Origin of the sequence: Ketogulonicigenium robustum, assembly GCF_002117445.1 — a bacterium.
GTDB classification, from domain to species: Bacteria; Pseudomonadota; Alphaproteobacteria; order Rhodobacterales; family Rhodobacteraceae; genus Ketogulonicigenium; species Ketogulonicigenium robustum.
Genome location: NZ_CP019937.1, coordinates 1,001,653 through 1,055,606 on the forward strand (window position 1 = coordinate 1,001,653; position 53,954 = coordinate 1,055,606).

Here is a 53,954-nt window from a genome sequence, read left to right on the forward strand (position 1 = left end):
ATCGTTGGTTTCGTCGCGCGACAGTTGTTCGGCCACATCGTCGGGCGTGCCGATGATCATGTCAAATGTTTTGATCTGCTCCAGATAATCACCCGTCGGGATATTGCGGCCCGTGGCGCTGCACCATGCCGCGTAACGGTCGAGGCCCTTTTGTGCCCAATACAGCGCGTCTTCATAGCTATCGGCCACGAAAACCGACCGCGAGGCGAGGATGCGCGGCGTGCGGCCTGCGGGCAGGGCTTTCAGATAGGCCTCGACAATCGGCATCTGCAGGTCTTGCAGCGATGCGTTGGGGTTATCTGCGGGGCGGGGCTGGGTGCGCGACAGCAGCAGCCCGTCGCCATCCGCGCCCGCGCGCGCGCCGCCATCGGCGCTGAAGGTTGCCTGCCAAGCACGGTCCAGCAGACCAGCGCCCGAGGGGTAGATGCGGTTGCCGCCGCCCAGATCCTCGCCGGCCCATGCGGCTTTCACGGTTGACAGGTTGTGGCTGTAAATCTCGCGACGCTCGGCGAATTGGCGGCCGAACGCGGCGTAGGATTGCGGTGTCCCGCCCGAGCCGAAGCCAACCTCGAGCCGCCCGCCCGAGAGGATGTCGGTGACCACTGCATCCTCGGCCACGCGGATCGGGTCTTCCATGGTCAGCGTGATGATGCCCGTGGCCAGGCGGATGCGCGATGTGCTGGCCGCCAGCCACGACAGGAACGGGAAGGGCGAGGGCAGGCCGCCTTCATCTTTGTGGAAGTGGTGCTGCGCAACCCATGCGGTGGCATATCCCAACGACTCGGCGGTTTTCACCTGTTCGGCGACCAGTTGGTACCGCTGAGCGGCGGTCACATCGTCCAGCAGGCGCGAAAAATATCCGATACGCTTTGGTGTCATGCTATGTCTCTGGCTTTTGATTGGAATGGTCTGGTGGGGTTCAAAGAAGCAGCGGCCTGATCACAAGGTCGGTGATTTGGGAATCGCGCGGGGTGTCGATGACGACGCGCACGCCTTTGGCGACCGATGCGGGGTCGCTCAGCTCGCCCTCGGCGGCGGCGCCGATCCCGTCGGCGGCAGTTGCGGCGCGGTTCGCGCGGTTCTGGTCGGTGTCAGTGGGGCCGGGTGCGACCGTGGCGATGCGCACGCCGTTGGCGACTTCCTCGAGGCGCAGCGTATCGGTCAGGCCGCGCAGGGCGTGTTTCGATGCGGTGTAGACGATATGGTTTTTCACCGGCCGCACCCCCGCGCCCGAGCTGATGAAGACGACCTGCCCCTTGCTGGCGCGCAGGGCGGGCAGCAGGGCGCGCGTCAGTTCGGCCGGGGCGAAGACGTTGGTTTGGAAGGTGACCTCCCAATCGGATTGACGGGCCTGTTCCAGCGATTTCCAGTCTGACAGCGCGGCACAATTCACTAGCACATCCAGATGTGTGAAGGCTGCGGCAAAGGCAAGGATGTCTTGCGGGGCCATCAGGTCCAGCTGCACGGGGATGACGTTTGCGACCTCGGCCAAGCGGGCCAGCTTTGCACTGTCGCGGCCAGTCGCGATGACCGTATGGTCGCGCGCCAGATCGTGGACAATAGCCAGCCCGATGCCGCTGCCACCGCCGGTGACGATGGCAATGGGTTTGTCGGTGGGGATTTGCGTCGGGTCGAATGGTTTTGCGTGTGTCACGTCAGCCTCGGGTTCAAGCGACAGGGTCGGCAAGGGCGCGGGTGCGCCCCGGGATGGATTGGATAAGGTCGCGCGTATGTTCGCCCTGCGGGGCGGTGAAGACGCGCTCGACGGGGCCGAAATCGACCTGCTTGCCGTGATGCAGCACCGAGACCGTGTCGGCGATTTGGCGCACAACCGACAGGTCGTGCGAGACGAAGACATAGGTCAGGTTCAGCGCACGCTGCAGCGTTTCCAGCAGGGCAAGGATCTGCGCCTGCACCGTCACGTCCAGCGCCGAGACGGCCTCGTCCAGAACCAGAACCTCGGGGTTGAGGATGAGGGCGCGCGCGATGGCGACACGCTGGCGCTGCCCGCCCGACAGGTTGGCCGAGGTAGCAGCAAGGATGGCACGCGGCAGTTGCACGCGGTCGGCGATGTCCTCCACCATCTTGCGCCGGACGTCGGGGCTGATCGGATCAAAGTTGAGGAGCGGCTCCTCGATCACTTTGAACATGGTTTGGCGCGGGTCGATGGAGTTATAGGGGCTTTGATAGATCATCTGCACCTTGCGGGTGTGCAGACGGCGCTGGGCCTTGGTCAGGGTCGCAAGGTCTTGGCCCAGCACGCGGATCGTGCCGCCGGTGACGCGGCCCAGGCCCATAATGTGGCGCGCGGTTGTCGTCTTGCCCGACCCCGATTCACCTACCAGCGCATGCGTGGTGCCGCGCGCCACGCTGAAGCTGACATGATCGACAGCGCGGTAGAGCTTGCCGCCATCAAGCGGGAAGTCGACGACAAGGTCGTGCACTTCGATAATGTTCTTCGCTGTGCCCGCCGCAATGGGGGCGCGGGCCGTGGCCGGGGCCAAGGATGGCGCGTCGGCTAGCAATTGTTTGGTGTAGGCGCTGGTGGGGGCCGACAGGACGCGCGCCGCCGGGCCGTCTTCCTGAATTTCGCCGCCCTTCAGCACGATGACACGGTCGGCGCGGTCGGCGGCCATGTTCAGGTCGTGCGTAACCAGCAGCATCGCGGTGCCGTATTCGGCGCGCAGGGCATCAATCAAGTCCAGAATGCGGCGCTGCACGGTGACGTCGAGCGCGCTTGTTGGCTCGTCCGCGATGATCAGTTGCGGGCGCAGCGCCACGGCCATTGCAATCAGCACGCGCTGGCGCATACCGCCCGACAGCTCGTGCGGGTATTGTTTCAGGCGCATTTGGGGCTGGGTCAGGCCGACCTTGTCCAGCAGCTCGACCACTTGGGTCTCGATCAGCTGTCGGTCTTTCTCGCCATGCAGGCGGAAGACCTCGCCGATTTGGGCGCCGATGGTGCGCACGGGGTTTAGCGAACTGGCCGGATCTTGCGGGATCAGGCTGATGTGCTTGCCGCGCACGGTATCCATCCGTTTGCCCGACCAGCCCGCAATATCGGTGCCGTTCAGGGTGATGGTGCCGGTTTCGATGCGGCCATTGGGGGGAAGCAACCCGATGATCGATTGCGCGGTCGTCGATTTGCCTGAGCCGGATTCGCCCACCAAGGCCACGGTCTCGCCTGCGGCGATGCTGAACGACACGTCTCGCACGACGGTTTTGGTGGTCTGCCCTTGGCGATAGCTGATGTTGAGGTTCCGGACGTCCAGCAGCGGTGTGTTTTCGCGCGTGTTCATTATTTGCTACCTTCGATCAGCGCACGGCTGAGGCGGTTGGCCGACAAGACGACAGCCACCACGACCAGACCGGGGATGGTCGTCAGCCACCATGCGGTTGCGATGTAATTGCGCCCCTCGGCGATCAGCAGGCCCCATTCGGGGGTGGGCGGCGGGCTGCCGAAGCCCAGAAAGCTGAGGGTCGAGATTTCGAGGATGGCGAGGCCGAATTGCAGCGCCGTCAGCGAGATGGCTGAGTTCATCGAGTTGGGCAGAACGTGGCGCCACAAGACGCGCCAGAACGTGCCGCCGCTGCCGTAGGCGGCCTCGACATATTCGCTGCGCACCACGCGTGCGACGTCGGACCGGATCAGCCGTGCGAATTTGGCAATGGTGGTGATACCCACCGCGATGGCGATGTTGATGGTGCCAAAGCCCGTCAGCATCAGCACGCTCAGCGACAGCAGAAGCGTCGGGATCGCCAGCATCACATCGGTCAGGCGCATGATGGCATCGTCGACCCATTGGCGCGACGCGCCAGCGATGATGCCCAGCGTCGCGCCGAGGATCAGCCCCACCACGACCGCCAGAACCGCGCCGGTCAGCGTGTGGACGGCACCATAGATCACGCGGGCATATAGGTCGCGGCCCAGCATATCCGTGCCGAACCAATGGGCGGCGCTGGGCTTTTGCAGGCGTTCGGACGGGGTGCCGACCAGTGGATTTTGACCGGTGAAAAGCTGCGGTGCAACGGCGGCCACCAGCGCGATGACCAAAATGATGATCGCGATGATTGTGGTGGGCTGCAGCGACAGGACGCGCTGCCCGATGCGCTGCAGCACGCTGCGTTGGTAGGGGGCGAGGTCGGTCGGGGTGCGGGTGATGTTGTCGGTCATGTCACGCTCCCTTCGCGGCGCGCAGGCGGGGGTCGATCAGGGGGGCGACCAGATCGATCAGCAGGGTGATCGCCACGAAAATCACGGCAGAGATAACGACGATGGCTTCCAGCACAGCGACGTCTTGGTTGTTCACCGCATTGATGGTAAGAACGCCGATACCGTTCAGCCCAAAGACAGTTTCGGTGACCACCGCGCCCGCCAGCAGTTCGCCGAACAGCACGCCCGCAATCGCCAGCGTCGGCACCAGCGTGTTGCGCAGGATGTGGTGCCAGAACGCCCAGCGGAACGATGCCCCCTTGGCCCGCGCAACGCTGACGAAGGGTTGTACCGAAGTGTCGTCGATATTGCGCATCAACACTTGGGCCAGCGCGGCAGAGATTACGATCGACAGCGTCAGCGCAGGCAGGATGCGCGCCTCGAGCGGGCCCGCCCCGATGACCGAAACCCATTTCAGGCGGAACGAGAAGATCTGGATCAGCATGATCCCGACCCAAAATACCGGTACCGAGGCGAACAATGGCGGCAGCGACGCGAACAGCCGCCGCAGCCATTGAAAGGGTGCGAAAGTCGACAACAATGCCACAGCACTGGCCAGAATGACGGCCCCGACAAACCCCATCAGCGCCAGTATCAGCGTGCCGGGCAGGCTGCTGGCGATCAACGCGCTGACCGGCACGCCGTTTTCGACGGAATGCCCGAAATCGCCCCGCAGAAAGTCAAAGAGGGTTGTGACGTATTTCTGCAAAAACGATGTTTCGCTGCCGTAGGACTGCATGATTTCAGCCAATTGCTGTTGGTTCAGGCCATATTCAGGGCGCAGAAATTTCAGCATTACGGCATCGCCGGGCAGGGCCTGCAGCAAGATGAAGGCGATGGTAAACGTCGCCCACAGTACCAGCAGCCCTTGCCAAAGACGATTTATCAGGTAGCGCGCCATTGTGTCGATTTTCCTTTTCGGCGTAGGGCGTTACTTGTCCAGCCAGACGTTGAAGAACGACGGGCGCGCGACGGAATCGAACGCCAGACCCTTGACGTAGGCCTGCGCGCCGAAGACTTGGGGTTCCTCGAACAGGGGGACGACGTAGCCGTTGTCGATCACGTAGTTCTGGGCCTCTGCCCCCAATGCGGCGCGCTGGGCGGGGTCGGCGGCGGTTGCGATGCTTTCCAGCAGATCGTTCATCGTCTCGTCGACAAAGCTTTTGCCTTGGCCGAGCCCACCGACCTGCAGCATATTGTTGCGCGCCTGGGGCGAAAAGAAGCTGCGCATCACATCCAGATCGGCGCGGCCGACCATGCTGTTCAGCACCGGGGCCAGCGCCGGATCCAGCACGTTCAGCGCGGCCGAGCTGCTATCCATCGGCAGGACTTGCAGCGTCACACCGACCGCGCCCCATTGTTGGGCGATCAGTTGCAGAACGGCGCGGCTTTGCGGCTGGGCCAGCGCCTCGTAGCAGGCGACGGCCAGCTTGACGCCGTCTTTTTCGCGCAGGCCGTCGCTGCCCAATGTCCAGCCAGCTTCGTCCAGCAGTTGGGCGGCAAGCGCGGGGTCGTAGGCCAGTTTATCCGACAGGTTGACGTAGCCCATCGCGCCCTTGGCCAAAATCGATGTGGCTTGCGGGTAGTTCGGCGAGAAAATCGTATCGACGATTTCTTGGGTGTTGGTCGCGTGGATCAGCGCTTGGCGCACCTTGGCATCGGCGACCAGCGGGTTTTCGGGACGGAAGACCAGCGTATTGTTCACGCCGTTGGTAGGCGCGGCGTAGATGATCGCGCCGACAGCCTCGACCTGCGGCTCGTCATAGGATTGCACTTGGCGGATGATGTCGGCCTGGCCCGAGATCAGCGCGCCGATGCGGACGCTGTCTTCGGGGGCGATCAGCATCTTGATTCCGTCCAGATAAGCTGCGCCAGTATGACCCCAGCTGGCGGGGGCCCAGTTGTAGTCGGGGCGGGCGGTGAAATCGACTTCCTTGCCCAGAACCTCGCCCGAGATCACAAACGGGCCCGAACCGATGATCTTGGTGGCGTCACCCAAATCGTCGAAAGGGTGGTCCAGCGTTTGCGGCGATACAATTCCCGACCCGATCACCGATGTGCCCTGCAAGAACCCCGGCGAGGGCTGGCTGAAGGTGAATTTCACGGTCAGCGGGTCGATCACTTCGCTGCTGACATAGTTGGCCAGCACCTCGGACACCGGGTAGCGCTTCTCGGGGTTGCCAAGGCCGAATGTGTCGAAGTTCAGTGCAACCGCAGCCGCGTCCAGCGGTGTGCCATCCGAGAAGGTGATGCCGTCGAACAGTTTGAAGGTGAATTCGGTGGCATCCGCGTTCACCTCCCAGCTTTCGGCCAGCCACGGTTCCAGTTCCAGCGTCTCGGGGTTTTGCCACAGCAGTTTGTCGGTGATTTGGTTCAGGATGCCGCTGTTGGGGTAAAAACCGCCCGCAGGGGGGTAGAGGTTGGTGTGGGGTTGCCGCTCCAGATAAATCAGAGTGCCGCCTGTTTTGGGCGTTGCGGCCTCTTGCGCGAAGGCAGGGCGGGCGACGGCGATCGCGGCGGTCGACAGCAGGAAGTGACGGCGGTTCAGTTTGAGCTTCAAGGTGTGGATCATGTAACGAGCCCTTCTTTGAGTGCAGGCGTTGCGCACGTTTAGAGTACACCCCGATCACATTGGGATGCTAAATTCAGAATAAATCTGTTATTTATCAGTCAGTTGTCTTGGTGGCTGAGCACATGGCAGGTCGCGTCCCGCCGCAAGACAGTTGTGTTTCTTTACATGTCATCATGGGTGGAATCGGGATTCTGGCAATGCTCTATTTTAATATCACCCCGATCTGGGGTGATTGTTTCTCAGCAAGTGCTACCAGATTAGGCGCTGAAGCGGCTTCCATATTACTTATGCGCCGTAGGTGATTGTTTTCGTGATTCGCGCGAAAACAGTATTTGTGTTCCCCGATTCTTGACCCTGGGTCAGATTCAGCCGCGTCGGGGCGGGTCGTCACGTGAGCATGTGAATGGAATTTCTGCGCGACGGGCCCAAGAATCACCGCGCCTGAATGGTGCGCTTGCTGACAAGGGCGACCATGCGGTTTCAATCAGACCGATGGCTGAGAAATGACTGCCGAAGCGCCGTAAGATGTTGGGGGTATGCGCTCAACCGTGGCGTGAACGGTATTTGTCGTTGAAACCAGTTGTTCGCTATGTCCCGTGTGCGATGCTGGGTGAGGGTGATCAGCACGTATTTCCTCTGACATTGGACTATTGCCGCTGACCTACAGCCGTCATGGATGTGCGTTGGGGTGTAGCGGGCACTGGTGTTCGGAAGGGCGTCTCTTAGCTGGAAAGTATCGGATTGGATCGGGCGCGTGTGTGTGCCGGTGGAGACTATTCACGCGCTGCGACCACGGCGGAATGCTGTAGCCTTGCGTGGGCCATCGTCCACTTGTTGCGACCCGAGGGGCTTAATCAGCTATTCAATGCCACGGGCGGTGCTGCGGGACGTTTCACGTTGCGCCTCGTTATGCGGCGACAGCCTTCGATCAGATGTCGAAAGCCCAGCGCGCGGCTCCTGTCATCGTTAGCAAGGCAGGCAGAAAATTTGCGCATAGCGCGCTCTTAGATCGATATTGTTAAGGAGTACGGCATATTCTGGCCGTAAAATAAAGGATTTCTGCGGTAGCGTGGCGTTCCATCGACCAGAAATGTGCCGTTAGAATACTGTTCTAATTTGGGCATGTCGACTCGGGGGCTGGAAGGTTATTCGTGGCTGATTTCCGAGATGTTGAGCCGAAGCCGTGCCGATTCGGCGCAAAACTCTGGTGAAATGCGCCGCGCCCGGTGTGGCTCTCGCTGTGCTAAAACGACGTCTCTGTGGCGTGTATCTTGTTCGGATTTGTGGCTGGCGCCTTATTTTCAAAGTCCAAAAACGAAGGTCGCTATCAATAATCTACCAGGCCGACCCTGCGTTTTCTGTAAAAAAATGATTAACACGTGCGGATGAGGTAACGTTTGGATAGTAAATATTGCTTAAGAATCAATCCCCCGCGACGCCTAGAAGCGCCTTCATATCCCTAATCAAATAAGGGAAAGCATAAATCAACCCCTAAATTATTTTAACTTTTGCGACAGAATCTTTGTTGACTTAAAGTTTAAAATGTTTTTCGTTTGCTGTGTGCCTTGCACGCAAGAGATACCAATCGATACGCGTAAGCTGTCTGTTACATTGGACTTACATTCCACTGGATTAGATCTGCGCGCGAAATAATTGTGTAGCTGGCGTCTTAGTCACAGCTGATAAAGTTCAATGTGGGGAATGAGGCGTGGACGTGAAATCAGGGGTTTAGACCCCTTAAATCGAGATTTTCAGTTAAAATTAGCGTCTAGACTATGTGCTTTGGGTAGCGCATACAGTGCGGTTGGCATTTCAATGCCGTCCTCATGCTGATGTTGCATAGGCGTTACCAACTGATGAATTCGATGCGTCCTTTAGCTTCAGCAATTTGGAGGATTCTTTAATGGCGCTTATCGATCTTGGACTGTTGCAAAGCGAAACAGTTTACGTTGACACAACGACGAACCCGACCAACGTTGACCTGATCGGGCTAGATGCGTTGACCTCGCCGAACGTGGTTTACCATGGGAACGGCAGCATCGATCTGACGACAATCTTGGGTGTGATCGCGCTGTCAAACAGCACTATCATTGCGACCGGCGGGGCAGATGTGACGATTGGTGCAGGGCTTCTGGATGTCAGCCTGCTATCTGGCCGCACCCTTTATGTTGATGGCGACAGCAGCATTACGCTGAACGCTGCGGCTGTCAGTTTGGCGGGTGTGTTGACCGACCTGCTAAACAGCACGACTATCTCGTTTAGCGGAAGTGGCGACGGTGTGTTCCGGTTTAATCCGCCGGCTGTTGGCCTGTTGTCGAACTTCAGCCTGACCGTGGATTCGATGGGGCCTGGCGACAAGATTGTCATTCCTTACGGGGGCGATGGCGTATACGCGCTTAGCGAGCCAAAGAATTTTTGGGGAACCCAATACACGGGCTATGACGCTAATAGCGGCTATCTGACACTCACCAATGGGACGGTGGTATTTAGCCAGGTTACGGTTCGGATCAAAATGACGCAGAGTGAGTATAATGCTTACGCTGCAAACCGTGACCTTTATCTTGACGGCGCCAACGACACCTTCACCTTCCCGGGTGATGATAGCGGCGAGCCGCCCTACGTCATTCCTTGCTTCGCGGCTGGCACCGTGATCGAGACGGCTTTTGGTCTGCACGCGATCGAGACGCTGAAGGTCGGCGATCTGGTGATGACACTCGATAACGGCTTGAAACCGATCCGCTGGATCGGGTCGGTCAAGATCGAGCAGGCCGAGCTGGAGGCGAACCCGAACCTGAAGCCTATCCGCATCAGCGCCGGGGCCCTTGGGCGGAATACGCCGGTGATGGACCTGACCGTTTCACCCCAACACCGCGTGCTCGTATCCTCGAAAGTGGCCGAGCGCATGCTGGGTAGCAACGAAGTTCTGGTGGCTGCAAAACAGCTTTTGGTTGTGGATGGTGTTGACGTGGCCGAGACAACGGATGGGGTCGAGTACTTCCACTTCCTGCTGGACGAGCACGAAGTTGTCTTCTCGAACGGCGCGCAGACCGAGACCCTCTACACCGGCCCGATGGCGTTGATGGCCGTTGGCAAGGCCGCGCGCGAGGAAATCCTTGAGCTATTCCCCCAACTTGCCGATCTGGACTATTCGGCGCCGTCGGCCCGTCCGCTGGCCAGCGGACGGCAGGCCCGCAAGCTCGCGATGCGTCATGTCAGCAACAATCGGCCGCTGATCAGCTAGTTTGGCTGTGAAACTGGAAAGGGCCGCGCATGTTGCGCGACCCTTTCGTAAGCTACATCGGGCGTTGCTGCAAAAGTCAGCGTGTGAGCGAGCGTTCCTTTTTCCCCGATAGTTTTATGCCGCGCGTTCGAGCACCGCGGTGCTGCGCGCATTGAATCGGTTCATGAGTGCGACGCGGACGTGGATTTCGGCGGTTTGACGTTGGGGGGCTGATGATGCAATGCGCTTGCCGCGCGCTTCAAGGCGCATCTTCTTCTTTGTCTCTATCCTGCTTCGGACGTGATATTCGGCCCAGCGCTCGCAGATGGTTCGACCAATGCGCAGGCTTAAGTCTTCAAAGTCAGCCACGGCAGACGGCTGATCGCGGTGTGCTTCACATCAAGCGGCGTCGTCTCGCTGTAACGCTCGGCGGTAATGCCAGTGCCCGTATGGCCGAGGATATCCTTGCGGGTCTGCTCGGCAATACCGTCGAGTTGGCCGAGTGTGTTGCCACGTAGTGGCGGAAGCTGTGGAAGACCTTGCCTTTAGATCCGTCGCCCAACTGGTGCGAGACCAGCGCACGGAAGCGGTGATTGATGGCTGCGCCGAACTTGATGTTCGCCTTGGCAAGGTCGGGGAACAGGTCTGCCTCGAGGTCGCGCGCGGTGATCTGTGCCGCAGCGTGCTCGGTCAGGCCCAGCTCGACCAGCTGCGGATGCAGCGGGATCTGGCGCGTCGATGCTAGCGTCTTGAGGCCGCGATTGGCGTTCGGGCGAATGTGCAGGGCAGGGATGCTGTCTACCACTTCGATGTCCTTTGCCTTCAATGCAGCGATATCCTCGCGCTTTGCGCCGGAGAGGGCGGCAATCAGTGGCAGCCAGTAAAGCCCACCACGCTGGATCATATCGCCGGGTTCCTGCCAGTCCTTCTTGTTCTTTGCCCCTTGCCAGACTGGGTGCTTGAATAGCTGCTGCACATCGTCGGCAGTAAAGGCGGGACGTTCGTCGCGCTCGCGAATGGTCTTGCGTTCCCGCAGGCCGTTCGTCTGCAGCGGTGCGACATTGTCGAACCCCTCGGAATGCGCTTTCTTCAGCAACTGTCCGAGGTAATCGAGGTTGCGGTTGATCGTCGTAGCCGACAGCGTCGAAGCGCCTGCAGGTGCATCGCGAATAATGCGCGCCAGAGGCTTGTCCCGATCTTTCGGCGATTTGCGATAGGTCGCGGGCAATCGCCGCATCAGATCGACGAACTTCGCCAGATGAGCCTGCTTCAGTAGGCGGATGTCGTTGACATCCGTGGCCTCGCTGAACAGGGCGTAGACCTTCTCCATTTGTCCCAACATTTGCTCGGACATGCCTTGACGCTTTTTGTCGGCCAAAAAACGGCTGACAAGGGCAGGTAAGGCGGGGTCGTAGTCGAAGTCAGGGTCGTAACTGATTTTGGGTTCGTGCGGCCTGGAAGGCGCGGGCGGCGCAACGTTTGCGACCACATCTTTGGGCATGGTGGGCTTTGGCACTGTAGTTGCTAGCAATTCCTTTGCTATCGCCAAGCTTTCAGCCTGTAGATCGCCCTTGCTGTCGATACGCGCTTTGACGGCGGCGCTGACACCGCGAAAGATCAATCGCCGCCCCTCGTTGAACTCCTCCAGAGTGAGGCTGTCGCGCCCCAGCATGCCGCAAATCCATTGGTAGGGCACACTTCCCTTGGCATGTTTAAGATCCTCGGTGAAGATCGAGCTTTCTCGCTCCAGCGCGTCCATCACCATGGCAAGTCCCATGTCAGACATGCCTTCGCGGTTCAGAGTCAGAAGATCTTCGGGGCGAATGTTCAGTGCGGAAACCCCATGCTCATCCAAGAGGCGATAGGCCCGCGCGCGGGCGACTTCGAAATCGTCCAGCACATCTGCAAGAAACGGATCCTTGTTCAAATGCGCCTTCATGGCGCGTTTGTGGATCTGATCGGTCTCGGCTCTGATGACATCCGCCAGAATCTGGCGCGCCTCGTCCTTGGTCAGCCCTTGTGATGCCATCTCGTCGAATACCTTGCAGCTCTCTGCACTCAGGATCATCGCAAGACGGCGCGCGATCAATGGGGTATTCGTGCCAAGACTGATTTGGATGATGCCGCTGCCCGCGTAGGAGGGCACGCGTTTGCGCCAAACATAGCTCGCGCCGCGTCGGAAGGTATGGTTCTGAAGTCCCATGTCTGTCCCAAAGATAGGGCGACGCTTTCTGAACTTCTATTTTGCGCCAAGGCCTGTCACTTGTGTGACATACACATCCGCCGCAGCAAGATGTTCGCCTTTAACTCTGCATTTTCAATCACTTAGATGAAAATGGCTCCGGCGGTAGGGATCGAACCTACGACCAATTGATTAACAGTCAACTGCTCTACCGCTGAGCTACGCCGGAATGTGCCATGTGCTGTGGAACTTCCACTACGCCATTACCGCATATCAGTCAAAGACTGCTTGGATTATGGCTCCGACGGTAGGGATCGAACCTACGACCAATTGATTAACAGTCAACTGCTCTACCGCTGAGCTACGTCGGAACATGCGGTGTGTATAGCCATGCTGTTTGGTGGCGTCTAGATGTGAAAGCCGAAAAATTTTTGTGACTTTAAGTCACTCAATCTGAAACGATAAGCTGGCGGCGGCCTTTCCTTTTGGGCGCAGATCGATCAGATTCCTGGTAGGCGCGATGGGGGTGTAAATGCTGGGATTTTTGAAAAGCTATATGCCGCGCAGTCTGTATGCGCGTGCGGCGCTGATCTTGCTGGTGCCAATTCTAACACTGCAGGGCACGATCGCGCTGGTTTTTATCCAACGGCACTTCGAACAGGTGACGCAGCAGATGGCCGAATACCTGATGATCGACCTCGATTATCTGGTGTCGTTTCTGGAGGTGGGGGGCGACACCTCGCTGGCCGAGGCGCAGACGGTGGCGCGCGCACTGCATTTTCGCATCGAGGCGCCGGATCGCGAAGTCGGCAACACCGATACCCTCGCGTTCGAGGATGTGTCGGGGCGGGCGCTGATCAGCACGTTGCGGGCGGGTGATTTGCCGATCCGGCGGATCGACCTGTCTGACCCCCGACGTGTTTTCGTGTCGATCGACACCGCGGCCGGCCCGTTTGTCATCAGCTTTGAACGGCGCCGGATCGCGGCGACGAATGCACACCAATTGCTGGTGCTGATTGGCGTTCTCAGTGTGCTGCTGACCTTCGTTTCCTATGTTTTCTTGCGCAACCAGTTGCGGCCGATCAAGCGGTTGGCCGAGGCGTCGATCGAATACGGCAAGGGGCGGGTGATCCCGTATCGCCCCTCGGGCGCGACTGAGGTGCGGGCGGCAGGCGCGGCTTTCGCCGAAATGCGCAACCGGATCGAGCGGCAAGTCCAGCAGCGAACGCTGATGCTGTCTGGTGTCAGTCACGATTTGCGCACCCCGCTGACACGGCTGAAGCTGGCGCTGTCGATCAGCGATGATCCCGATGCCCCCGACATGCTGGGCGACGTCGAGGAGATGGAGCACATGCTGGATGCTTTCCTCGACTTCACGCGATCAGATGCCGAGGCCGAGCTGGAATACGTCGATCCCATCGCGCTGGTGGGTGATACGGTGGCCAAGGCGCAGCGGGTCGGGCCAGTCACGCTGCTGCAATCGGAAGGCAAGGGGATGATGCAACTGCGCCCCGATTCCATACGGCGCGCGCTGGATAACCTGATCGCCAATGCGCAGCGTTACGGCACGCATGTCACGGTTGCCGCGCAACTTGGCGAGCGGAACCTGCGCATTATCGTCGAGGATGACGGCCCCGGTATTCCCGCCGCGCTGCGCGAGGAGGCGACGCGTCCGTTTGTCCGTCTTGACCCCGCCCGCAATCAGGACAAGGGGTCGGGCGTCGGGCTGGGGTTGGCGATTGTGGCTGATGTGGCGCGCAGCCACGGGGGGCAGCTGCGCTTGTCGCAAAGCGAGGCCTTGGGCGGCCTGCGCGCCGAGATTGTCATCGCACGTTGAGCGGCTTTAGCCGGCCAAGTCCCAAGCGGCGAACTCCAGTGGGCGGGCGGCGCGCAGCTCCGCCTCGACGTCGGGCGACAGGATCGTCGGCAGCTCGGGCGAGACATTGACGCGCGGCAGGTCGATTTTGGTGCGCAAGCGCTTTTCCAGAAACTTGACCAGACGCGGCTGGTTTTCATAGCGGAACAGGTGGGTCGCCTTCCGCTCGCCCGCGCTGTTGAACACATAGCGCGCCTGCTGACCTACCGAAGCATAGGCTGCAGGTTTGGGCTTCAGGTATTCGGTGACAAAATAATCGAAGCTGACGCCGCGGGTCGAATTGGGGTGCCCGACCAGCGCATCGCGGTGACGATACCGGTACCAGCTGGACAGCCACGACACCGGCTCGCGCACGACGGTGAGTGTTTCGAAATCTGTGCCACCCGCGTTCTCCAGCATGGGCCGGATCGTGCGTTGATAGCGCTGCAATACCATATGTTTAATCGAAGTGGGGTGGCGAAGCACCAACCCGGCACGGGGGGCCAGGGCTTCCTCGAGCGAGGTTGTTCCTGTCTTGGGAACGGCCAGCATCACCAGACGTTCTTGCCAGAATACAAGCATAAATTCTCCGTTCGTCTTCCGCGCAGCGATCGCATGTTCTTGTAAACTATCCCTTAACCAATGTGACGGAAAGCTTGCGGTACGATTTTACTTGATTTGTTCCCAGAATACGCCGAATACATGAACATATAGTGAACAAACTGCCGATTGCCGCGTGGCAATGGCTATGGGATAAGGGTGACGACAATGGCAACGGCAGATCTGATCTCGATGATGGATAAAAAAGCTTCCGACAAGCAAAAGGCGCTTGATAGCGCGCTGGCACAGATCGAACGTCAGTTCGGCAAGGGTGCGATTATGAAACTGGGCGGCAGCAATGCCTTGCCCGAGATCGAGGCGACCTCGACCGGTTCGCTCGGTCTGGATATCGCGCTGGGGATCGGCGGCCTGCCCAAGGGGCGCATCGTCGAAATCTTCGGGCCGGAAAGCTCGGGGAAGACCACGCTGACGCTGCATGTGGTGGCGGAAGAGCAGAAAAAAGGCGGCGTTTGCGCCTTTGTCGATGCCGAACATGCGCTGGATCCGGGCTATGCGAAAAAGCTGGGCGTCAATCTGGATGAACTGCTGATTTCGCAGCCCGACACGGGCGAGCAGGCGCTGGAAATCGTCGATACGCTGGTGCGCTCGGGCGCGGTCAGCCTTGTTGTCGTCGACTCGGTGGCGGCGCTGACGCCGAAATCGGAAATCGAAGGCGACATGGGCGACAGCAGCGTTGGCGTGCACGCCCGCCTGATGAGCCAAGCGATGCGCAAGCTGACGGGGTCGATCGCGCGGTCGAACTGCATGGTGATTTTCATCAACCAGATCCGGATGAAAATCGGCGTCATGTTCGGCAGCCCTGAAACGACAACAGGCGGCAACGCGCTGAAGTTCTACTCCTCGGTCCGTTTGGACATTCGCCGCACCGGTTCGATCAAGGATCGCGACGAAGTCGTCGGCAATACGACCCGCGTGAAGGTGGTGAAGAACAAGGTGGCACCGCCCTTCAAGCAGGTCGAATTCGACATCATGTACGGCGAGGGTATCTCAAAAATGGGCGAGATCATCGACCTTGGCGTGAAAGCTGGCGTGGTCGAGAAGTCGGGCTCGTGGTTCTCGTATGGCGACCAGCGGATCGGGCAGGGGCGCGAGAACGCCAAGCAGTTCTTGCGCGACAACCCCGCCATCTCGGCCGAGATCGAAGGCAAGATCCGCGCGATGAACGGCCTTGATCTGGCTTTTGCACCGGCCGCAGATGACGACACGGGCGACGGGAACGACCCGCTGCTGGACTAAGGGTTTTACCCGCAATCAGGCCCCGACCACCCTGTTGGTCGGGGCCTTTTTGCATTTGCCCCCGCGCGATGCCACTTTACGCGATGACGTGCTGGCGGTATGCGGGATGCAATTACAGATAAGGACAATTGGGACGCCATGACCAGCCTTGCCGATATCCGCTCGACCTTCTTGAACTTCTATGCCCGCAATGGTCATACGATTGTGCCGTCCTCGCCGCTTGTGCCGCGCAACGACCCGACGCTGATGTTCACGAACTCGGGGATGGTGCAGTTCAAAAACCGCTTTACCGGCGTTGAAACCGGTGACTACTCGCGTGCGACCACCGCGCAGAAATGCGTGCGTGCCGGTGGCAAGCACAACGACCTTGATAACGTCGGCTACACCGCGCGCCACCACACGTTCTTTGAAATGCTGGGGAACTTCAGCTTCGGCGACTATTTCAAGGAAAGCGCGATCCCCTTTGCATGGGAACTGCTGACCAAGGATTTCGGGATCAACAAAGACCGCCTGCTGGTCACTGTTTACCATACAGACGACGAAGCTGCGAATATCTGGAAGAAGGTTGCGGGTCTGTCTGATGATCGCATCATCCGCATCCCGACGAACGACAACTTCTGGATGATGGGCCCGACCGGCCCCTGCGGCCCCTGTACCGAGATTTTCTACGACCACGGCGACCACATTGCCGGCGGCCCGCCCGGATCGCCCGATGAAGACGGCGACCGTTTTATCGAGATCTGGAACCTCGTGTTCATGCAGTTCGAACAGTTCGAGGACGGCACCCGTGCGGGCCTGCCCAAGCCCTCGATCGATACTGGCATGGGGTTGGAACGTATTGGCGCGCTGCTGCAAGGCAAGCATGACAACTACGATACCGACCTGATGCGCGCGCTGATCGAGGCTTCGGCCCATGCCACGTCGAACGACCCTGACGGCCCCGGCAAGGTCCACCACCGTGTGATCGCCGACCACCTGCGCTCGACCAGCTTCCTAATCGCCGATGGCGTGATGCCCTCGAACGAAGGGCGCGGGTATGTGCTGCGCCGCATTATGCGCCGCGCGATGCGCCACGCGCATATGCTGGGTGCCAAAGACCCGGTCATGTACCGTCTGGTCCCCGCGCTGGTGCGCGAAATGGGCGCCGCTTACCCCGAACTTGGCCGTGCTCAAGCCTTGATCGAGGAAACGCTGCGCACCGAAGAAACCCGTTTCAAGCAAACGCTGGATCGCGGCCTGCGCCTGCTGGATGACGAACTGGCACATCTGCCGGGCGACGCCGACCTGCCGGGCGCGACCGCATTCAAGCTGTACGACACCTACGGCTTCCCGCTGGATCTGACGCAAGACGCCCTGCGCGAGAAAAACCGCAAAGTCGACACCGCCGGTTTTGATGCCGCCATGGAAGAACAAAAGGCCAAGGCCCGCGCGGCTTGGGCCGGTTCGGGCGAACAAGCCGACGCCAGCGTCTGGTTTGATCTGGTCGAAAAGAACGGCCCGACCGAGTTTTTGGGCTATGACACGCTGACAGCCGAAGGGCAGGTCACCGCAATCATCGGCGGGACCGGCACATTGGTCGAGAAGGCCGAGGTGGGCAGCGAAGTTCAGGTCGTCCTGAACCAAACGCCGTTCTACGCGGAGTCGGGCGGCCAAGTGGGCGACGCGGGTATTCTGCGCACCGACACGGGCCTGATCGAGGTCACCGACACCAAAAAGCACGCTGGCGCGTTCGCGCATATCGGCGTCGTCCGCGAGGGTAGCATTGCCCGCGGCCAAGGCGCGGTGCTGACGGTTGATGCGGCGCGGCGTGCGCAAATCGCGGCGAACCACTCGGCCACGCACCTTGTGAACGAAGCCCTGCGCGAAACGCTGGGCGATCACGTTGCGCAGCGCGGTTCGCTGAATGCACCCGATCGCCTGCGGTTCGACTTCAGCCATTCCAAGGCGCTGACGCCTGCTGAAATCAGCAAAATTCAGGCCGATGTAAATGCGTTCATCCGCCAGAATTCGGCAGTTGAAACCCGCATCATGACGCCGGATGAGGCGCGTGATCTGGGTGCCCAAGCCCTGTTTGGCGAGAAATACGGCGACGAAGTGCGCGTGGTTTCGATGGGGCAACAGACGGGTTCGGGCAAGGGTGTCGATAAAAACACCTATTCGCTGGAGCTGTGCGGCGGCACGCATGTGACCCGCACCGGCGAAATTGGCGCGTTTGTTCTGCTGTCGGATTCGGCGTCCTCTGCCGGTGTTCGCCGCGTCGAAGGGCTGACCGGCCAAGCCGCACTCGACCACTTGACCGCACAAGAAGCAGCCCTGCAATCTGTTGCTGCGACGCTGAAAACCAGCACAGCTGATGTGGTTGATCGCGTCCGTGCGCTGGTTGACGAACGCAAGGCACTTGCGAACGAAGTTGCGCAACTGCGCCGCGATTTGGCGATGTCGGGCGGCAGCAAGGCCGAAACATCCGTGCGCGATGTCAATGGCATTGCGCTGCAGGCGCAACTGTTGACGGGTGTGACTGGTAAAGATTTGCCCGCGTTGGTTGACAGCTTCAAGGCTGAACTTGGTTCAGGCGTTGTGCTGCTGATCGCCGAGGTCGACGGTAAAGCCGCCGTCGCCGCGGGCGTGACCGCCGATCTGACCGACAAGGTTTCCGCCGTCGAGGTTCTGCGTGCCGCTGTTGGTGCGTTGGGTGGCAAGGGTGGCGGCGGTCGTGCTGACCTCGCCCAAGGTGGTGCACCATCTGCAGAAAACGCCGAGGCCGCTTTTGCCGCTGCCGAGGCCCTGATCAAAGGATAAAACCATGCCGTCAGCTTTGTGGATTGCGCGCATCGACGTGACAGATGCCGAACGTTATGCCGAATACGCACGTCTCGCCCCTGCCGCAATCGCCGAGTTTGGCGGCAAATTCCTGACACGCGGCGGTGCTTACGAGGTGCTTGAGGGGCAGGGCCGCGCGCGGAATGTCGTGACCCGCTTCCCCTCGATGGATGCTGCGCGGGATTGCTATAATTCCCCCGCCTATCAGGCCGCACTGGCCTATGTCGATGGCAGCGCGGAACGCGACATCATCATCGTCGAAGAACTGGAATAAGAAAACGCCGCCCATTACGGGCGGCGTTTTTCATAGATGCATCAAAGTAAAAGCCCCGGAGTTTCCTTCGGGGCCTTGTCTTAGGCAGACTTGGCGTTACGCTTACGCTCGTTCGGGTCAAGGAAGCGCTTGCGCAGACGGATCGCGACAGGCGTCACTTCCACCAGCTCATCGTTGTCGATGTAGGCAATGGCTTGTTCCAGCGACATGATGGTGGGCGGCGTCAGGCGAACAGCTTCGTCGGTGCCCGAAGCGCGCACGTTCGTCAGCTTCTTGCCCTTCAGCGGGTTCACTTCCAGGTCGTTCTCGCGCGAATGCTCGCCGATGATCATGCCTTGGTAGACAGGCTCTTGCGGCGAGACGAACATCTTACCGCGATCTTCCAGGTTCCACAGGGCATAAGCCACAGCGGCGCCGTCTTCCATCGAGATCAGAACGCCTTGGCGACGCCCTTGGATCGCACCCTTATAGGGGGCCCAGCTGTGGAAAATGCGGTTCAAAACGCCCGAGCCGCGCGTGTCGGTCAGGAATTCGCCTTGGTACCCGATCAGGCCGCGCGAGGGAACGTGTGCGATGATGCGGGTCTTGCCAGCACCTGCGGGACGCATTTCGACCAGATCACCTTTGCGCACGCCGGTCAGCTTCTCGACAACCGCGCCGGTGTATTCGTCATCCACGTCGATCACGACTTCTTCGATCGGCTCGATGCGGACGCCGCCTTCTTCTTTCAGAACAACCTGCGGACGCGAGATCGACAGCTCGAACCCTTCGCGGCGCATGTTTTCGATCAGAACGCCCATCTGCAGCTCGCCACGGCCGAACACTTCGAACGCTTCACCGCCGGGGGTGTCTTTGATCTGGATCGCGACGTTGACTTCCGCTTCCTTCATCAGACGCTCGCGGATGACGCGCGATTGGACTTTCTTGCCTTCGCGGCCAGCCAGCGGGCTGTCGTTGATGCCGAAAGTGACCGAGATGGTCGGCGGGTCGATCGGTTGGGCTGCAATCGGCGTGTCAACCGACAGATCGCACAGCGTGTCAGCCACGGTCGCTTTGGTCATGCCTGCAACGGTTACGATGTCACCAGCTTCGGCAACGTCGATCGGCTGTTGCGACAGGCCACGGAAAGCAAGGATCTTACTGACGCGGAACTGTTCGATACGCTCGCCGGTGCGGGTCAGGGCCTTCAGTGTGTCGCCAGCGCGCAGCGTGCCAGCCTCGACACGGCCGGTCAGGATGCGGCCGATGAACGGGTCAGTCGACAGCGTGGTAGCCAGCATCTGGAAGGGCTCTTCGCGGCGGGCGATTTGCTTGGGCGGCTCGACGTGCTTGACGATCAGGTCGAACAGGGCGGACAGGTCTTTGCGCGGGCCGTCCAGCGTCATGTCTGCCCAGCCGCTGCGGCCGGATGCGTAGACAACGGGGAAGTCCAGTTGCTCGTCGGTCGCGTCAAGCGCGGCGAACAGGTCGAACACTTGGTTCAGTGCATTGTCGGGGTCGCCATCGGGCTTGTCGACTTTGTTCACGACAACGATCGGGCGCAGGCCCAAGGCCAGTGCCTTCGAGGTCACGAATTTGGTTTGTGGCATCGGGCCTTCGGCCGCGTCGACCAGCAGACATACGCCGTCAACCATGCTCAGGATACGCTCAACTTCGCCGCCGAAGTCCGCGTGTCCGGGGGTGTCGACGATGTTGATGCGCGTGCCGTGCCATTCGACCGATGTACATTTGGCCAAGATGGTGATGCCGCGCTCACGCTCGATGTCGTTGCTGTCCATTGCGCGTTCAGCGACAGCTTGGTTTTCGCGGAATGCGCCCGATTGTTTCAGCAGTTCGTCAACAAGAGTTGTCTTGCCGTGGTCAACGTGCGCGATAATCGCGATATTGCGAATGTCCATGGGTCTCTCTTTTCAGGAATTGTCCGGCGCATACCGCGCGGGCGCGCAAAACACCAGAAGAAATGCACCGGCGCGGCGACAGGTCGCCCCGCTATGTGGCTTTTTACTATGATTGCGGCAGTCTGTGACCGTCTTGTGACGGGCCTCAGCCTGCGATGTACCAATCCTTGCGGTGGTTGAGGGCTAAAACTAGCGACAGGATTGCTGTGCCGATGAACGAATAGATCACCTGCGGCACTGGTAGCAAAAACAGCGCGACGCCGAACAGCACACCGTCGATGGCCATTTGCACCCAGCCCGCCTGAATGCCCCATTTTTCCTGAATGACCAGCCCGATCATGCTGGTGCCACCAATGCTTGATCCATGGCGAAACAGCCCCAAAATACCAAGGCCCGCCACAATGCCGAAGACAACCGCCGCCAGCAAGGGATTGATCGCCGTGATGCTGATGTAGGGCTGTGCGAAGGTCACCATCAGGGACACGGCGGTCACGCTGACGAACCCCTTGATCGTAAAGACCCAGCCTTTTTTGAAGATCGCGAAGATGTAAAAGGGCACGTTTACCCAGAAAAACACCGCACCGAACGACCAGCTGCTGAGGTAGCTGACCAGCAGCGCCAGCCCCGCCGTGCCACCCGTGATCAGCCCTGCGCTGCGCAGCAGGAACATCCCTGCCGCGGTCGCAATGGATCCAATGGTAAGGCCCTGAAAATCTTCGATTAAAGTGTACTGGCGCATATGCGGCATCCCCAGGTCGCGCGGTTTTGCGCCCAGTTAAGCACAATCGGGTTGGCCGTCAATATAGTCAGTAATGCTTACCTAGTCAAAAGCCTACATACCGGTCGCGGCGGTGGTTTACGGCGATAACGAAGTTCAAAACGACAGCACCGACGAAACTGTAAAGGACGATCGGCAAGGGCAGGATCATCAGTGCAATCGCAAATAGAACCGCGTCAAAGGCCATCTGGATCTGGCCTGCGCGCAGGCGGGTGCGCTCTTGCAAATAGACTGCCAGAATGCCGATGCCGCCTAGGCTTGCGCCATGGCGGAACAGCGCCAGCAACGCCGAGCCTGATATGCAGCCATATATCACAGCACCGAATAGCGGATTGAAGCTGTCAAAACTGACCCAATCGCGGATCAGATAGCTGAGGATCGACATCACCGTGACCGCGATGAAGGTTTTAACCATAAAACGCAGGCCCATGCGTTTGTAGCCGATCCAGTAGAAGGGGATGTTGATCAGAAAGAACACCGCCCCGAACGACCAGCCGCTGACATAGGAAATCAGCACGGCCAGCCCTGCCATCTGCCCGGTGACAAACCCCAGCGACGTCAAGATCACCATGCCGAACGCGGCCATTACGGTGCCGAAGGCCAGCCCCTGTGCGTCGTCGAACAAGGTGTGGTGCTGATCGGATTGGTTTGACATGGTTGGCCCTGTGATGGTGATGTCGGCCATTCATCGCAGCCGTGCGCCAGATGCAAGCCCTGGCACAGGCGGGCGAACACAAAAGGGCCGGTCAAACGACCGGCCCTTTGGATCTGTCCATTTTTTAACCGACGAGGGCCTTGTTCAGGTATTCGTCGACTTTTTCCAGATAACCCATGGTGGAAAGCCATTTTTGGTCAGGGCCGACCAGCAGCGCCAGATCTTTGGTCATAAAGCCGTCTTCGACGGTCTGCACGGTCACACGCTCCAACGTCTCGGCGAAGCGCAGCAGCTGTGCGTTGTCGTCCAGCTTGGCACGATGCTTCAGGCCGCCCGTCCAAGCGTAGATCGACGCGATCGAGTTGGTCGAGGTTTCCTTGCCCTTCTGATGCTCGCGGTAGTGGCGGGTCACGGTGCCGTGGGCGGCCTCGGCCTCGACGGTCTTGCCATCGGGGGTCATCAGAACGCTGGTCATCAGGCCTAGGCTGCCAAAGCCTTGCGCGACGGTATCGGATTGCACGTCACCGTCGTAGTTCTTGCACGCCCAGACGTAACCGCCCGACCACTTCATCGCGCTGGCGACCATGTCGTCGATCAGGCGGTGCTCGTACGTGATGCCGGCTTTCTTAAACTTTTCTTCGAACTCTTCCTCGAACACCTTCTGGAACAGATCCTTGAAGCGCCCGTCATAGGCCTTCAGGATGGTGTTTTTGGTCGACAGGTACACAGGCCAGCCAAGGCTGAGGCCGTAGTTCATCGACGCGCGGGCAAAGTCGATGATCGACTGGTCGAGGTTGTACATCCCCATCGCCACACCAGCGGCGGGGGCGTCGAATACGTCGTATTCCAGCACCGTGCCGTCGTCGCCGACGAATTTCATCGTCAGCTTGCCCTTGCCGGGGAAGCGGAAGTCGGTCGCGCGATATTGGTCGCCAAAGGCATGGCGGCCGACCACGATGGGCTGCGTCCAGCCCGGCACAAGGCGCGGCACGTTCGAACAAATGATCGGCTGGCGGAAGATCACGCCGCCCAAGATGTTGCGGATGGTGCCGTTGGGCGACTTCCACATCTTCTTCAGGCCGAATTCTTCGACGCGGGCCTCGTCGGGGGTGATGGTGGCACATTTCACGCCAACGCCATATTGCTTGATCGCATTGGCGGCGTCGATGGTCACCTGATCATCGGTCGCATCGCGATATTCGATCCCGAGGTCGTAATATTTCAGGTCGACGTCCAGATAGGGCAGGATCAACTTTTGCTTGATGAAATCCCAGATGATCCGGGTCATCTCGTCACCGTCGAGTTCGACGACAGGGTTTTCTACCTTGATTTTAGTCATTTGCCCCTCTTGGCTGAAAATGCTCGGCTGGCTTCAGTCTAACATCGGCAAGAGGAGCTGTGAAGATGGTATACGGTCGTATACCGACCGAAAGTGACTAAATTCGCCCGTGGGCGCTGAACCATTGGGCGATCTCGGCGCGCACGCGTTGCCACACGTTCGGCAGCGTCAGCGCGACCTTGGGTGCGATGCGGGTGTCGATCTGTTCCAGCGTGACATCATATTCCAACCACGATCCACCATCGCCCAGCATGTTCAGCACCGGCGGCTGCACACGGTCGAGCGACTTGGCGTAGCGGGCGGTCGGGGTCTGGGCGTCCTCGAACTCATGCCAGGTCTCCAGCATCTCTTGCGCCAGATCGGGGGGCAGCAGGCCGAAAATGCGCTTAGCGGCAGCGGCCTCGGCCAGCACAATATCGGCGGCGCCGTGCGCCAGCCCGTTCTGGCTGTGCAGGGGCACATCACCCACGTCGATTTCCACCAAATCATGGATCAGCAGCATACGGACGGCCTTGGCGACATCGACATCCGGCCCCGCCTGATCGGCCAACACCAGCGCATAGAGCGCCAGCGTCCAGCTATGTTCGCCCGAGTTTTCCTTGCGCGACCCGTCGGCCAAGGGGGTCGAGCGGTAGACCGACTTCAGCTTCTCGACCTCACGCAGGAATGCAAGTTGCTGGCCCAGCCGGTCTACCGGCGCCATTAGCGGGTGCCTTCGGTCAAGCGGCGCTTGACGTAGCCCTGCACCGACCCGACCATCGTGTCCATGTAGGGGTCGTCAAAGAAGTGACCAGCACCTTCCACAACTTCATGCGTGATGGTGATGCCTTTTTGCTCGTGCAGCTTGCGCACCAGTGCCGATGTATCGGCAGGCGGGGCCACGCGGTCGGCCGCGCCGTTGATAATCAGCCCCGAGGCCGGGCAGGGCGCAAGGAAGCTGAAGTCATACAGGTTCGCAGGCGGCGCGACCGAGACGAAGCCGGTGATTTCGGGGCGGCGCATCAGCAGTTGCATCCCGATCCATGCGCCAAAGCTGAAGCCCGCGACCCAGCAGTGCTTGGCGTTGGTGTTCATCGACTGCAGGTAATCCAGCGCGGCGGCGGCATCTGACAGCTCGCCAATGCCTTGGTCGTACTCGCCTTGGCTGCGCCCCACGCCGCGGAAGTTGAAGCGCAGCACCGTGAAGCCCATGTTATAGAACGCATAGTGCAGATTATAGACCACGCGGTTGTTCATGGTGCCGCCAAATTGCGGATGCGGATGCAGAACGATTGCGATCGGTGCATCCCGGTCCTTTTGGGGGTGGTAGCGCCCCTCGATACGGCCTTCGGGTCCGGGAAAAATCACTTCAGGCATCGTTACCCCTTGTTTATATCTTCGCATTGGGCCTGCCATTCTTGACGGGAATGCACAGGCATCTTAGAATGATTCAAAATCCGCTTGACCCGGCAGCACCATCAGGGCCAGTGGGTATGTGCTGATACATCGAATGTGTCATGGCGCAAACCCTACTGTTACAGCCACTTCGGCAAGGCGGGCGGTTGTGCCTCAAGTAATGAGGCGCCACCCCAAGGTCAATGGATGTGGTCATTTCAGCGGTTGGACGCAAGTCATGAAACTATCGACAAAAGGACGTTACGCCATGGTGGCGCTGGTGGATCTGGCTTTGCAGCCCGATGGCACGCTGGTCAACTTGGGCGAGATTTCCAAGCGGCAGGACATTTCGCTGCCGTACCTAGAGCAGCTTTTCGTGAAGCTGCGCCGCGCGGATCTGGTGGAATCCGCCCGTGGTCCGGGCGGCGGCTATAAACTGGCCCGCGCGATGGAGGATATCTCTGTCGCCGAGATCTTGGGGGCGGTGGACGAGACCGTGAGCGCGATGCACAAAGGGGCAGGTGCCTCGGGTGGCATTTCAGGCTCGCGCGCGCAGTCGCTGACCAACCGCCTGTGGGAGGGGCTTTCGGCACAAGTCTACGTCTTCCTGCACCAGACCAAGCTGTCGGATATTGTGAAAAACCGCTTGGCCCCGTGCCCTGCTGTTCCGTCACTCTTCGAGATTGTCGACTGATGAGCCGCATCTACCTCGACCATAATGCCACTGCGCCCCTGCGCCCCGAGGCACGCCTTGCCGCAATGGCCGCGATGGATGCCATCGGCAACCCGTCCTCAGTGCATAGCGAGGGGCGGGCCGCCAAGAGCATTCTGGAAAAGGCGCGTCAGCAGATCGCCGAAGCCATCGGCGCGATGAACGCCGATATCGTGTTCACCTCGGGCGCGACCGAAGCTGCGGCGCTGACCATGGCGGGGCGTGGTTTGCGATCCGCCGCGATCGAGCATGAAGCAGTGCTGGCGTGGACGAGCGGCGACCTGCCGGTCGACAATGCGGGCCGTGTTGCCATTGAAAACGCAGGCGAAAGCGTGCTGCAACTGGCCAATTCCGAAACGGGCGTCGTACAGCGCCTGCCGCAGGGGTTGGCCGCTGTTGATGCAACGCAGGGCTTCGGCCGCGTGCCTTTTGCATTTGAATGGTCGGGGGCCAAAGCTGCTATCGTCTCGGCCCACAAGCTGGGCGGATTGAAGGGCGTCGGCGCCCTGATTATCCCGCAGGGCACCGATGTTACCGCGCAAATGCTGGGCGGCGGGCAAGAGATGGGGCGCCGTTCGGGAACCGAAAATATCGTCGGGATCGCTGCATTCGGCGCCGCCGCTGCCGCCGCTGCGGATGATCTGGCCGCTGGCCGCTGGGACGAGGTTGCGGCCCTGCGCGATTTGCTGGAAGACGCGATTTTGGCTGGCAGCGACATCACCAGCGTCGCGGGCAAAGACGCGGTGCGTTTGCCCAACACCACCAGCCTGATCACCCCCGGCTGGAAGGGCGAGACACAGGTTATGGCAATGGATCTGGCGGGCTTTGCCATATCTGCAGGGTCGGCCTGTTCATCGGGCAAGGTGCGCGCCAGCAAAGTGCTGCGCGCCATGGGATACGATGCGGACGCGGCGGCTTCGGTCATGCGCGTCTCGCTGGGATTGGAAACGACACGCGAGCAAGTTTTGCGCTTTGCCGAAGCTTGGATTGCGAAAAGCGCCAAACATCGTCAGAAGGCGGCATGAGGGGCGCGGGGAATTGAAAAAGGACGACGCAATGGAAGACCTACAGGTAAAGGAAGGCGTGGACGAGGCAACTGTTGCCGCCGTCGCGCAGCTTTCCGGTGCATACAAACACGGTTGGGAAACCGAGATCGAGACCGACTACGCGCCCAAAGGTCTGAATGAAGACATCGTCCGGCTGATCTCGAAAAACAACGGCGAGCCTGAGTGGATGCTGGATCTGCGTCTGCAGGCCTTTGCCCGCTGGCAGAAGATGGAAAGCCCGACGTGGCCGATGCTGACTCTGCCGGAGATCGACTTTCAGGACCAGTATTACTACGCCCGCCCCAAAAGCATGGCCGTAAAGCCCAAAAGCTTGGACGAGGTCGACCCGAAGCTGTTGGCGACCTATGAAAAGCTGGGTATTCCGCTGAAGGAACAGATGCTGCTGGCTGGCGTTGAGGGGGCAGAAGCCCCGCGCAAGGTCGCGGTTGATGCGGTGTTCGACTCGGTTTCGGTCGGGACGACCTTCAAGGACGAGCTGGCCAAAGCGGGCGTGATTTTCTGCTCGATCTCGGAAGCCATCCGCGAGCATCCCGAACTGGTCAAGAAATACCTCGGCTCGGTCGTGCCCGCGTCGGACAACTTCTACGCCACGCTGAACTCGGCCGTCTTTTCCGATGGATCGTTCGTCTACATCCCGCCTGGCGTCCGCTGCCCGATGGAGCTGTCGACCTATTTCCGCATCAATGCCGAGAACACAGGTCAGTTTGAGCGCACGCTGATCATCGCCGACAAAGGCAGCTACGTCAGCTACCTTGAGGGCTGCACCGCGCCGCAGCGCGATATTGCGCAACTGCATGCCGCCGTGGTCGAAATCGTCATCGAGGAAGACGCCGAGGTCAAATACTCGACCGTGCAAAACTGGTTCCCCGGTGACGCCGAAGGCAAGGGCGGGATCTACAACTTCGTGACCAAGCGCGCCGACTGCCGCGGCGATCGTGCCAAGGTGATGTGGACGCAGGTTGAAACCGGCTCGGCCATCACGTGGAAATACCCCTCGTGCATCCTGCGCGGCGATGACAGCCAAGGCGAGTTTTACTCGATCGCCATTGCGAACAACGCCCAGCAGGCCGACACCGGCACAAAGATGATCCACTTGGGCAAAAACACCAAGTCGCGCATCGTCTCGAAGGGGATTTCGGCGGGCAAGGCGCAAAATACCTATCGCGGCCTTGTTTCGATGCACCCCAAGGCGCAAAACAGCCGCAACTACACCCAGTGCGACAGCTTGCTGATCGGCGATAAATGCGGTGCCCACACGGTGCCTTACATCGAAGTGCGCAACAATTCTTCGCGGGTCGAGCATGAGGCGACGACCAGCAAGGTGGACGACGACCAGATGTTCTACTGCCGCTCGCGCGGGATGGACGAGGAACAGGCGGTCGCGGTTATCGTCAACGGCTTCGTCAAGGACGTGCTGCAGGCGCTGCCGATGGAATTCGCGATGGAAGCCCAAGCGCTGGTCGCGATCAGCCTGGAAGGTTCGGTCGGCTGATGGAAGGCCCGCTGCAAACCGCCACCCCGACGGGGGAAGGCACGGCGTATTTCGACTTTTTGGCCGCGCTGCGTGCGCTGGCCAAGGGCGACCCCGTGCGTTTCCCCCCGTTCGAGCTGGCGCGTTGGGGCGGGCTGACTTTTTGCCTGAACTACGACCATGACCCGATCCAGCGCGCCCTGCGCAATGGCCGTTTTTACGAGGCCGAGGCGCTGCGGCATGTCACCAAGCTGCTGCCGGCAGGGGCAGATATTCTGGACGTGGGCAGCAATATCGGCAACCACGCGCTGTATTTCGCCACCCAAACCAATGCGCGCCGCGTTGTGGTGATCGAGCCGAACCCTCTGGCGATTGCGCCTTTGATGGCCAACGTTGTGGTGAACGGCCTGCTGGGCAAGGTCGACCTATCTTACTTGGGGATCGGCCTGTCCGATCATGACGAGGCGGGCTTTACGATGGACAGGCATTTGCGCAACTTGGGTGCAACGCCCATGCGCAAAGGTGACGGGCAGCTGGTCGTGCGCCAAGGCGACGCGCTGTTTGCCGATGATCTGTTCCACTTTGTAAAGATCGACACGGAAGGCATGGAAATTAAAGTGCTTTCGGGTCTGTCTGACCTGATAAGCCGCTGCCGCCCGCTGGTGATGGTCGAGGTGCAGGACAGCAATATCCCGCAGTTGACGGACTGGTACACGCACCACAATTACGAACCAATTGAGGAATGGCGCGTATCGCGCGATGCCTCGAACTACCTTTTGCAGCCGAACGGCTGAAACGAAACCCGCCCGCAGCACCGTTCGCGCGGGTCCGACCAAATGGAATAGAATATGCTGACGATCAAAAACCTGCATGTGAAGCTGGAAGAGGAAGACAAGGCGATCCTGAAAGGGGTCGATCTGGTCGTCAAACCCGGCGAAGTTCACGCCATCATGGGGCCGAACGGCTCGGGCAAGTCGACGACGTCCTACGTTTTGGCCGGGCGCGACGGCTATGAAGTGACCGCGGGCGAGGTCGAATTCGACGGCGAAGATCTGCTGGCGATGGAGCCTGAAGAGCGCGCCGCCGCCGGTGTCTTTCTGGCGTTCCAATACCCGGTCGAAATTCCCGGCGTCGGCAACCTCACCTTCTTGCGCACCGCGCTGAACGCGCAGCGCAAAACCCGCGGCGAGGACGAGCTGTCCGCCGCCGACTTCCTGAAAATCGTCCGCCAGCGCGCCGCCGATCTGAAGATCGACGCCGATATGCTGAAGCGTCCGGTCAATGTGGGTTTTTCGGGCGGCGAAAAAAAGCGTAACGAAATCCTCCAGATGGCGATGCTCGAGCCGAAGCTCTGCATCCTTGACGAGACGGACTCGGGCCTTGACGTCGACGCCATGAAACTGGTTGCCGAGGGCGTAAATGCCCTGCGCTCGCCCGAGCGGTCGTTCGTGGTGATTACGCACTATCAGCGCCTGTTGGATCACATTAAACCCGATGTCGTGCATATTATGGCCAATGGCCGCATTGTGAAAACGGGTGGCCCCGAACTGGCGCTGGAAGTTGAAAACAACGGCTACGGCGATTTGCTGGCAGGGGTGGAATAAGATGGGTCTGCCGAAGATCAAGGCCGACGCGACCGCCGCCCGTTTGGCCGCACTCGTTTTGCCCAAGGGCGCTGCATGGGCCGATACCGCCCGGGCCGAGGCTGTCGCGCGACTGGAAACGATGGGGCTGCCGGTGCGCCGCGACGAATACTGGCGTTATTCGAACCCCGAAGGCTTGAACGCCGTCGCGCCCGCGTCGGTGCAGCCTGCGACTGAAGACGACGCCTTCGCGGCCCGTGATGCGTTCACGGTAACCTTCGTTGATGGTGTCCTCGACACCGGTTTGTCCGATCTGCCGGAAATAGAAGGAGTTGAGGTTTCCACCCTTGCTGCCGCGCTGGCCGAAGATGGGCACTGGGCCAAGGACTTGTACGGCAAACTTGAGGCAAAAGGGCAGGTCCCGGTGCAGCGCCCCTTTGCGGCGCTCAACACCGCTTTTGCCTATGGTGGTTTGGTGCTGCGGGTCACTGGTATTGTCGATCAACCGATCAAAGTGGTCTATCGGCAGGGCGATGCGCAGTCGGATGCCTTCGTGCACCATTTGGTTTTGGTCGAGGAAGGCGCCAGTGTGACGCTTTTGGAAGTCGGCACGGGTGCCGCGCGTTTCAATAGCGTGACCGAGGTCGAGATCGCGGATCGCGCCGCATTCCACCATATCCGTACGCAAGGCCGCACCGCTGACCGCCAGTTGGCGACGCATATGTTCGCGCATCTGGGGGCCGAAGCGCTTTTCAAAAGCTTCACCCTGTCTGTCGATGGTCGGTTCACCCGCAACGAATGTGTGCTCGAGATGAGCGGCGATGACGCCTCGGCGCATGTTGCAGGTGTCGCGGTGGGCGAAGGGCGTGATTTCCTGCATGACGATACCGTATTCATCACGCATGACGCGGTGAATTGTGAAAGCCGTCAGGTCTTCAAAAAGGTGCTGCGCAATGCGGCCACGGGCGTATTCCAAGGCAAAATTCTGGTCAAACCCGACGCGCAGAAGACGGACGGTTACCAGATCAGCCAGTCGCTGCTGCTGGACGAGGATGCCAATTTCCTCGCCAAGCCCGAGCTGGAAATCTACGCCGATGACGTCGCTTGCTCGCACGGGTCGACATCGGGGGCGATCGACGATACCGCGCTGTTCTACCTGCGCTCGCGCGGGGTGCCGCATACGCAAGCGGTTGATCTGCTGGTGCTGGCCTTCTTGGCCGAGGCTTTGGACGAAATCGCCGCCGAGGATCTGGCCGAAGATCTGCGCAAGTTGCTGACGGATTGGTTGAAGCGCTGATGTATGATGTAGAAAAGGTGCGCGGGGATTTTCCCATCCTCGCGCGGCAAGTGAACGGTCGGCCATTGGTCTATCTGGACAACGGGGCATCGGCGCAAAAGCCGCAGGTTGTCATCGATGCGGTGACAAATGCCTACACGAACGAATATGCTAACGTTCACCGTGGCTTGCACACCCTTTCTAATATCGCGACTGAAAAGTACGAAGGCACGCGGGGTATCATCGCGCGCTTTTTAAATGCGCCGCGGGCCGATGATATCGTCTTCGCCTCGGGCTCGACCGAGGCGATCAATCTGGTCGCTTATGGCTGGGCGATGCCGCGGATGGTGGCGGGGGACGAGATCATTCTGTCCATCGCCGAACATCACGCCAATATCGTGCCGTGGCATTTTCTGCGCGAACGGCAGGGCGTCGCGATCAAATGGGTCGAAACTGACGCCGCCGGCGCGATTGACCCGCAAGCTGTGATCGACGCCATCGGCCCGCGCACCAAGCTGATCGCCATCACGCAGTGCTCGAACGTGTTGGGCACCATTGTCGATGTCAAAGCCATAGCCGCAGGCGCGCATGCCAAAGGCGTTCCGGTGTTGGTTGATGGCAGCCAAGGTGCCGTCCACATGCCGGTCGACGTGCAGGATTTGGGCGTCGATTTCTACGCCATCACGGGTCACAAACTGTATGGCCCCTCGGGGTCCGGCGCAATCTACATCCACCCCGATCGTCAGGCCGAAATGCGGCCTTTCTTGGGTGGCGGGGATATGATTGACACGGTCACGCGCGACACAGTCACCTACGCGGCCCCTCCGATGAGGTTCGAGGCCGGCACCCCCGGCATCGTGCAAACCATCGGCCTGGGCGTGGCGCTGGAGTATCTAATGGGCCTCGGGATGGCGAACGTCGTCGCGCACGAGGCCGATCTGGCCGAATACGCCGCCGAGCGGCTAGGGGCGTTGGATTTCATCCGCCTGCAAGGCAACGCGCCAGGCAAAGCCGCGATCTTTTCGCTGACGATGGATGGCGCGCATCCCCATGATGTATCGACGGTTTTGGACAAACGGGGTATCGCCGTGCGCGCAGGGACCCATTGCGCGCAGCCGCTGCTGAATAGCTATGGCCTGACCGCAACCTGCCGCGCGTCCTTCGCCCTCTATAATACCCGCGCCGAGGTTGATGCGCTGGTCGATGCCCTTCACTTATGCCGGGATTTGTTTGCGTAAGGGTAAGCGATTGATTGGTTGCAGCCCATGGCGGCTGCGACTATAGATGATGAGCATGCACCCGTAGCTCAGCTGGATAGAGTGTCGCCCTCCGAAGGCGAAGGTCACAGGTTCGAATCCTGTCGGGTGCGCCAAATCCTTAAAATATGTATGTTATACAGATGCTTAGGTGTCCGTTTTGGAAACTATTTGACTTCGGTTTCCAGCTTTCTCGTTTCGTTCCATCGACAAGATTTTCATCTGGTCGGCCTGTTTGGTGTAATGGCTGATCTCGGAAAGGCTTGCATGGCCCGTCCAAGCGCCGATCTGTGAAGATGTTGCACCAGCTTCCGCCAGTGCCGCAGCGCGGGCTTTTCGCAGTCCGTGGGCGGTGCAGTCGTCGGGCAGTCCTGCGGATTTTGCTGACTTGCTGACCCACTGTGAAAGGGCCTTGACGCTACGCGCTGCGCCATTGCCTTTGGCTATCCAGATCATTCCGGTCTGCGGCAGAGCAACCAGAAATTGGGCGTGATCGGTCGACATTGCTTCTGCCCAAGTTGGAAGGTGCCGAACAGGGCAGGTGGCGGGGCCATCTGTCTTTGCTTGAACGAAGCGCAGCCAACCGTCTTGACCAACCATCTGCCACCCGAGCCTCACGGCATCCACGCAGCGCGCGCCCGTCCAGTAGATCACCTCGAATGCGCGCCGCTCGGCTGTTGTCATCGGCCACTGCGATCTAAACGTTTCGATCTCGGATTGCGTCCATTGGCGATGGGGTCTTACTTCGCCGATCTGCGCTTTCAGGCCGAATGACGGATCGCTAGCGATTTGGCCTTCCTCGACTGCAAACTTCAGGATGCTGCGCCACGCCTTGATCCTGTTCTGCTGCGCGCCGGGCGTGAACGCTCGAATGTCCTTGCGTAGATGGTCGATGCGAAGGTGCTTAACCAACGCCTGTCCGCGTTGTTCGCTGATACGATCAAGCGTTCTACGCCAAGTTGCCTGAGTGCTAGTTGCCATGCGCTTATATTCGGGGGAGCCAAGATAGGCGACGATCAGCGCTGCGATAGTTCCCTCCGGCTGCCGTCCTTTGGGCTTTGCGTTTCCGGCCTCGGCATAGGCTTTCAGGAATGTGGGGTGGTTCTCGGGAAGGTCAGGTAGTGGCACCAGCATTCCCGCAACCCGCCTGTATACGTAGCGCTTGCCATTCGGCTTTGTGACTACCTTGATGTCTGTTAGCCGAATACCACGTCGCATGTGTTCTCACTCGTGTCTTTGTCAGTTGGCAGTGTGTCGGCAAGTGCATCGAGGTCAGACCGATCGTATAGCCGCCGCGTGCCAATCATTCGGCGCGGCAGCCCCATGTCGCTCAGGGTGCTGATGCTTACTCCGAGATAACGCGCTGCCTCGCTTGCCCCGAGTAATCGCGGTGGATAGTGCAGTTCGGCCATCACTCACCCCCTTCCAGCGCCGACAGTATCCGCGCCTCGAAGTCGGCTTGGGCTGCGGCTTTGGCGGCTTCAAAGCTGTCCGCATTGATCCAATGATCCTTCATGCCTGAGAAATACCAGCCGTCATCGTCACAGTAGTATTTCCCAATAGACGTTCTGGCTGATTGGGAGCGGACGCCTGTTACAGATACACTGACATCAGTCCAAGCCAGCGGCTTGACCTTGCGGGCAATGTCGGCGCGGATGTATTCCACGGCTTCCACATACCCCATAGACATGGTGCGCTCCTGACACATCACATCGCGGGTGCCCGTGCCAATCTTTCGCGCTACGGTAATTCGTTCGGGTGCGTTAGTAGTCATCACGCTTCCCCCTTAGATGTCTGCCATGTCCAACTGTTATTGGCCGACACAAGAAAGACACTTTCGCACTCTCCGCATTCATACTCTCCGACGCCCTCGTCGTATAGGAACCCGTCGCTGTCTCTTGCTTGGTTCATGTATCCACAATGGGGGCATTCCGCCCCCACGTTTGAATATCGGTCAAATTCAGTCATCACGCTTCCCCCTTCGGCTTGAGCAGGGCGTGGATGGCGTCTGCTGATATGAACAGTTGTGACCCATCATTTGGGTTTTCAGAGCAATATGTCCCATCTGGCTCGCCCGTTCCCATGTCATAGCCGAACCACATTTGACCCTTGCTATTGAGGGTAGCCTCTACCCCCTCATTCCACGCCAGCCGCTTCTGTTCTTCCAGTGCTGCGGTCGCGTCGGCGGGGGTCAGGGCGAGGATGGCTTGACGCCACGACCACGGCACTCGAACTTTCTCTCCGGGAACCCGACCAGTTTCCACCTCAACTGCCGCCGCCTCAAGCAGCGCCTCGTTGCGGGCGTCACGCTTCACCTGTTCAAGGGCAGCGGTGGCGGTGACATGCGATAGGCCTGCCGTCATGTTGTCGATCTGGGTCAACACCCCAAGTAGGTCTTCAAACGGCTGCCAATCCGGTGCGTCTGTCTCATAGTGGGTTTTGTGCAGGCAGACGGCAAGAGATGTGGCGTATTCCTTGGCTCGACCCGTCTCTGCGCGGGCTGTGTCGCGTTGTGAAAGGGCTAGGCGGGCTGCATCATGGGCCGCATACTCTGCCTTCTTGTGAGCCTCGCACCACTTGAGGGCTGTGTCGCGTTCGGCAGTCAGGCGGGCGATTTCGGCTTGCAGCGACACAACGCTGACGATTTCTGTTATTGGATGGTTCTCCATCAGGCACCCACTTTCTCAAAGTGAAAAACAACTGGGGCATCGTGGATGGTCACGATGCCAAACCGGACAGCAGCCCGAAATATGGATTTCTCACGCGACACGATAGCAGCCGACCGCGTTAACAAATCTCGCCATCCCTCAAGAGACGATCCGCCCTTTCTGATGTTGCAGGGGCCGCACGCGGGCATCATGTTCGACACCACATTGCGCTCGGGGTTCATCATCCTCTGCTCGCTGGCCGGTAGTGCCCGCCCGTAGATGTCGGTGGTGATGCGCATCACGGGCTTAATGTGATCGGCGTGCATCCTCTCCATAACTTCACCGCAATACCCGCACCGGCCATCAAACCGTGCGCGCAACTGTTCTTTTTGTTTTTTCGAGCCTGTCCAGACTTCGTCGGAGTTCATCACTTCACCCCTTCGCGCAGATTGGTGTGGGCAGCGAGGGCGCTATCGACCCTGACACCCACACCGCTATGACCACCAAAATAGGTGCCGCAATCGCTTAAAGCGGCTGCCATCGCGTCCGCGTTAGCCCGCTCCCCAGCCAGTTCAGCGCGAATGCGGGCGGCATCCGCCTCCAACTCGATCACGCGGCGGGCTAGGTCGGGGGCAAGGGCGATGAGGCGCATGTTCCCACGCCCACCGTCATTATTCGCCCTGAACACTTCTGCCACGATCACATCTAGGTTTCCGCTCCACACCTCCTGATAGTGTGTCGTCGTCCTCCCGTCATAGCTTTCGCAGTCGTGCAGGCGCCAAGGTCCCTCTGTCGCGCCATCCAGCAGCGATTGCAGGTGTTCGGGGGTTAGGTTGGGGATGGTCATTCCACAATCTCCAGCAGGCGATACATGAAGTCAGCAGCCGCCCTCGATTGCATCCACGTATCGAACACTACGAAGGCCGTTCCGAAAATTGCCAAGAATGTGGCGGCATTGCCGATGAACGCCCATGCTTTCGACTTCGGCTTTTCTGCGACATCTCCATCTTTCCGCGCCTCAATTTCACGGGCGTATGTTCGGATGATCCCCGCGCACAATTCCTCGGGGGTCATCCCGAGAATTTCGGCGGTGCCTTCAATGACGCGCAAATCTGACGCAGCAATCTTGATGAAGCGGGGGCCGTGATCTGGCTCGGCCTGCTCGATTTCGCGGGCGGTGTGGGGGTCTGTGTATCGGTTCATTCCGTTACCTTTCAAAACGATGCGGCGAGGCAGTCATCCTCAAGCGCGCGGAGTTGCTGTGCGACCCGATCAAGCAGGGCCTTGCTGGGGCCGTGGGCGGCGTAGAAGGCCTTCGGGCTGTAGTGGTAGGCGGTCGGGCCGAACTCGCGCCGGTGGTGGCGCGGGCACAGCGGCAGGACGTTCCAGTCGCTGCGGGGCTTGCCCTCGTGGTGCACCTCGACGCCGTAGCAGCCGCAGACGAGGCACGGCAGTTGAGCCACGGCGGCCATGTGCTTCTGTGCGGCCTTGCGCTCCTTACTGCGCATGTAGGCCTCTCGCTTTGGGCTGCGGGGCGGTAGGGCTTTGCGCGGGGCTTTCGGTGCGCGGCCTTGCTTCTGGCGGACGGGCTGGCCGGTCAGGTTCATCCCTTTCCTCCAAGGTGGTATCCGCCGCACACGCCACAGCGATACGTGTTCATCAGGCCCCGCGCGCGGCGCGGCAGTCGCATGAGGCTGCGCCATGCCTGCTGGGGTGTTTGGTAGCGGTGCTTGCCGTCGCACATCGCGCAGGCCGGTGCCGAGATGCGGGTGGCGGGGTTCCAGTGCATCATTCCGTCGCCTCATTGGTCCAGCGGACGCCGTGCCTGTCGCCGTATTCTTGCGCGAAGGTGATCAGATCCGCGAATTGCGATTTCGACAGCCGAGACGAGCGAAAGCCCGCGGGGAACGGCGGGGCGTTGTCGATGCCCGGCTGCCAGATGATTTCGTGGCCGAGGGCCGACATGATGGCGGCCTTCCAAACTTCGGGGGCGTGCACGCGGCCCTCAGGCTTTGCGCGGCTGATGTCCGACAGCATGGCCCAAAGCTTGGCGTTCTGGTCTGTCGTCCGCTTAGCCTCGCGCACCGTCACGACGCAGCCAGCAGGGGCCTTGTCGATCAGGTCATGCGCGCTGCGGCGGGCGTAAGCCGATGTGAGCCAGACGGTCTGCATGGCTACACCGGCGCTGCGATGGTGAAGTGCTTGCGCCAGATCGCCCAGACCGAGGCGCGCACCGCAGCCGGATCGGCGGGGTTGAGCAGGGCGCAGGCGTGGCCGATCACCGCCTCGACGGTTTCGGCGTCAGCGTCGATGTCTGGGATGCCGAGCACCGACATGGCGCGATGCAGGGCGTCCTTGATGTTGAGCGGCGGGGTCACGCGGGGCATCACAGCACCTGCGCGGCAAAAGGTATTTCGTCGTCGCTGTAGCTGCCGCCAGCGTATCCGCCTTGGCTTTGCTGCGACTGCTCGCCCGCGCCGTTATCGCTGCCGTCTCGGCCGTCCAGCAGCGTGAGGGTGCTGTTGAACGGGCGCAGGGCGACCTCGGTGCTGTAACGGTCAGCGCCGGACTGGTCTTGCCACTTGCGGGTTTCCAGCTGGCCTTCCAGATAGACCTTGCTACCCTTGCGCAGGTATTTCTCCGCGATGACGCCCAGCGGTTCCGAGAAAATGGCAACGCTGTGCCATTCGGTGCGCTCTTTGCGTTCGCCGCTGGATTTGTCGCGCCATGTCTCGCTGGTCGCGATGCGCAGGTTCACGACCTTGCCGCCATTGGGGAAATTGCGGACCTCGGGGTCGCGGCCCAAGTTGCCAATCAGGATGACCTTGTTGACCGAGCCAGCCATTAGAAAGCTTCCTTTTCCTGCCAGACGCGGAGGCCGTCTGCATTTTGGGTTGTGGTGTGGTTGCGACGGGCCCAGTCGTCGATAAATGCGGTGATGGCATCGCGATCATTTCGCGCGATGAAGTTGAGCAAGGAGCGGTGATCCGTGACCTCGTAGCGCGTCACGGTGCGCAGCCCCTTCACCCTGTCTTTGCCTGCCTTTGCGGCTTGTGCTGCGGCGATCTCTGCCTCGTGCTGCGCAGCGGCGGCGGCCCGTTGTGCCTCAATGTCGGCTGCATTGGCGCGCGCAGCAGCTTCTTGGGCTTCACGCATTTTGCGGTCGGCCTCGGCGCGGGCTTGGCGCTCGGCTTCGGCTTTTTCCGCTGCCAGCTTTTGCTTGAAGCCGTTCACCACCGAGACAAGTCCAGCTTCGATCCGCTTGGCGTCCTCGATGGTTGGTTTCCAGCGCGCGCCCTCTGCCTTGTAGGCATCGTATAGCGGGGCGGTGGCGGATTTCTGACCCGCCTCCAGTTTCAAGCGCCATTCGCGCATCGACTGCCGCAATTCATCAACGGCATTCATTTGGCTTTCGGTTTCGACCGGCGATCCATCCAGCCAGTTTTCTGCCTCGATGCGCCAGCTTTCGTACTGGCCGCAGATTTCTTCGATGGGGTCGGGTGGGTTGTTATGCCCGACTGATGCAAGTGCGTTCATTCGTTCAGGCCTCAGTAGGGAATTTCATCATCGACCAAGCCGCTGCTCAGTCGCGCTTTCGCTGCGTCTTTGGCAGCAACCACACGCGGATCGCCCCGCACACTGATCGGCAGCCCACTGAACACCGCTTGCAACTGCTCCATGGTCGCGGCCTTGCCCAAGCTATCGCAGGCAACATCCATAGCGGTGGGGCCGGTGCTGGCCGGTGCCGCCTGACGCGATGCTTGCTTCGGGGCGGCGGATGCTGCTGCGTTCCCGTCGTCGTCCTCGGGTGCGATGCCTGCCATTGCCATCAGGCCGTAGCGGCGGGCGTAGGTGACGGCAGAGCCATATCCCTGCATGTCGTTTTTCGACACGATCAGTGGCACATCGCATTCGATGGTGGTGCCGCTTTCGCCGTGCGCCAGCACCGTGCGAATATAGCGGTCGTCGCCGATCGTCAGCGCGGGCTGAAAGACTGCGATGCCGTGGCTGTTCAACGCGGGCAGGCACGCATCCATGACCGCACCCAAATCAGCGTACTTGCTGCGAAAATGGGGATTGCTCGAAGACTTCAGGGCTTTGCCCATCTCGGCCTGCGCAGCTGCAAGGGCGGCATAGACGTTGGCATGAACGGCGGTCTTCTCGCCAGTGACGGGCATCATATCGTTCATCGTGGCATCTCACACTTGGTTACGGGTTCAGCCGAGCAGGCCATGTGCGGCCCGTGCTAGGGCGCGAGGCTGCGGGCGTAGGAAAGGACGGGGCCGAGGTTCATGGCGATGAACAGCACCACCAGAATGATCAGCCCGCAGGCGATCAAATCGAGAGGGTCGCGGGTCATTGCTGCCTCGTCAGTTGGCGGGCCAACATCTTGACGGCCGAGCGAAGGTCAGAGGGCAGATCAATCAGCCGCGCGTTGATGGGCTTCCCGATCCGGCTGCTGATGATCGCCTTGGCTTGCTGGACGCTGGTCATTCTGCGGCCACCAGAGCGGGCGCGCCGATGGCCTCGACCTTATAGCCGAGGGTGGTGGCGAGGCGGTGGAACGCGTCATCGATGCTGGCCTTTGCCATGGTGGCGTAGCCGTTGGGCAGCCCGTCCATCATTTTGACGAGGTGGGCTTCGTTCGCGATGGTCTGCGCAATTTCACCGGCCTTGATGTAGCGATGTATCATTGCAGGAATCCTTGAAGGGGACGGGAGGGGCTTTCGCTCGCCTCCCGCCAGTTGCGCCGCGCCCGAGACAGCGGGGGATTGCGGCGGGGAATGGGTTAGATTGCGCGGGCTTCGGCGCGTTCGGCCTCGTCGCGGCATTCCGCGATGAAGGCAGGGGCGAAGCCGCCAAAGTCGGAGGAGGGGAAGTAGCGGCCAGCTACGCTGATGCCGACCAAGCGGGCGGTTTCGTGTTCGGTGCGGCCCGTGGTCTCAAAGTGCGCGGTGACGGGCACGATGGTCTCGATCTCGGCGGAAAACTCGGTCAGGCGTGGGGTGTAACGGGCGTCGAACATGGGAACCTCCATCTGGGCCAGCGGCTCATGTGTCGCGCTGGTGATGAAGGCAATATACACGCCAAAGCGTGCATTGCAACACTAAAAACACGCGATAGCGTGCACATTCTTGCCTCACCCTCTGAGGTGTGCGAGAATCAGGGGAGATGATGGAGGAGGGGCGGTTGGTAAATCTGACAGAGATAGCGGCTTATCTTGGTATATCGCTCGGGGTTGCCAACACATGTTTGATGGTGGCGCTAGATCTGCGCCACTTCGTGCGCCGCAAGCGCGAACGCGAGATGACTTTGGCGCGTAGGGTGACTTTTCCCCAGGTCGAAGCAAGCGCGGGCGACGGGTCATTCGGAGCAAAGAGGAAGATATGGATACGAATTCCACCTGATGGCGGGTTCTGGTTTGACTTCGATCCGGTCGGAGGAAGATCAACGTCCACAGTGATGCGAGAGCTTCGGTCATCCGCTGGCTGGCCCTTGAAGTATAATTCATCATTTGCAAAGGATGCGATCCTATGAGGCTCTTCGCAGATGAAAGCCCCGTGAGGCAGGGTGCACTGGATTTCGGTCAAGGTTCTACCGTAGGTGTCGAGGTTTCTTGCTATAATCTCAACGGGTATCCAATTTCCGTCATTTTCGATGCGATCACGAACGAGGTATGTGCTGCTGGCATCCACAACGATCTCAGGCTCGATATTTCCTCGATCGAAGCGCCATCGAACGGCTAGATAGGCAGTGTTGATCACGCCTAAAGCCAATCCGCCCCAAGCAGCAATGTCGGTCAAAGTCATCACTGACCCTTTGTTATCGAGCTTGAAAGTCCTGAAAACACCATCATGGCGAAATTGGATAGCGTAAAGCGTAAAGAAAAACCCCGCCGGTTAGGGCGGGGCTCTCTACCTAACTGAAGCAGCGTTTAGAACCGGAAGTTCACGCCAATTTTTATCTGCCCAAGGTCTACTTCTGCGAGATCGCCGATGGTGGGGTCACTTAGCTCGCCAAGATCAGTATATGCATATTCGCCATACACCGACCAATTTGAACTGAATTTGTGCTCAAGACCTATGCCGTAGGTGACTCCTTCGAAATCCTCGCTTTCCGTCACTCCGGACACTGTCGCTTCGCCGGTGGCCCAAGTGTAACCTAGCAGCCCATAAAGGGCAGTATTTGCGTTGAAGGTGTAACCTGCTCGGAAAAATGCGGTAGTGACGCTGTTTAGTTCTACGTCTGCATTAATCCCTGCGGCGGTTGCAAATGCGTCTGTCAGATTTCCTTTATACTCGCCGAAGTTATATTCGGCGCCTATGCCGAAAATCCAACTGTTCGACTGCCAGTCGAAACCACCGCGAACAGCGTAATTTCCACCGTCAAGCTCGGCGATGCTCTTTCCCAACCCAGCAGATGAAAGTGCCGAGGCATAGGGGTCGACTGCATCCAACGATGAGTCACCGTAACTGGCGTTCAAGCCCAAATATCCACCCTGCCAAGTGGTCGGCGCAGCTGCGGGCTGAACAACGACAACTGGGGCTACTACGGGCTCGATGACTGGCGTGGCCAGACCACCTGCATTTGCCGCAAAAGCTGAAGTCGATGCGAGTAAAGCTGCGATATACAGATAGCGCATAGTCAAACTCCATTTTGTGTTTGGTGTTTCACTATTGCCTATATTTTTAGCTGCACGATGAGGTGAAAGATGACGTATGGTAGATTTGTTAATCGCGTTACTTTTTCGCCACATTTTACTTCCGGCTTAAGTGCTAATGACAGTGAACACGACCGCCATTGCTATTGTCAGCATGGCAGCACTGGCCGGGTGGCGATGACTTCCGGCAGCCGCCGCCGTGAGCCTCGGCGTTGTGCGCTAGGGCGGCTATGTAGCTGGCCAATGCAAAAACTGCGATGATGAAAAAACGCATGATCTATTCCAAATGAACAATGGGTTAATGGTGCGCCAGATTGTTAATGATTCGCTACCTTGTTCACAAAATCTCTCGGCAGGGAGAACGGTTGCACTTCACCTGTCGATCCGCCGCTTCTTTCCCCGCGGTCAAAAATCCTGTGGGTAAATCATCTTCGCACCTTCACAGGTGTTAGAGCTGATCGTAGCATAAGAACACAGAATCGTGAGGTTTCTTATGCGAAAACTACTTTCCATCAGCTTTTCAATTTCGATGTTTGCCATTGCACCCAATATAACTCTTGCTCAAAATACAAATCCAGCAACCTGCCATCATCGAACAACCGACACGGAGCGGTTGCTTTGCTACGACGCGGTCACAAAATATGAACCGCCAGTATCTTCGACTCAGGCCATTAGCCCTGAGCCGGCGGCCGGCGATGATGAAGTGTCGGGGGATCAGTGGCGCGTTTCTTCGCGAGGATCCATGTTAGATAACAGAACCGACGTTTTTCTCTCGTTGGAAAGTCTTAACACTCGAGGAAATTCAATCGGAAGGCCAGAACGCGCTAGTTTGTACTTACGGTGCTTCGAGAACCGAACTGCGGTTTTGCTGATGTTTAATCAATACATAAGTGATGCGCAGAATGTGCGCTTTAAACTTGACGATGGTCCCGTTAGGAATCTGTGGATGAACGAGGTCAACGGAAGTGACGGCTTGATATCAAGGTCAGGCGGCCCCTCTATCGAGTTCATAAAGGGCCTCCTTGATAAGGATCAGCTAGTTGTGTCCTTCAACAGCTACTCTTCAAATGGGCTGGAGTTTTCGTTCGATATCTCTGGGCTTCGGAGGCACGCGGGACAAGTTGCAAGCGCCTGCAATTGGTCGATTTGACTAGGCCTTTTTCACAAACTCTTTCGGCAGGTGGAGCCGCACCGGCGCGGCCCACTTGACCTGAACATCGTGCATGTTCGCGCCGGTCGGGTTCAGCGATAGCAGATGGAAAAGCCCAGGCGCCGTGCCGGGCTTGAGCTGCTTGACCCATGCGCGCCCGTCGGATGTCTCTGCCACGACGCGCTTGCCGATCGCTTCTGTGGGCACGCCGTCAGCCGTCATGCGGGTGTAGAACAGCACATCGCCGTCAAAGAAGTTCGGCTCCATGCTGCTGCCCTGAACTTCCACGGCCACGATCCCGTGCGGCGACAGCATAGGCGGGCATTGGATGTGATAGAGGCCGTCACCTTTGGCGTGGTCATCTGTGAGGAACACCTCATCACCAGCGCCGACGCGGCCGGGGACGGCGATAATGGCGGTTTCATCTTCCCCTAAGTCTCCGGCGTTCAGTCCTAAGATCTCTATGAGCTTGGTCAGGTTGCCCGCGCCGGGGTGCTTTTTGTTTTTCAAAAGCTGCTGAACGTAATTTGGGCCTTTGCCTGCGGCGAGGCTGATTTCGCGCATGCTGCGGTCATCAGACCGAATGGCCTCCTCGAGGCGGTTGAACCAGGTGTTTTCCATCAGCATTTTCTAGCACACCAGAAAAATGCACGCTTGAACGTTATAGCGTGTATTGCAATGCACGCGATAGCGTGTATAGCTTCGATTATGGAACAAAAACTTCTCTCCGACATTGAGGCATTCCGCGATGCGACAGGGCTTTCCGAGCATCGCGTAGGTATCATTTTGGCCAAGAACGGACGGCTGTTGGAGCGTTTGCGCGCCGACCGTCCGTTTCAGGTTCCTACTGTCAGAAAGATCAAGGACGCGCTTAAGCGAGAAACCGCGATCCGGCTGGCCACGCAACAAAGCGATGCGGCCAAATGACCGCCTCGCACCGTCCTTCCACATCTCAAGTTGAACCCACTGCACGGGATCAACATGCAATGGGAGCTTCCGGAATGTCCCCACGAAAGATTTCCGCCCGCACGCACAAGCTGGAGGTGCTGAGCTATCGCCAGCACTTCAACGCGGTATGGCAGCGGATCATGACCGAGAACTTCGAGACGCCGGCGGAGGCTGCCGTGTTTTTCGGGGTTGACCCCTCGACGGCGGAAAATTGGTTCGACGGCCGTAACGCGCCGCAAGGCTGGGGTGTCGGCTGGCTGCTGCGCAACCCCGAGACGCGGGCCTTTGCCATCGATGCGCTTGCGGGTGCCGCATGATCAGACGGGCCATTTCTACGCTTTGCGCATTGGAACTCACCATTGCGCTTCACCTCGGCGCGGCTGGGGAATGGTGGGCTGCGCGTGCAGCCCGTCGCTACGGAAAGTTTTCGGGAAACGCATCCAAGCCCTTGAAGTCGGGGCAGGGCGACACAGGGGAGTAAGCTATGGCTATCGGTTTTCAACGTGCGCGCGGCCTGCTGCTGGGGGGGATCGATTGATGATCACCAACGCTGACCCGCGCAAGCAGTCTGAAAAGACGACCTACGGACTGATCGACGCCGGACTTGTCGTTTCGGCTCCTGCCTATCGGAAGCTGCAGAGCAAGCTGGTGCCCGTCGGCGACGGGCTGTTTGGCTCCGAGTTTTCCCAGACCTTCACATATCGGGAATGAGCTATGATCGCCGATGTTTTGTCTGTGGCGTACTCACGCCTTTCGCGCTTCGGCTGCCCGGTCTCTTGTCGCAGCTACCGGCGGGCAAGCGTGGCAGCCTTGCCCATTGCAAGCAGCACGAGGCCGACGCCTTTGCCCGCCGAGACGCGGTTACAGGCGTGCATCGCCCGCCGCGCCCATCAACAGCGCCGAGCACACAAGGACGCCTCGACCTATGAAGGCACGCACCTGCGCCTTGCGCGAGAGCTGCAGGCCATACGGGAGGCAGGGCTATGACGCGGCAATCCCCCGAGCGGGCGGTGCATCTGGCTGTGCTGGCGTATCTGCGCGCCGTGCTGTTCGGCAATCCGGTCATCCACCACAGCCCGAATGAGCTTGGGTTGTCCGGCCCCGCGGCTGCGCGGCAGGTGGCCAAGCATAAGCACCTGGGGATGACCTCGGGCTTTCCCGACCTCGTGGCCTTCACTTTCCACGGACCGCTGTTCTTCGAGGTCAAGGCCGACGGCAACTATCCGACGCCCATCCAAAAGGCGCTCCATGCCGATCTGGAGCGCCTGAACTACCGCTGTGCTGTGGTGCGCAGTGTTGACGATGTGCGGGCCGCTCTGGCGCGCTGGGGCATCCCCACGCGCGAGACAATGCCTGAGGGGGAGATGGTGCCATGAGCGTCAAGATCATGTCTGCGATCTGGGAGGCCGAAGGGATCGATGCGTCTGAATGCCTCGTCCTGATCGCGCTGGCCGATCACGCCGACGATGAAGGGCGCTGCTACCCTTCAATCGCGCGCCTCTGCAAGCGCACCAAGATGTCTGATCGAGGTGTCCAAAAGGTCATCGCTCGGCTGATTGAAAAGGGCTTTGTGACGGTGGTTCAGAACGCGGGACGCGCCGGTTCTAACCTATACATCATCAATCCTGATGCGGGCAAAACCCCTGAACCGTGTTCACCCCCGAATGACGTTCACCCCGAACCACGTTCACCACCCCCCGAACCACGTTCCGAAAACCCCCGAACCACGTTCACCCAAACCGTCAAGAACCATCATTGAACCGTCAGTATCCCCCAAACCCCCAACGGGGGGATAGGCAGGCCGTGCTGATCCTCTCTGAGCTTCTTTCACCTGAGATGGCAGAGGACTTCGCAGAACATCGCCGATCGAAGCGAGCCAAGCTCACAGCAAAAGCCGCTGAGCTGATCGTTCGGAAGCTACGTGATCACCCAAACCCCGACGCCGAGATTGAGCGGACGATCATGCAGGGCTGGACGGGGGTTTTCCCAGAAAACCGCCAGTCGCAGCCAGCGCCGCAGAAGTCCATCACTCAAAGCGTTCTCGATGAATTCCTGATCAAGGATAGATCCCAATGAGCCGTGAAACCGAAATCAACGACCAGATTGCGCGCTTTTTGGTACGTTACTCGCCGCCGCGCACCATGGCCGAGAACCTCGATGCGCAACGGGATGAAATCCGACGCATTACCCGCATCGTTGTCCAGCATGCACCCAATGTCGGCTACGTCGAATGGGTGGCCACGCTGATCGACCAGATCGAGGTTGGTATGACCACGCGATCATGGCCCCTGATTGGAGAGGTGAACAAAGCGTGTGAGGCCCTGCGCAAGGAGGGGTTTCTGTCCCGTCCTGTCCTGAAAGACCCGCATGTCGAGGAGCACGGCCATTACGCCAAGCTGGCCGACCGCATCAAGGCTGGCGAACCGGTAGCTGAAAGCGTCCTCTACGGCGTCGAGGCGGTCGAGATGATCAAGCGCAACCTGCTGACCGAAGGCGATCTGCGCAAGCATCGCAGCGCTGCGTATTTCGCCCGCAAGGCGACATACGGCGAGGAAGCGGCAGAGGTCTGGGAGGATGGGCGCAAGGCCCTGCACGAGCGCTGCATGGCCGAATACGACACCATTGTGGCCCAGCGGGCCATTCCACGCGCCGGTCGCAAGGGGTTCAGCCCCAATATGCCCAGCATGCCCTACAGCGACGGGTTCGCCGCATGAACGCGCCCCGCAGCATCTTCGACGCGGATATGGCCGTCCGGCCTGCGCGCAGACCCGCCCCGATGCCCCTTTCGCCACGGAATGAGGTTGTGAAGCCCCCACGAATTGAGGTCGAAGCCCCATCTGCCCCCGAGATGAACGTGGCCATCCCTGTCACCATCCGTGGAGTGGTGTACCCATCACGCAAAGCAGCGATGCGCGCTCTTCACGTGTCGGACAAGACCCTGAAATCTGCCGAGCAATCCGGCAGGTTGGACGAGGTAGGGATGTCGCCGAAGCTGCGCTTCAGGATCTCTGTCGGAGGGCATGATTATCTGACTATTGCCGAGGCGGCCGCCGCTATCGGCGGAACAAAGGGGGGTATCGCAGTGGCTATGCGACGAGGCAGGGCGCTAGGGGTGACGCATGAGGAATACCTAGGCTACCGCATTGATTGGGAGGCGGTCGAATAATGGCCAAGGGCAAGACCAAGCGCATCAAGGGCAAGCAGATGCGGCATCCTGCAACGCTGGACTGGGACTTTGGCGCAACCGGACCGGCAAACCAGCAGGGGCTGGTCAAGGAGCGGTTGGCCGATATCGACGGCACCGGCACGATCAAGCGCGCCCGCCGCGTCGATATGCTGGAGGTCTGGCACAAACGGGGCTGGCTGTCGGGCGAGGCATGGGACATGGCCAAGAAGCTGCGGGATGCGTTCGAGGGCACGCAGCGGTCGCAGGGCGCAGACTATGAGCGGCCTCGCGTAGACAGAAGCCCGAAGCCCGATTGCGCTGTCGATATCCAGATCGACCGCTTGAGCCGATACCGCGCCATCACTAGCCACATTGCCGACGACGATCGGTCCGTCATCATCCGTTGCGTCATCAACGGCCGCGCGCCTGAGGGCCGAGGGCAGGAGGCGGTGCGGGCAGGGGTGCTGGGCTTGTCGCAGGCGCTGGAGCGCACATTGTCCTCGACACGGGGCGAGGTTGTGCGGTAGGAAGGGGACAGAACAGATTGCGAAAACTTGTTCGGTCCGACCGCTGCCGTTGGCTTTAACTTGCCGGTTTGGCCTTTGGCGGCGGTCGCAAATATCCCTTGATATAATCCGACTTTCATGTAAATTGGCATTATCGAAGTGGTGCGGGCAGATTGCCCTGCGCCACTTTTTTGTTTCGGGAGGTCACCATGCAAAAGAAGCGTGGCGCCCCAGCATTCCATTGGACGCCTGACTTAGAGGACGAAATCCTGACACGCATCATGCGTGGGGAGAGCGTGGCGACAATCTGCGGGCCTGATAGGGACGACTTCACGCCAAGCGAGGTGACCTTCTACAAGAAGCTGGCGGAAGACGACGATTTTGCGAAGAGATACGCCCGCGCGCGCGAAGTTCAGGCGCACCGCGAGTTCGATGAAATCCGCGACATTGCTGATCGGGCCGATAGCGAAAGCGTCGGGCTGGCCAAGCTTCAAATCGACGCTCGAAAATGGCGCGCAGGAAAGCTGGCCCCCAAGGTCTACGGCGAGAAGCAGGCGGTCGAGCACAGCGGGCCTGACGGTGGGGCCATCGCAGTGAGCGGCATCGCCCTGCGGATCGTGAGGGCAGATGAGCGAGGCGACACTTGATGTTCCTGAGGTCTTTGAGCCGCTTCTAGCCCCAGCACGCTACAAGGGCGCATACGGCGGGCGAGGATCAGGAAAGTCGCACTTCTTTGCAGGTCTCGGCGTCGTCCGCATGGCCACGCAAAAAGGCTTTCGCATCGTCTGCGTACGCGAGGTGCAGAACAGCATCAAGGACTCGGTCAAGCAGCTGCTGGAGGATAAGATCGGGGCCTTGGGCCTGTCCGAGTTTTTCACGATAACGGATCAGGAAATCAGGGGGCAGAACGGCTCGCTGGCAATCTTTCGGGGCCTGCAAAACCACACGGCGGCGCAGATCAAGTCGCTGGAAGGCTTCGATGTTGCATGGGTCGAGGAGGCTCAGACGATCAGTCAAGCCTCATTGGATCTGCTGACGCCTACTATCCGCAAGCCGGGGTCGGAGCTGTGGTTCGGCTGGAACCCCGTTAGCGAGGCCGATCCGGTCGATAGGCTGCTGCGCGGTGGCGCGCGCGACGACGCCATCGTGGTACAGGCCAACTGGTCGGATAACCCGTGGTTTCCTGATGTGCTGCGGGCCGATCTGGAGCACGACCGGATCAACAATCCGGACAAGTGGTTGCATGTCTGGGAGGGGCGCTATCAGGCGCTGTCCGAGGCGCGGATATTCCGCAACTGGCGCGTGGGCGAGATCGAGACGCATGAACGTCAGGTCTGGCACGTCGGCGTTGACTTCGGTTTTGCCAAGGACCCTGCGGCGGCGCTGCGTTGCGCGCTGGTCGGGGACCGGACGCTTTACATCGACAGCGAGGCCTATGAGGTCGGGGTTCCTACCGAGGCGCTGCCTGCCTTCGTGGGCCGCGTGACCGATGCGCACATCTGGGCAGGGCGGGCCGATAGCGCACGACCGGAGACGATAGACTATCTGCACAGGCACGGCTTCCCCAAGCTGCAGCCCAGCAAGAAGGGACGCGGATCGGTCGAGGACGGCATCAGCTTTTTGCAGGGCTTGGAAATCGTCGTGCATCCGTCCTGCGTGAACATGCAGCGCGAGCTGACCGCGTATGCCTACAAGATCGACAAGCGCACCAATGAAATCCTGCCGGTGCCGGAAGACGCGAATAACCACCTGATCGACGCGCTGCGATATGCCGTCGAGAAGCTGCACCGCAAGGGGCAACTGCTGCGCGAGCCGGAGCCGGACGCACAGCGCGAGCGCCGAGACTACGCGCCGATTGACGATGACGACGATATTGACGACTGGAAGGTGGCGTGATGGCAGAATTGGCAGTGCTGGTCAGCCGCTTCGAGGAGGCCGAGCAATCGGGCATGGATGCGCGTGCCGAGGGTGTGCGCGCCCGTAAATATTACGACGGCAAGCAGTGGACCGAGGCTGAAAAAGCCGCACTGGCGAAGAAGAAGCAGGCCGCCATCACGATCAACCGCATTCGGCGCAAGATCGACTGGCTGCTGGGGCTGGAGATGCAGACCCGCACTGACCCGAAAGCTTTCCCGCGCACGCCGAAGCATCAGCAGGGCGCACAGGCAGCAACCGACGCCATCCGGTTCGTTTGCGACCAGCAGGATTGGGATGGCGAGCGGTCGGGCGTCTGGGGGGATATGCTGATCGAGGGCTGGGGCGGGGTCGAGGTCATCCACGATTTTCGCCCGCCCATGACGCAGCCGCGCGTGGTCATCAACCGATACGCTGCGGATCGCCTGTTCTGGGACCCGCATTCGCGCGAGGCTGATTTCAGTGACGCCCGATACAAGGGCGCGGTGATCTGGTCGGACGCCGAGGCGCTGAAAGAGGAATATCCCGACGCCGCTGACGTGATCGACGCATCGCTATCGGCTGATTTCGGCGGTTCGGGCGAGTTCGAGGATAAGCCCTCGTGGCAGATCTGGAGCGATCCCAAGCGCAAACGCGTGCGCATGGTGCTGATGCACTACATCGAGCGCGGCGTGTGGAAGTGGGCGCAGTTCGTCCGCGCCGGTATCGTGGCCGAGGGCGAAAGCGAGTACGTTGACGAGGACGGCGACAGCCTGTGCCCGCTGATCATGGCATCGGCCTATGTTGGCGAGGGCGGCGACCGTCACGGCGTCATCCGCGATATGTTCGACCCGCAGGACGAGGTGAACAAGCGCCGGTCAAAGCTGCTGCACACCCTGAACACCCGCCAGACAGCGGGCATCAAGGGCGCGGTCGGCAGCGTTCGGGCGATGAAGGCCGAGCTTGCCAACCCTGACGGTCACGTCGAGGTGGATGCCGAGGCAGTCGAGGCAGCGGGCCAGTTGGGCATGAAGGCGTTCGAGATCCTGCCCAATCAGGATCAGACCGCAGGCCAGTTCAACTTGCTGCAAGAGGCAAAGGCCGAGCTTGATCTGATGGGGGCCAACAGCGGCCTTGCCGGGAAAGACGAAGCTGGTGGCGCATCGGGTCGTGCGATCCTTGCACGCCAGCAGGGCGGTTTGATCGAGATTGCGCCCCTGACGGATCGCCTGTCGCATTTCACGCGGGAGGTTTACCGGCAGATCTGGCTGCGCATCCGGCAGTTCTGGACGGAAGAAACATGGGTGCGGGTGACGGATGACGAGCGCAACGTGCGGTTCGTTGGCCTGAACCAGCCCGTGACGCTTGCTGATAGGTTGGGGCAGATCCCGCCAGAGCAGGCGCAGGCGTTCGTCGCCCAGAACGGGCTGTTCCCGGGCGATCCACGGTTGCAGCAGGTTGTAGCGATCGACAACAACGTCGAGGAAATGGACGTCGATATCCTGATCGAGGAAGCGCCGGACGCGGTGACGCTTGAGGGTGAGACGTTCGAGCAGCTTGTGAACATCGCCACATCGATGCCGGGGGCCGTCCCGCCGGACGTTCTGATCGAACTTGCGCCCGGACTGCGGCGCGAGGTCAAGGACAAGCTGCTAGAGCGCCAGCAACAGCAGCAGGCCCAAGCCGCGCAACAAGGGCAAGCACAAGCCCAGATGGCGCAGCAAGGCCAACAGATCGAGGCGCAGGCCAAGCAGGCCAGCACCGCGAAAGACGCAGCCGCCGCGCAGAAGTTGACTGTCGAGGCGGTTGCAAAGAGCATCGAGGCGCAACGCCTCGCTGTTTACGGGGTTTAACCCCACCACCTGCCGCCGAGGTCAACGGGCGATGATCCTGCCGCCGAGGTTACGGGCGCTCGTATCCCAAAAACGTAGAATGGAGCTTTGCCATGACTGGCGAGGATGATGACCTGTTCCCTGCCGCCACCTTTGATGAGGCGGAAACCGCTGTTCCCGAAACACCGGAAACACCTGAGGCCGAAGCGCCATCAGAGCAGCCCGACGCCCCCGAGGCCGAAGGCAAGACGGTTCCGCTTGCCGCGTTGCACAGCGTTCGCGATGAAAACAAGACGCTGAAAGCGCGTTTGGCCGAGTTTGATGCCGTGAAAGCCCAAGTGGCACAAATGGCGCAAGCGCAGCAACCTCCGGCGCAGCCTGTGCGGATCGACCCGAGCGACCCGAACTTCGGGCAGGTCTTGGCGCAAGGTGTTCAGCGAGAGTTGGTTCACAACAAGCTGCAGCAATCGCGTTTTTTCGCGGAGCGGGAGTTTGGGAAGGAGATCGTTGATGAAACGATGGCCTACTTCAACGCGCATCCGCAGGAAAGCCAGCGCTTTCTGGGTGAGCCATCGCCGTTTCATGCTGCTGTCGAGTTTTACAAGAAGCAGAAGGTTGCGGCGGAAATTGGCGATAACCCCGAAGGTTACGCCTCGAAGCTTCGGGAACAGATCAAGCAGGAAATCCTTGCCGAAATGGCGAAGGAGAGCGTCAAGCCGTCGCGCGGCCCGAGCCTTGCGACACAACCCAATCTTGGATCACGCGCAGCCCCCGAATGGACGGGGCCGATGCCTTTGGATGACATTTTGAAGCCGTGATCCGGCAATCATGCAGGTGAAACATGACTGATACGACCGTATCGACGGCGCTGCGCGTCAAGCAGTGGGATGACAAGGCCCACCGCGAATACGTGCGCGCCAACCGGTTCCGCAAATACATGGGGACCGACCAAAACAGCATCATTCAGGTGAAAGAGGACCTGACCAAAAAGAAGGGTGATGCGATCACCATTCCGCTGGTCGGTGCGCTGGATGCAACCACTGGCCCGAACACCGGATCGACCACGCTGGTTGGCAACGAAAAGGCGTTGCCGAACGACGGCCACCGCATCGAGGTTGGCGTCGTGCGCGATGCCGTTGTGGTGAACGTCGAGGAAGAACAGGCCTCGCCCATTGCGATCCGCAACGAGGCCAAGGTTGCCCTCAAGGACCTGCAAATGCGCTACCTGCGCAACTCGATCCTTGGCGCGATGGCATCGGTCAATGGCGTGGCCTATGGCTCGGCAACCGCAGCGCAACGCAATGCGTGGGCCGTGACCAACGCCGACCGTGTGCTGTTTGGCAATTCGACCGCCAATTACAGCGCGACGCACGCCACCGCGCTGAACAATGTCACTGCGGCCATGACCCTGACCCGTGACGTGGTGTCCGAGATGAAGGCCATTGCCCAGACCGCAAAATCGGTAAACGGCGACGGCCTGCGCCCGTACACCTACGGCGAGGACGAGGAAACCTTTGTTCTGTTCGTCGGCTCGCGCGCCTTCCGCGCCTTGAAAAAGGACATGGAAAGCGTGCTGACCGATGCCGAGAAGCGCGGGAAGGAAAACCCGCTGTTTACCGGCACGACCTCGCTTTACTGGGACGGCGTGGTTGTGCGTGAAATTCCCGAGCTGGGCACCTTTGCAAATACTGCCAGCACGCCCGTCACGCTGACGCCGACCTACTTGTGCGGCGCACAGGCTCTGGGTGTGGCGTGGGCCATGCGCACCAAGACTACGCTGCGTTCGGAAACTGATTACGAGTTCAAGCGCGGCGTCGGCTTCATGGAAATGCGCGGGGTCGAAAAGATCCTGTACGGCGAGAACGGCAAGCAGTGGGGCATCGTCTCGGGCTTTGTTGCAGCCTGACCTTTCCAGTGGGGCGGTTCGCCGCCCCATCACCAAGGCCAGAGGTGACGCATGAAAACCAAAAAGCAGATCATCGAGCGGGCGTTGCGTTCCATCGGCGTGCTGGCGCAGGACGAACCCGCCACTGCCGAGATGGAGCAGCAGGCGGGCATGGTGCTGGATAGCCTGTGGGCCGAGATCAACGCGGCTATGCCCGGGGCGACGTTTGACCCGCGCGCAGGCGTGCCGGACGAGGCTTTTGTGGCCGTCGCCCAACTGCTGGCGGCCGAAATCGCGCCGGACTACGACCGCGCGGGGCCGAGCCGGTCGCGGGCGTGGCTGCGGGTGCGGGCGCTGTATGTGACCGACGACAGGGCGCAGGATTGCAGCGAGGTGCGCGACTATGGCTGTCGTTGAGTTTGTCGGCAACTCGGGTCGTGACCGCGACAATATCGCGGCCAACACCTCGCGGCTGGTCAATTGCTACCTTGAGGAAACGACGGGCGGCAAGTGGGCCTTCAAAAGCGTGCTGGGCAGCAAACCCCATGCGGCAATGGCCGGTGTGTTTGTGCGGGCCATGGCCGAGGTGGGCGGGCTGATCTACGTCGTCTGCGGCGGGGCGCTGTGGACGGTGGATGCCGCAGGGTCGGTTGTGCGGCTTGCGGATATTCCAGACAGCGACCAGACCAGCATTTCATCGAATAACGGGGCCATCACGATTGCTGCGGGTGGCGAGTATTTCCTGTGGGACGGATCGACGCTGACCACGCCGAGCGGCGGCGCGTTCGAGGACGTTTCGAGCGTCGAGTTTGTCGATTACTACACCATGATGACCGAGGCGGGCGGTCGGCGCATCCAGTGGA

General features: G+C 60.0%; 63 protein-coding genes and 3 tRNA genes (2 of these 66 only partly in view). 30 read left to right on the forward strand and 36 right to left on the reverse strand.

Annotation, left to right across the window (positions count from 1 at the left end):
- The 6 genes in view from BVG79_RS05095 to BVG79_RS05120 are tightly spaced (at most 40 nt apart) and all read right to left on the reverse strand, a layout consistent with a single transcriptional unit that may run on beyond the window.
- Positions 1-879: the 5' portion of a putative FMN-dependent luciferase-like monooxygenase gene (locus tag BVG79_RS05095; protein ID WP_085785934.1), read on the reverse strand. The gene continues 147 nt to the left of window position 1, outside the view; the window shows 879 of its 1,026 coding nt (coding positions 1-879); the start codon lies at positions 877-879; the stop codon falls past the left edge of the window.
- 40 nt (positions 880-919) lie between these two features.
- Positions 920-1,654 carry an SDR family oxidoreductase gene (locus tag BVG79_RS05100; protein WP_198167889.1) on the reverse strand — a complete coding sequence of 245 codons (735 nt, stop codon included), beginning with the start codon at positions 1,652-1,654 and terminating at the stop codon, positions 920-922.
- A gap of 13 nt (positions 1,655-1,667) precedes the next feature.
- Entirely contained in the window at positions 1,668-3,299 is a 1,632-nt protein-coding gene (locus BVG79_RS05105) for a dipeptide ABC transporter ATP-binding protein (RefSeq protein WP_085785935.1), read from the reverse strand.
- Positions 3,299-4,174, reverse strand: coding sequence for an ABC transporter permease (locus BVG79_RS05110; RefSeq protein WP_085785936.1), 876 nt, complete (start codon positions 4,172-4,174; stop codon positions 3,299-3,301). The genes BVG79_RS05105 and BVG79_RS05110 overlap by 1 nt, the downstream gene beginning before the upstream one ends.
- 1 nt (position 4,175) lies before the next feature.
- The gene (locus BVG79_RS05115) at positions 4,176-5,114 is read right to left on the reverse strand and encodes an ABC transporter permease (protein WP_085785937.1); all 939 of its coding nucleotides are present in this window, start codon (positions 5,112-5,114) and stop codon (positions 4,176-4,178) included.
- Positions 5,115-5,144: 30 nt separating this feature from the next.
- Positions 5,145-6,785, reverse strand: a complete 1,641-nt coding sequence (locus BVG79_RS05120; RefSeq protein WP_085785938.1) for a TIGR04028 family ABC transporter substrate-binding protein — start codon at positions 6,783-6,785, stop codon at positions 5,145-5,147.
- A 1,903-nt stretch (positions 6,786-8,688) separates the two neighbouring features.
- Here BVG79_RS05120 and BVG79_RS13735 point away from each other — a divergent pair.
- A complete protein-coding gene (locus BVG79_RS13735) occupies positions 8,689-10,026 on the forward strand; it encodes a Hint domain-containing protein (protein ID WP_236951427.1) in 1,338 nt (445 codons plus the stop codon).
- Between the two features lie 114 nt (positions 10,027-10,140).
- Here the strand turns inward: BVG79_RS13735 and BVG79_RS13460 are convergent, their stop codons facing one another.
- The 4 genes from BVG79_RS13460 to BVG79_RS05140 all read right to left on the reverse strand — a co-directional run bounded on the left by BVG79_RS13460 (position 10,141) and on the right by BVG79_RS05140 (position 12,558).
- Positions 10,141-10,374 carry a hypothetical protein gene (locus BVG79_RS13460; protein WP_157115624.1) on the reverse strand — a complete coding sequence of 78 codons (234 nt, stop codon included), beginning with the start codon at positions 10,372-10,374 and terminating at the stop codon, positions 10,141-10,143.
- A 25-nt stretch (positions 10,375-10,399) separates the two neighbouring features.
- Positions 10,400-12,208 (reverse strand): DUF6538 domain-containing protein, encoded by a 1,809-nt coding sequence (locus BVG79_RS05130; RefSeq protein ID WP_085785939.1) that lies wholly within the window; start codon positions 12,206-12,208, stop codon positions 10,400-10,402.
- Between the two features lie 133 nt (positions 12,209-12,341).
- Positions 12,342-12,416, reverse strand: a tRNA-Asn gene (locus BVG79_RS05135).
- 67 nt (positions 12,417-12,483) lie between these two features.
- Positions 12,484-12,558: transfer RNA gene (locus tag BVG79_RS05140), tRNA-Asn, on the reverse strand.
- 161 nt (positions 12,559-12,719) lie between these two features.
- Here BVG79_RS05140 and BVG79_RS05145 point away from each other — a divergent pair.
- Entirely contained in the window at positions 12,720-14,024 is a 1,305-nt protein-coding gene (locus BVG79_RS05145; protein WP_085785940.1) for an ATP-binding protein, read from the forward strand.
- Positions 14,025-14,030: 6 nt separating this feature from the next.
- On the opposite strand, the gene BVG79_RS05150 is transcribed toward BVG79_RS05145, so the two are convergent.
- Complete coding sequence (locus BVG79_RS05150; RefSeq protein WP_085785941.1) at positions 14,031-14,624, reverse strand: sulfotransferase family 2 domain-containing protein; 594 nt, start codon at positions 14,622-14,624, stop codon at positions 14,031-14,033.
- Between the two features lie 186 nt (positions 14,625-14,810).
- Between BVG79_RS05150 and recA the strand changes: the two genes are divergently transcribed.
- From recA to BVG79_RS05165, 3 genes are all read left to right on the forward strand, one after another.
- Positions 14,811-15,899 carry a recombinase RecA gene (gene recA, locus BVG79_RS05155; RefSeq protein WP_085785942.1) on the forward strand — a complete coding sequence of 363 codons (1,089 nt, stop codon included), beginning with the start codon at positions 14,811-14,813 and terminating at the stop codon, positions 15,897-15,899.
- Between the two features lie 138 nt (positions 15,900-16,037).
- Positions 16,038-18,698 (forward strand): alanine--tRNA ligase, encoded by a 2,661-nt coding sequence (gene alaS / locus BVG79_RS05160; protein WP_085787261.1) that lies wholly within the window; start codon positions 16,038-16,040, stop codon positions 18,696-18,698.
- A gap of 4 nt (positions 18,699-18,702) precedes the next feature.
- On the forward strand, positions 18,703-18,993 hold the full coding sequence (locus BVG79_RS05165) for a DUF1330 domain-containing protein (RefSeq protein WP_085785943.1): 291 nt from the start codon (positions 18,703-18,705) through the stop codon (positions 18,991-18,993).
- An 80-nt stretch (positions 18,994-19,073) separates the two neighbouring features.
- Here BVG79_RS05165 and typA read toward each other — a convergent pair whose 3' ends face one another.
- From typA to BVG79_RS05195, 6 genes are all read right to left on the reverse strand, one after another.
- Positions 19,074-20,891 (reverse strand): translational GTPase TypA, encoded by a 1,818-nt coding sequence (gene typA, locus BVG79_RS05170; protein WP_085785944.1) that lies wholly within the window; start codon positions 20,889-20,891, stop codon positions 19,074-19,076.
- A 145-nt stretch (positions 20,892-21,036) separates the two neighbouring features.
- Positions 21,037-21,630 carry a YitT family protein gene (locus BVG79_RS05175; protein ID WP_085787262.1) on the reverse strand — a complete coding sequence of 198 codons (594 nt, stop codon included), beginning with the start codon at positions 21,628-21,630 and terminating at the stop codon, positions 21,037-21,039.
- Between the two features lie 85 nt (positions 21,631-21,715).
- Entirely contained in the window at positions 21,716-22,324 is a 609-nt protein-coding gene (locus BVG79_RS05180; RefSeq protein WP_085787263.1) for a YitT family protein, read from the reverse strand.
- Positions 22,325-22,448: 124 nt separating this feature from the next.
- The gene (locus tag BVG79_RS05185) at positions 22,449-23,663 is read right to left on the reverse strand and encodes an NADP-dependent isocitrate dehydrogenase (RefSeq protein WP_085785945.1); all 1,215 of its coding nucleotides are present in this window, start codon (positions 23,661-23,663) and stop codon (positions 22,449-22,451) included.
- 97 nt (positions 23,664-23,760) lie between these two features.
- Positions 23,761-24,366: an HD domain-containing protein gene (locus BVG79_RS05190; protein ID WP_085785946.1), complete on the reverse strand. Its 606-nt coding sequence runs from the start codon at positions 24,364-24,366 to the stop codon at positions 23,761-23,763.
- Positions 24,366-25,019: an alpha/beta hydrolase gene (locus BVG79_RS05195; RefSeq protein WP_085785947.1), complete on the reverse strand. Its 654-nt coding sequence runs from the start codon at positions 25,017-25,019 to the stop codon at positions 24,366-24,368. Before BVG79_RS05195 ends, BVG79_RS05190 begins: the two co-directional genes overlap by 1 nt.
- Positions 25,020-25,275: 256 nt before the next feature.
- Here BVG79_RS05195 and iscR point away from each other — a divergent pair, with 256 nt between their 5' ends.
- From iscR to BVG79_RS05235, 8 genes are all read left to right on the forward strand, one after another.
- On the forward strand, positions 25,276-25,731 hold the full coding sequence (iscR, locus tag BVG79_RS05200) for a Fe-S cluster assembly transcriptional regulator IscR (protein WP_085785948.1): 456 nt from the start codon (positions 25,276-25,278) through the stop codon (positions 25,729-25,731).
- Positions 25,731-26,774 carry a cysteine desulfurase family protein gene (locus BVG79_RS05205; RefSeq protein ID WP_085785949.1) on the forward strand — a complete coding sequence of 348 codons (1,044 nt, stop codon included), beginning with the start codon at positions 25,731-25,733 and terminating at the stop codon, positions 26,772-26,774. The genes iscR and BVG79_RS05205 overlap by 1 nt, the downstream gene beginning before the upstream one ends.
- Before the next feature lie 31 nt (positions 26,775-26,805).
- Positions 26,806-28,308, forward strand: a complete 1,503-nt coding sequence (gene sufB / locus BVG79_RS05210) for a Fe-S cluster assembly protein SufB (RefSeq protein ID WP_085785950.1) — start codon at positions 26,806-26,808, stop codon at positions 28,306-28,308.
- Positions 28,308-29,081: an FkbM family methyltransferase gene (locus BVG79_RS05215; protein WP_085785951.1), complete on the forward strand. Its 774-nt coding sequence runs from the start codon at positions 28,308-28,310 to the stop codon at positions 29,079-29,081. Before sufB ends, BVG79_RS05215 begins: the two co-directional genes overlap by 1 nt.
- Positions 29,082-29,135: 54 nt before the next feature.
- Positions 29,136-29,891: a Fe-S cluster assembly ATPase SufC gene (gene sufC / locus BVG79_RS05220; RefSeq protein ID WP_085785952.1), complete on the forward strand. Its 756-nt coding sequence runs from the start codon at positions 29,136-29,138 to the stop codon at positions 29,889-29,891.
- A 1-nt stretch (position 29,892) separates the two neighbouring features.
- Entirely contained in the window at positions 29,893-31,167 is a 1,275-nt protein-coding gene (locus tag BVG79_RS05225; RefSeq protein ID WP_085785953.1) for a SufB/SufD family protein, read from the forward strand.
- A complete protein-coding gene (locus BVG79_RS05230) occupies positions 31,167-32,384 on the forward strand; it encodes a cysteine desulfurase (protein WP_085785954.1) in 1,218 nt (405 codons plus the stop codon). Before BVG79_RS05225 ends, BVG79_RS05230 begins: the two co-directional genes overlap by 1 nt.
- 57 nt (positions 32,385-32,441) lie before the next feature.
- A tRNA-Arg gene (locus BVG79_RS05235) sits at positions 32,442-32,518 on the forward strand.
- Between the two features lie 31 nt (positions 32,519-32,549).
- On the opposite strand, the gene BVG79_RS05240 is transcribed toward BVG79_RS05235, so the two are convergent.
- The 18 genes from BVG79_RS05240 to BVG79_RS05325 all read right to left on the reverse strand — a co-directional run bounded on the left by BVG79_RS05240 (position 32,550) and on the right by BVG79_RS05325 (position 41,693).
- On the reverse strand, positions 32,550-33,536 hold the full coding sequence (locus BVG79_RS05240) for a site-specific integrase (RefSeq protein WP_198167890.1): 987 nt from the start codon (positions 33,534-33,536) through the stop codon (positions 32,550-32,552).
- A 62-nt stretch (positions 33,537-33,598) separates the two neighbouring features.
- On the reverse strand, positions 33,599-33,814 hold the full coding sequence (locus BVG79_RS05245) for a helix-turn-helix domain-containing protein (RefSeq protein WP_085785956.1): 216 nt from the start codon (positions 33,812-33,814) through the stop codon (positions 33,599-33,601).
- Complete coding sequence (locus tag BVG79_RS05250) at positions 33,814-34,176, reverse strand: hypothetical protein (RefSeq protein WP_085785957.1); 363 nt, start codon at positions 34,174-34,176, stop codon at positions 33,814-33,816. Before BVG79_RS05250 ends, BVG79_RS05245 begins: the two co-directional genes overlap by 1 nt.
- Positions 34,177-34,369: 193 nt before the next feature.
- Positions 34,370-35,071, reverse strand: a complete 702-nt coding sequence (locus BVG79_RS05255) for a hypothetical protein (RefSeq protein WP_085785958.1) — start codon at positions 35,069-35,071, stop codon at positions 34,370-34,372.
- Positions 35,071-35,478: an HNH endonuclease gene (locus tag BVG79_RS05260; protein WP_085785959.1), complete on the reverse strand. Its 408-nt coding sequence runs from the start codon at positions 35,476-35,478 to the stop codon at positions 35,071-35,073. The genes BVG79_RS05255 and BVG79_RS05260 overlap by 1 nt, the downstream gene beginning before the upstream one ends.
- Positions 35,478-35,897, reverse strand: coding sequence for a hypothetical protein (locus BVG79_RS05265; protein WP_085785960.1), 420 nt, complete (start codon positions 35,895-35,897; stop codon positions 35,478-35,480). The genes BVG79_RS05260 and BVG79_RS05265 overlap by 1 nt, the downstream gene beginning before the upstream one ends.
- The gene (locus tag BVG79_RS05270; protein WP_085785961.1) at positions 35,894-36,253 is read right to left on the reverse strand and encodes a hypothetical protein; all 360 of its coding nucleotides are present in this window, start codon (positions 36,251-36,253) and stop codon (positions 35,894-35,896) included. The genes BVG79_RS05265 and BVG79_RS05270 overlap by 4 nt, the downstream gene beginning before the upstream one ends.
- Before the next feature lie 11 nt (positions 36,254-36,264).
- Positions 36,265-36,657 (reverse strand): DUF968 domain-containing protein, encoded by a 393-nt coding sequence (locus tag BVG79_RS05275; RefSeq protein ID WP_085785962.1) that lies wholly within the window; start codon positions 36,655-36,657, stop codon positions 36,265-36,267.
- 181 nt (positions 36,658-36,838) lie between these two features.
- Positions 36,839-37,222, reverse strand: coding sequence for a recombination protein NinB (locus tag BVG79_RS05280; RefSeq protein ID WP_085785963.1), 384 nt, complete (start codon positions 37,220-37,222; stop codon positions 36,839-36,841).
- A gap of 2 nt (positions 37,223-37,224) precedes the next feature.
- Complete coding sequence (locus tag BVG79_RS05285; protein ID WP_085785964.1) at positions 37,225-37,437, reverse strand: hypothetical protein; 213 nt, start codon at positions 37,435-37,437, stop codon at positions 37,225-37,227.
- The gene (gene ssb, locus BVG79_RS05290) at positions 37,437-37,895 is read right to left on the reverse strand and encodes a single-stranded DNA-binding protein (RefSeq protein ID WP_085785965.1); all 459 of its coding nucleotides are present in this window, start codon (positions 37,893-37,895) and stop codon (positions 37,437-37,439) included. Before ssb ends, BVG79_RS05285 begins: the two co-directional genes overlap by 1 nt.
- Positions 37,895-38,587 (reverse strand): hypothetical protein, encoded by a 693-nt coding sequence (locus tag BVG79_RS05295; protein WP_085785966.1) that lies wholly within the window; start codon positions 38,585-38,587, stop codon positions 37,895-37,897. Before BVG79_RS05295 ends, ssb begins: the two co-directional genes overlap by 1 nt.
- A gap of 11 nt (positions 38,588-38,598) precedes the next feature.
- Entirely contained in the window at positions 38,599-39,240 is a 642-nt protein-coding gene (locus BVG79_RS05300; protein ID WP_085785967.1) for an ERF family protein, read from the reverse strand.
- A gap of 166 nt (positions 39,241-39,406) precedes the next feature.
- Complete coding sequence (locus BVG79_RS13465) at positions 39,407-39,544, reverse strand: hypothetical protein (RefSeq protein ID WP_157115626.1); 138 nt, start codon at positions 39,542-39,544, stop codon at positions 39,407-39,409.
- Positions 39,541-39,744, reverse strand: a complete 204-nt coding sequence (locus BVG79_RS05305) for a hypothetical protein (protein ID WP_085785968.1) — start codon at positions 39,742-39,744, stop codon at positions 39,541-39,543. The genes BVG79_RS13465 and BVG79_RS05305 overlap by 4 nt, the downstream gene beginning before the upstream one ends.
- Positions 39,745-39,839: 95 nt before the next feature.
- Positions 39,840-40,076 (reverse strand): hypothetical protein, encoded by a 237-nt coding sequence (locus BVG79_RS05310; RefSeq protein ID WP_157115627.1) that lies wholly within the window; start codon positions 40,074-40,076, stop codon positions 39,840-39,842.
- A gap of 190 nt (positions 40,077-40,266) precedes the next feature.
- Positions 40,267-40,860 (reverse strand): hypothetical protein, encoded by a 594-nt coding sequence (locus BVG79_RS13470; protein ID WP_157115628.1) that lies wholly within the window; start codon positions 40,858-40,860, stop codon positions 40,267-40,269.
- Positions 40,861-40,985: 125 nt separating this feature from the next.
- Positions 40,986-41,693: an outer membrane protein gene (locus BVG79_RS05325; protein ID WP_198167891.1), complete on the reverse strand. Its 708-nt coding sequence runs from the start codon at positions 41,691-41,693 to the stop codon at positions 40,986-40,988.
- A gap of 547 nt (positions 41,694-42,240) precedes the next feature.
- Between BVG79_RS05325 and BVG79_RS13890 the strand changes: the two genes are divergently transcribed.
- A complete protein-coding gene (locus BVG79_RS13890) occupies positions 42,241-42,861 on the forward strand; it encodes a type VI secretion system-associated protein TagO (RefSeq protein ID WP_418268950.1) in 621 nt (206 codons plus the stop codon).
- Here the strand turns inward: BVG79_RS13890 and BVG79_RS05335 are convergent, their stop codons facing one another.
- The gene (locus BVG79_RS05335) at positions 42,862-43,482 is read right to left on the reverse strand and encodes a helix-turn-helix transcriptional regulator (RefSeq protein ID WP_198167892.1); all 621 of its coding nucleotides are present in this window, start codon (positions 43,480-43,482) and stop codon (positions 42,862-42,864) included.
- Between the two features lie 87 nt (positions 43,483-43,569).
- Between BVG79_RS05335 and BVG79_RS05340 the strand changes: the two genes are divergently transcribed.
- The 16 genes from BVG79_RS05340 to BVG79_RS05410 all read left to right on the forward strand — a co-directional run.
- Entirely contained in the window at positions 43,570-43,788 is a 219-nt protein-coding gene (locus BVG79_RS05340) for a hypothetical protein (RefSeq protein WP_157115629.1), read from the forward strand.
- A gap of 74 nt (positions 43,789-43,862) precedes the next feature.
- On the forward strand, positions 43,863-44,126 hold the full coding sequence (locus BVG79_RS05345) for a hypothetical protein (RefSeq protein ID WP_085785976.1): 264 nt from the start codon (positions 43,863-43,865) through the stop codon (positions 44,124-44,126).
- A 220-nt stretch (positions 44,127-44,346) separates the two neighbouring features.
- Complete coding sequence (locus BVG79_RS13475) at positions 44,347-44,520, forward strand: hypothetical protein (RefSeq protein WP_157115630.1); 174 nt, start codon at positions 44,347-44,349, stop codon at positions 44,518-44,520.
- A gap of 272 nt (positions 44,521-44,792) precedes the next feature.
- On the forward strand, positions 44,793-45,185 hold the full coding sequence (locus tag BVG79_RS05350; RefSeq protein ID WP_085785977.1) for a VRR-NUC domain-containing protein: 393 nt from the start codon (positions 44,793-44,795) through the stop codon (positions 45,183-45,185).
- Entirely contained in the window at positions 45,182-45,568 is a 387-nt protein-coding gene (locus BVG79_RS05355) for a helix-turn-helix domain-containing protein (RefSeq protein ID WP_085785978.1), read from the forward strand. The genes BVG79_RS05350 and BVG79_RS05355 overlap by 4 nt, the downstream gene beginning before the upstream one ends.
- A gap of 44 nt (positions 45,569-45,612) precedes the next feature.
- A complete protein-coding gene (locus tag BVG79_RS05360) occupies positions 45,613-45,885 on the forward strand; it encodes a hypothetical protein (protein WP_157115631.1) in 273 nt (90 codons plus the stop codon).
- The gene (locus tag BVG79_RS05365; RefSeq protein ID WP_085785980.1) at positions 45,882-46,523 is read left to right on the forward strand and encodes a hypothetical protein; all 642 of its coding nucleotides are present in this window, start codon (positions 45,882-45,884) and stop codon (positions 46,521-46,523) included. The genes BVG79_RS05360 and BVG79_RS05365 overlap by 4 nt, the downstream gene beginning before the upstream one ends.
- Positions 46,520-46,975, forward strand: coding sequence for a hypothetical protein (locus BVG79_RS05370; protein ID WP_085785981.1), 456 nt, complete (start codon positions 46,520-46,522; stop codon positions 46,973-46,975). The genes BVG79_RS05365 and BVG79_RS05370 overlap by 4 nt, the downstream gene beginning before the upstream one ends.
- Positions 46,975-47,502, forward strand: a complete 528-nt coding sequence (locus BVG79_RS05375) for a hypothetical protein (RefSeq protein WP_085785982.1) — start codon at positions 46,975-46,977, stop codon at positions 47,500-47,502. Before BVG79_RS05370 ends, BVG79_RS05375 begins: the two co-directional genes overlap by 1 nt.
- A 188-nt stretch (positions 47,503-47,690) precedes the next feature.
- Entirely contained in the window at positions 47,691-48,128 is a 438-nt protein-coding gene (locus BVG79_RS05380) for a terminase small subunit-like protein (protein ID WP_085785983.1), read from the forward strand.
- Entirely contained in the window at positions 48,109-49,377 is a 1,269-nt protein-coding gene (locus BVG79_RS05385) for a PBSX family phage terminase large subunit (RefSeq protein ID WP_085785984.1), read from the forward strand. The genes BVG79_RS05380 and BVG79_RS05385 overlap by 20 nt, the downstream gene beginning before the upstream one ends.
- Entirely contained in the window at positions 49,377-51,227 is a 1,851-nt protein-coding gene (locus BVG79_RS05390) for a portal protein (protein WP_085785985.1), read from the forward strand. Before BVG79_RS05385 ends, BVG79_RS05390 begins: the two co-directional genes overlap by 1 nt.
- 92 nt (positions 51,228-51,319) lie before the next feature.
- Positions 51,320-52,024, forward strand: coding sequence for a hypothetical protein (locus BVG79_RS05395; protein ID WP_085785986.1), 705 nt, complete (start codon positions 51,320-51,322; stop codon positions 52,022-52,024).
- Positions 52,025-52,047: 23 nt separating this feature from the next.
- Entirely contained in the window at positions 52,048-53,112 is a 1,065-nt protein-coding gene (locus BVG79_RS05400) for a phage capsid family protein (RefSeq protein WP_085785987.1), read from the forward strand.
- 51 nt (positions 53,113-53,163) lie between these two features.
- Positions 53,164-53,508 (forward strand): hypothetical protein, encoded by a 345-nt coding sequence (locus tag BVG79_RS05405; protein WP_085785988.1) that lies wholly within the window; start codon positions 53,164-53,166, stop codon positions 53,506-53,508.
- On the forward strand, positions 53,495-53,954 hold the start of the coding sequence (locus BVG79_RS05410; RefSeq protein ID WP_085785989.1) for a hypothetical protein. 893 nt of this gene lie beyond the right edge of the window; 460 of the gene's 1,353 nt are visible here — the first part of the coding sequence; the start codon lies at positions 53,495-53,497; its stop codon lies off the right edge, out of view. The genes BVG79_RS05405 and BVG79_RS05410 overlap by 14 nt, the downstream gene beginning before the upstream one ends.

What these genes read in the sequence shown, in the direction of transcription:
- BVG79_RS05190 (WP_085785946.1), bottom strand. Translation starts at nt 24,366, where the DNA reads ATGGCGCCGGTAGACCGGCTGGGCCAGCAACTTGCATTCCTGCGTGAG.
- BVG79_RS05355 (WP_085785978.1), top strand. Translation starts at nt 45,182, where the DNA reads ATGAGCGTCAAGATCATGTCTGCGATCTGGGAGGCCGAAGGGATCGAT.
- BVG79_RS05105 (WP_085785935.1), bottom strand. Translation starts at nt 3,299, where the DNA reads ATGAACACGCGCGAAAACACACCGCTGCTGGACGTCCGGAACCTCAAC.
- BVG79_RS05300 (WP_085785967.1), bottom strand. Translation starts at nt 39,240, where the DNA reads ATGAACGATATGATGCCCGTCACTGGCGAGAAGACCGCCGTTCATGCC.
- BVG79_RS05370 (WP_085785981.1), top strand. Translation starts at nt 46,520, where the DNA reads ATGAACGCGCCCCGCAGCATCTTCGACGCGGATATGGCCGTCCGGCCT.
- BVG79_RS05350 (WP_085785977.1), top strand. Translation starts at nt 44,793, where the DNA reads ATGACGCGGCAATCCCCCGAGCGGGCGGTGCATCTGGCTGTGCTGGCG.
- BVG79_RS05260 (WP_085785959.1), bottom strand. Translation starts at nt 35,478, where the DNA reads ATGAACTCCGACGAAGTCTGGACAGGCTCGAAAAAACAAAAAGAACAG.
- BVG79_RS13475 (WP_157115630.1), top strand. Translation starts at nt 44,347, where the DNA reads ATGATCACCAACGCTGACCCGCGCAAGCAGTCTGAAAAGACGACCTAC.
- BVG79_RS05185 (WP_085785945.1), bottom strand. Translation starts at nt 23,663, where the DNA reads ATGACTAAAATCAAGGTAGAAAACCCTGTCGTCGAACTCGACGGTGAC.
- BVG79_RS05375 (WP_085785982.1), top strand. Translation starts at nt 46,975, where the DNA reads ATGGCCAAGGGCAAGACCAAGCGCATCAAGGGCAAGCAGATGCGGCAT.
- BVG79_RS05395 (WP_085785986.1), top strand. Translation starts at nt 51,320, where the DNA reads ATGACTGGCGAGGATGATGACCTGTTCCCTGCCGCCACCTTTGATGAG.
- BVG79_RS05265 (WP_085785960.1), bottom strand. Translation starts at nt 35,897, where the DNA reads ATGACCATCCCCAACCTAACCCCCGAACACCTGCAATCGCTGCTGGAT.
- BVG79_RS13470 (WP_157115628.1), bottom strand. Translation starts at nt 40,860, where the DNA reads ATGACTTTGACCGACATTGCTGCTTGGGGCGGATTGGCTTTAGGCGTG.
- BVG79_RS05195 (WP_085785947.1), bottom strand. Translation starts at nt 25,019, where the DNA reads ATGCCTGAAGTGATTTTTCCCGGACCCGAAGGCCGTATCGAGGGGCGC.
- BVG79_RS05180 (WP_085787263.1), bottom strand. Translation starts at nt 22,324, where the DNA reads ATGTCAAACCAATCCGATCAGCACCACACCTTGTTCGACGACGCACAG.
- BVG79_RS05380 (WP_085785983.1), top strand. Translation starts at nt 47,691, where the DNA reads ATGCAAAAGAAGCGTGGCGCCCCAGCATTCCATTGGACGCCTGACTTA.
- BVG79_RS05400 (WP_085785987.1), top strand. Translation starts at nt 52,048, where the DNA reads ATGACTGATACGACCGTATCGACGGCGCTGCGCGTCAAGCAGTGGGAT.
- iscR (WP_085785948.1), top strand. Translation starts at nt 25,276, where the DNA reads ATGAAACTATCGACAAAAGGACGTTACGCCATGGTGGCGCTGGTGGAT.
- BVG79_RS05165 (WP_085785943.1), top strand. Translation starts at nt 18,703, where the DNA reads ATGCCGTCAGCTTTGTGGATTGCGCGCATCGACGTGACAGATGCCGAA.
- BVG79_RS05340 (WP_157115629.1), top strand. Translation starts at nt 43,570, where the DNA reads ATGGAACAAAAACTTCTCTCCGACATTGAGGCATTCCGCGATGCGACA.
- recA (WP_085785942.1), top strand. Translation starts at nt 14,811, where the DNA reads ATGGCAACGGCAGATCTGATCTCGATGATGGATAAAAAAGCTTCCGAC.
- BVG79_RS05130 (WP_085785939.1), bottom strand. Translation starts at nt 12,208, where the DNA reads ATGGGACTTCAGAACCATACCTTCCGACGCGGCGCGAGCTATGTTTGG.
- BVG79_RS05230 (WP_085785954.1), top strand. Translation starts at nt 31,167, where the DNA reads ATGTATGATGTAGAAAAGGTGCGCGGGGATTTTCCCATCCTCGCGCGG.
- BVG79_RS05255 (WP_085785958.1), bottom strand. Translation starts at nt 35,071, where the DNA reads ATGGAGAACCATCCAATAACAGAAATCGTCAGCGTTGTGTCGCTGCAA.
- sufB (WP_085785950.1), top strand. Translation starts at nt 26,806, where the DNA reads ATGGAAGACCTACAGGTAAAGGAAGGCGTGGACGAGGCAACTGTTGCC.
- BVG79_RS05390 (WP_085785985.1), top strand. Translation starts at nt 49,377, where the DNA reads ATGGCAGAATTGGCAGTGCTGGTCAGCCGCTTCGAGGAGGCCGAGCAA.
- BVG79_RS05365 (WP_085785980.1), top strand. Translation starts at nt 45,882, where the DNA reads ATGAGCCGTGAAACCGAAATCAACGACCAGATTGCGCGCTTTTTGGTA.
- BVG79_RS05145 (WP_085785940.1), top strand. Translation starts at nt 12,720, where the DNA reads ATGCTGGGATTTTTGAAAAGCTATATGCCGCGCAGTCTGTATGCGCGT.
- BVG79_RS05110 (WP_085785936.1), bottom strand. Translation starts at nt 4,174, where the DNA reads ATGACCGACAACATCACCCGCACCCCGACCGACCTCGCCCCCTACCAA.
- BVG79_RS05175 (WP_085787262.1), bottom strand. Translation starts at nt 21,630, where the DNA reads ATGCGCCAGTACACTTTAATCGAAGATTTTCAGGGCCTTACCATTGGA.
- BVG79_RS05250 (WP_085785957.1), bottom strand. Translation starts at nt 34,176, where the DNA reads ATGACTACTAACGCACCCGAACGAATTACCGTAGCGCGAAAGATTGGC.
- BVG79_RS05295 (WP_085785966.1), bottom strand. Translation starts at nt 38,587, where the DNA reads ATGAACGCACTTGCATCAGTCGGGCATAACAACCCACCCGACCCCATC.
- BVG79_RS05335 (WP_198167892.1), bottom strand. Translation starts at nt 43,482, where the DNA reads ATGGAAAACACCTGGTTCAACCGCCTCGAGGAGGCCATTCGGTCTGAT.
- BVG79_RS05285 (WP_085785964.1), bottom strand. Translation starts at nt 37,437, where the DNA reads ATGCCCCGCGTGACCCCGCCGCTCAACATCAAGGACGCCCTGCATCGC.
- BVG79_RS05225 (WP_085785953.1), top strand. Translation starts at nt 29,893, where the DNA reads ATGGGTCTGCCGAAGATCAAGGCCGACGCGACCGCCGCCCGTTTGGCC.
- sufC (WP_085785952.1), top strand. Translation starts at nt 29,136, where the DNA reads ATGCTGACGATCAAAAACCTGCATGTGAAGCTGGAAGAGGAAGACAAG.
- alaS (WP_085787261.1), top strand. Translation starts at nt 16,038, where the DNA reads ATGACCAGCCTTGCCGATATCCGCTCGACCTTCTTGAACTTCTATGCC.
- BVG79_RS05310 (WP_157115627.1), bottom strand. Translation starts at nt 40,076, where the DNA reads ATGTTCGACGCCCGTTACACCCCACGCCTGACCGAGTTTTCCGCCGAG.
- BVG79_RS13465 (WP_157115626.1), bottom strand. Translation starts at nt 39,544, where the DNA reads ATGACCAGCGTCCAGCAAGCCAAGGCGATCATCAGCAGCCGGATCGGG.
- typA (WP_085785944.1), bottom strand. Translation starts at nt 20,891, where the DNA reads ATGGACATTCGCAATATCGCGATTATCGCGCACGTTGACCACGGCAAG.
- BVG79_RS05270 (WP_085785961.1), bottom strand. Translation starts at nt 36,253, where the DNA reads ATGAACCGATACACAGACCCCCACACCGCCCGCGAAATCGAGCAGGCC.
- BVG79_RS05150 (WP_085785941.1), bottom strand. Translation starts at nt 14,624, where the DNA reads ATGCTTGTATTCTGGCAAGAACGTCTGGTGATGCTGGCCGTTCCCAAG.
- BVG79_RS13890 (WP_418268950.1), top strand. Translation starts at nt 42,241, where the DNA reads ATGTTTGCCATTGCACCCAATATAACTCTTGCTCAAAATACAAATCCA.
- BVG79_RS05115 (WP_085785937.1), bottom strand. Translation starts at nt 5,114, where the DNA reads ATGGCGCGCTACCTGATAAATCGTCTTTGGCAAGGGCTGCTGGTACTG.
- BVG79_RS05405 (WP_085785988.1), top strand. Translation starts at nt 53,164, where the DNA reads ATGAAAACCAAAAAGCAGATCATCGAGCGGGCGTTGCGTTCCATCGGC.
- BVG79_RS05215 (WP_085785951.1), top strand. Translation starts at nt 28,308, where the DNA reads ATGGAAGGCCCGCTGCAAACCGCCACCCCGACGGGGGAAGGCACGGCG.
- BVG79_RS05325 (WP_198167891.1), bottom strand. Translation starts at nt 41,693, where the DNA reads ATGCGCTATCTGTATATCGCAGCTTTACTCGCATCGACTTCAGCTTTT.
- BVG79_RS05385 (WP_085785984.1), top strand. Translation starts at nt 48,109, where the DNA reads ATGAGCGAGGCGACACTTGATGTTCCTGAGGTCTTTGAGCCGCTTCTA.
- BVG79_RS05205 (WP_085785949.1), top strand. Translation starts at nt 25,731, where the DNA reads ATGAGCCGCATCTACCTCGACCATAATGCCACTGCGCCCCTGCGCCCC.
- BVG79_RS05245 (WP_085785956.1), bottom strand. Translation starts at nt 33,814, where the DNA reads ATGGCCGAACTGCACTATCCACCGCGATTACTCGGGGCAAGCGAGGCA.
- ssb (WP_085785965.1), bottom strand. Translation starts at nt 37,895, where the DNA reads ATGGCTGGCTCGGTCAACAAGGTCATCCTGATTGGCAACTTGGGCCGC.
- BVG79_RS05280 (WP_085785963.1), bottom strand. Translation starts at nt 37,222, where the DNA reads ATGCAGACCGTCTGGCTCACATCGGCTTACGCCCGCCGCAGCGCGCAT.
- BVG79_RS05305 (WP_085785968.1), bottom strand. Translation starts at nt 39,744, where the DNA reads ATGATACATCGCTACATCAAGGCCGGTGAAATTGCGCAGACCATCGCG.
- BVG79_RS05345 (WP_085785976.1), top strand. Translation starts at nt 43,863, where the DNA reads ATGTCCCCACGAAAGATTTCCGCCCGCACGCACAAGCTGGAGGTGCTG.
- BVG79_RS05240 (WP_198167890.1), bottom strand. Translation starts at nt 33,536, where the DNA reads ATGCTGGTGCCACTACCTGACCTTCCCGAGAACCACCCCACATTCCTG.
- BVG79_RS13735 (WP_236951427.1), top strand. Translation starts at nt 8,689, where the DNA reads ATGGCGCTTATCGATCTTGGACTGTTGCAAAGCGAAACAGTTTACGTT.
- BVG79_RS05120 (WP_085785938.1), bottom strand. Translation starts at nt 6,785, where the DNA reads ATGATCCACACCTTGAAGCTCAAACTGAACCGCCGTCACTTCCTGCTG.
- BVG79_RS05275 (WP_085785962.1), bottom strand. Translation starts at nt 36,657, where the DNA reads ATGAACCTGACCGGCCAGCCCGTCCGCCAGAAGCAAGGCCGCGCACCG.